Origin of the sequence: Vibrio sp. B172a, from assembly GCF_030248355.1 — a bacterium.
Taxonomy (GTDB): Bacteria; Pseudomonadota; Gammaproteobacteria; order Enterobacterales; family Vibrionaceae; genus Vibrio; species Vibrio owensii.
This window is the reverse complement of sequence record NZ_JAHGAC010000004.1, coordinates 57,672-101,253: the sequence shown is the minus strand read 5'-3', so window position 1 is coordinate 101,253 and position 43,582 is coordinate 57,672. Positions and strand designations below refer to the sequence as shown.

Sequence of the window (43,582 nt, the reverse complement as noted above, 5' to 3'; positions counted from 1 at the left end):
GTCCGCTCCGCCACTTATTCGAGAGTCGTCTCATTAAACACGAACAACAGGGGTGTAGCTCCAATTGGCAGAGCAGCGGATTCCAAATCCGCGTGTTGGGAGTTCGAATCTCTCCACCCCTGCCATATTCAAGGCTCTAGTCGAAAGACTAGAGCCTTTTTCGTATTTGTATCTCAAGACCAAAGCAACGGATCCCCTGATACTCAAAACAGCGCGTGTTGGGATCTTGGGTGCCAGCTCAGTCGAACCTCTGGATCGTCAGGTCCACCCCTGTCATATATTAAACTCAGACTACGCGTCCCGGCAGCAATGCTGGGGCTTTTTCGTTTCTGCGGCCTTTTCAAATTTCTCTCTGAGAGAAGGTATTTAAAGTATTTGAAGTGCAGGCTGCTCCGTAGGCCTATGAGTCATCTCTTCTCAAGTAACCTAGCAACAGTTGTGTGCCTTAAGGTATTTAGGCTTATGCATGCCTGCAAGCTCTCAGCGTGATAAGAGAGCGAGTTCCTGTTATTATCGGCGCTGAATTCTAATAATTAGGAAGCAAGTCTATGCCACATCTTCGATTTAGAGCTGTTGAACCTCAAACGGTTCAAGCGCTATCAAAACCTCTTACCGATGAACTGCAACCATTGATGGATTGCCCTCGTGAAGATTTCACTTTCGAATACATCTACAGTACATTTTTTAGCGAAGGTGAAGTAAGTGCTGCTTATCCTTTTGTTGAGGTGTTGTGGTTTGACCGTGGGCAAGAGACACAGAATAAAGTGGCTAAAGCGATTACTGAGCAAGTTCGTGGTATTGTCGGTGAAGATATCGATGTTGCGGTAATTTTCTCTGCACTCTCTCCTAAAGGCTACTATGATAATGGTGACCACTATTAAGGAATGAGCGTGATGAAGCTGAGTCTTTCTTTTTGTTTAAGTTTTCTATTCTCAGCTTCTCTTTATGCTACTCCGTGGGAGCAGGTCTCTGGTCCCACAAATAACACATCCTCTTCAATCGGCAGTTATGCGAATGGCTGTTTAGATGGAGCTTCTCCTCTCCCGCTTGATGGTATTGGTTATCAGGTTTTACGCAGTAAAACGAAGCGTTACTATGGGCACCCTCACACGATTAGCTTTGTTGAAGAGTTAGCGAAAAAAGCCAATCAAGATCTCAACACAACGTTACTTATTGGGGACTTATCCCTCGCTCGCGGTGGACGTTTTTCTACTGGCCACTCTAGTCATCAAACCGGCTTGGATATTGATATTTGGCTGCGCTTGGCTGATGAACCGCTTTCTTACAATGAGCTTCAACTTCCAAAACCCATGAGTGTCGTCGATCTTAAAAAATACAAGATTCTAGAACACCGTTGGGAAGATAGGCACTTTGAACTGATTCGGAGTGCAGCGAAGAGTCAGGATGTTGCTCGTATCTTTGTTCATCCAGTGATTAAAGAGCAATTATGTAAGCAAGAAGGTGAGAAAGACCGAAACTGGTTACGTAAGGTTCGCCCTTGGTGGGGGCATCATTACCACTTCCACGTAAGATTAACTTGCCCTGAGTCGAGCTCTAATTGTGTTAACCAAGCGCCGCCACCTGCAGGAGATGGCTGTGGAGCAGAGTTAGCAAGTTGGAAGCCGAAAGCAACGCCTCCTCCTGTGACAAAAAAAACGAAGGTGACGCCTAAACCTAAGAAGAAAAAGATACTGCCTGCACAATGTCAGCCGCTTATTACGCAGAAATAAGTGGCGAGTCCTACCAAGGAAATACCAAAGATGCTTTCTCTGGATCTCTATTATGAAACTGGAGAAAGATCATACTTTTGTCTACAGTGAATAATACCAGTACAAAAACTGACCTTTTGGGTTTTTGTGACATATTATAGAAATCTCATATAAACAAAGAGTTGCATGGTTTTTAAGTGTGGTAGCAATTCAATATTAAGAAAGATCTTTTCGTCGCGATTCTCTGATTTCTTAACAATATGTCTGTTGGTTGGTGAAGGACAAACGACAACGCAGACAAGTGTATTGAGATGGGTAAGGAGGCTTTTCCCCATCGAGAGTTAATCAAGGATAAAACCATGACTATGATTTGTGCAAAAGAGTTTGCAGAGTGGTTAAGACACAGATTTAGCAGTGATACTAAAGGAGTCTTTTTGACTCGAGAGGATGTTAATCACCTGACTGGGCGCCAACGCCTTGACCCAGGCTTTGTTAATGACGTGCATTACGAGCTGATGCAATATGGAATGGCTTTCGTTACTGATACAAGTAGGGAGAACTTTTATCTGATCCCTGTCTCGCAAGCTGAAAATTGGCGTGAGAGGCTAGAGTATCACTTCGAGAAAGAGCTGTTTTGTAATATCTATCCTATCGAAAAATCGGGTTAAAAAAAGGTTCAACTTTGTCGGCAAAGTTGAACCTCTTTCGATTACGCTAACCCTTGAATAATCACAAACTTCTCTAGCAATTGCTCTTCAGTCTCTACATGATTTGGGTCGGTAATAATGCACTTCGTAATTGGACACACTGACTGACATGTTGGTTTTTCGTAGTGACCTTTACACTCTGTACATAGAGCAGGGTCAATTTCGAAAATGCTGTCACCCATAGTAATTGCACCATTAGGGCACTCTGGGTCACACATATCACAGTTGATGCACTTATCGGTAATAAGTAGTGCCATGATTACTTACCAGTTGGGTTACGGGTATCCTGACCTGCATTTAAGTTACGCATTAACAGACCGTATTCTAGATCCATGTCTTCTGGAACTGGGATAAATACGAAGTGACCGTTACCTTTTGCGTCTTCAATTGATTCTGACTTACGGTTTTCCATCGCTTCTAGCGTGAAGATTACGTTGCCTTTTGGCGTCATTAGTTCAAGGCTGTCACCAACGATGAACTTGTTCTTCACTTCAACTTCAGCCATGTCACCACGACGTTTGCCAGTGAATTCACCAACGAACTGCTGAGCATCAGATACAGAGTAGCCGTAATCGTAGTTTTGGTAGCTGTCGTGAGTGTGACGACGTAGGAAGCCTTCTGTGTAACCACGGTGAGCTAGGCTTTCTAGCGTACCCATTAGGCTTTCATCAAATGGACGACCAGCAACTGCGTCATCAATCGCCTTACGGTAAACCTGAGCCGTACGTGCACAGTAGTAGAAAGACTTAGTACGGCCTTCAATTTTAAGAGAGTGAACACCCATCTTAGTTAGACGCTCTACGTGTTGGATTGCACGCAGGTCTTTCGAGTTCATGATGTAAGTGCCGTGCTCGTCTTCGAAAGCCGCCATTTTTTCTTCTGGACGGTGACTTTCAGAAAGCAATACCACTTCGTCAGTTGGTTTGCCGCGACCGATAGTCGTTTCAGGGCGTTCGTCAGCGACTTCGATTGCTTGAGCTTCGTTTGGATCGAATGCTTCAACAATTTGGCCAGCGTCGTTTTCTTTGCCTTCTTCTACTTTGTATTCCCAACGGCATGCGTTAGTGCAAGTGCCTTGGTTAGGGTCACGTTTGTTGATGTAACCAGACAGTAGGCAGCGACCAGAGTAAGCCATGCATAGAGCACCGTGAACGAAAACTTCTAGTTCAGTTTCAGGACAGTGCTCGCGAATTTCTTCGATTTCTTCTAGAGAAAGCTCACGAGAAACGATCACACGCTCAACACCGTTAGCAGCCCAGAACTTCACAGTTGCCCAGTTTACTGCGTTCGCCTGTACAGACAGGTGAATTGGCATTTCTGGGAACGCTTCGCGAACCATCATGATAAGACCTGGATCAGACATGATAAGTGCGTCTGGGCCCATTTCTACCACTGGCTTAAGGTCACGGATGAAAGTTTTAAGCTTAGAGTTGTGCGGTTGGATGTTACATACCACGTAAAGCTTTTTGCCTAGGGCATGCGCTTCGTTGATACCGATTTGTAGGTTTTCGTGGTTGAACTCGTTGTTACGTACGCGAAGGCTGTAGCGAGGTTGGCCAGCGTATACTGCATCTGCGCCGTAGGCGAATGCGTAACGCATGTTTTTAAGGCTACCTGCAGGAGACAGTAGCTCTGGTACGAATGCTTTCTCTGTTGTCATTGCTCAATTCTCTTAGTATCTGATCACAAGTCAGGCCAATTCCACCTCATGGAAATGGGGCGCAAATTTTACGTCAAAATGTGACCTGTGACTAGGAGAATTATGGTTTAGATAAACAAACACCCTCAAAAAAAGTGAGGGCATTATGATTAATCTTTGTACGAAATTAAGCGTTAGGGTTTGGCAGACCGCCCAATGCTTCGTATAGATTTGGTAGGAAAGCGCTGAATTCGCCACACATTAGAGAGAAGTCTGCGTCGAAGCGAGCAGCCTGATCTTCGCGTGGGATATCATCGTTTTGGTCTTTTAGTTCATCAGAGAACTTCAGACGTTTGATGCCAGAATCTTCTGCCATGATGAATTCGATACGATCTTGCCAGTTCAGTGCTAGCTTAGTCACCACTTTATCTGCTGCGATGTGGTTACGGATTTCATCAGTTGTAAGCTCTTGCTTCTTACAACGAATCACGCCGCCTTCTTCTAGCACAGACTTAAGCTCAGCTTCGTCCATCATTGTGATGCCTTGTGGCGTTTCACCGGTTTTCACCCATTCAGTCAGAGTCGTTTCGATCGCAACTTCAGGAATTGCTGGTACAACAGGTAGGCTACCCATTGTTTTACGCAATAGTGCTAACACGTCTTCTGCTTTTTTGTAGCTGCTTGCATCAACAAGGATGAAGCCTTCTTTTGGCATGATAAGTACGTAAGTGTGGCTGCTGCGGCTGAATGCACGTGGCAGTAGGTCCATTACGATGTCATCTTTCAGGTTGTCTTTCTCTTTCTTCTTAAGAGGACGACCTTCTTGTGCTTCCATTGCTTCTACTTTTGCGTTTAGTGAATCTTTGATCACTGAAGCAGGCAGCATCTTCTCTTCTTTCTTAGCGCAAATCAGAATGCGGTTTTCAGAAACGTGCGTCATCATGTCGCCATTTCTACCCATCGCGCTAACCCAGCCAAACTTTTGTTTATCTTGGCTGCCACAAGGGGTGAATCGGAACTCGGCTAGTTGAGTTTCCAGTTGATCGGCGTTGAAGTTAACCTCGCGGTTAACGCGGTATACCAGACAGTTTTTAAACCACATAAATCTTCTCTAGGCTTGATGACAAGGGACTAATCATAGGGAATTTTCCCGGCGTTGTCCTAATTGAATTGAAAAAGATCATGATGAATCTCAAAAGAAAGTTATATGAAAATTTGTTTTCAAAGGTCACAAAAGTGTCATAATTGGTAGTAATAATGCTTATGCATAGAGGGGCGCTTTGTCCTTTAAATTCATTAGCTCAACTAACATAAGGTTATTCAATTATGTCTAGAAGGATTCTGGTTGTTGAAGACGAAGCTCCGATTCGCGAAATGCTATGCTTCGTGCTTGAACAGAAAGGTTATCAAGCAGTAGAAGCAGAAGATTACGACTCTGCGGTAACCAAGCTGGCTGAACCCTTCCCGGATTTAGTGCTACTAGACTGGATGCTACCAGGTGGCAGTGGTATTAACTTCATCAAACACATGAAGCGCGAAGAGTTAACTCGCAACATTCCCGTTGTAATGCTGACAGCTCGTGGTGAAGAAGAAGACAAGGTTCGTGGCTTAGAGGTTGGCGCGGATGACTACATCACCAAACCTTTCTCACCAAAAGAGTTGGTTGCTCGCCTTAAAGCCGTTATTCGCCGCGTAACACCGACTGCGCTTGAAGATGTGATTGATGTACAAGGTCTGAAATTGGATCCTGTTTCTCACCGCGTGACTGCAAATGATGAAGCGGTTGATATGGGACCAACAGAGTTCAAAATGCTGCACTTCTTTATGACGCACCAAGAGCGCGTTTACAGTCGTGAACAACTGCTAAACAACGTTTGGGGTACTAACGTGTATGTAGAAGACCGCACCGTTGACGTACACATTCGTCGTCTGCGTAAAGCGCTTGAGGCGGCAGGTCACGACAAACTCATCCAAACTGTTCGTGGCGCAGGATACCGTTTCTCGACGAAGGCATAACATCGCTAGCAGCTTATCAATACCATTTCTGGAGTAATGAGTGGTTGAAAGATTAACTTGGAAAAAGCTGGCCTGGGAGCTGGCTTTTTTTTACACCCCTTGGGTGATAATAGGTTGGATATTCGGTTATATGCCGTGGTTGCTTTTGGCGGCTACGGCTTTGCAGCTTGTATGGCATTTGCATAACCAGGTGCGCTTGTCGGCTTGGTTGTGGGATGAAAAGCGTCTTACGCCACCGTCAGGTAGTGGCAACTGGGAATCGTTATTCAACGGTTTATACCGATTGCAACAACGTCAGCGTCGCAAGCGTAAAGAGCTTACCAATTTGATTCGCCGTTTCCGTAATGGTGCTGAGTCGCTGCCGGATGCGGTGGTGGTGTTTCGTGCTGAAGGTAACATCGTATGGTGTAACAAGCTCGCACAACACCTTTTGGGTTTCCACTGGCCGGAAGATTCTGGGCAGCCTATTTCTAACCTTATTCGTACTCCAGATTTTATTAAGTACATCAACAAGCAAGACTTCTCAGAGCCGTTAGAAATGCGCTCACCTTTGAATGTCGAGCGAATGTTGGAACTGCGTATCGTGCCTTACACCGAAGGGGAACACCTGATGGTGGTGCGTGATGTGAGCCAACTTAAACAGCTTGAAGGTATGCGTCGTAACTTCTTCGCTAACGTATCTCATGAACTTCGTACACCGATGACAGTACTGCAAGGCTACCTTGAGATGACGGAAGATCCAGACATGATTGTTGGCCCGATGTGGACTAAAGCGCATGGGGTGATGACAGAGCAGCTCAACCGCATGAACAGTTTGGTGAATCAGCTTCTGACGCTGTCTAAGATTGAAGCGGCACCAATGCATGAGTTGGAAGATGTGGTCAATGTCCCTAGCATGTTAGAAGTGCTAGAGAAGGAAGCGGTAAGCCTAAGTGGTGATGATCAGCATCAGTTGAAGTTCGACGTGGATTCTAGTCTGCGCGTGCTCGGCGATGATGACCAACTGCGTAGTGCGATCTCTAACTTGGTGTACAACGCGGTGAAATACACCCCACCCGGTGCACACATAAACGTACGTTGGTATCAAACCGCACAAGGTGCTTGCTTAGAGGTTGAAGACAGCGGTGATGGTATTGAGCCACAACACTTACACCGATTGACCGAGCGTTTCTATCGCGTCGATAAAGCTCGTTCACGCGATACCGGTGGCAGTGGTCTAGGCTTAGCCATTGTTAAGCACGCGTTGAGCCACCATGATTCTCATCTCGAAATTTACAGTGAAGTTGGTGTCGGCAGTAAGTTCTCCTTCATCCTACCAAGTCGTTTGGTGGTGAAGTAATGAGTGTTGTATCCAAAGCTATCAAGAAGATCACTCTAGCCACGTTGATGCTTTCCTGCGTGGCTGTTGCACAGGATAAACCGCTGCCGAATTATCAAAAGACGACTGGCATAGCCGGTAACTTATTGTCTGTCGGCTCAGATACGTTAGCAGGCATGACTACGCTTTGGGTGGAAGAGTTTAAATCTATCTACCCGAACATTAATGCTCAGGTACAAGCGTCTGGCTCATCGACTGCGCCACCGGCGTTAACAGAACAAACTGCGCAATTCGGTCCAATGAGTCGCTCAATGCGTATGCGTGAGATCGAAGCATTTGAGCGGGTGCATGGTTACAAGCCAACGGCGCTTCGTGTTGCGATTGATGCGATTGGTATTTTTGTACATCAAGATAACCCGATCAAAGGGCTTAATTTCCATCAGTTGGATGCGATGTTCTCCGCGACTTTACGCTGTGGCGAAAGTGAGTTCATCACCAACTGGCGTGAGTTAGGCATCAAAGCCGAGTGGGCAAAACGTAACTTGCAGCTGTTTGGGCGTAACTCGGTGTCGGGTACGTACGGTTATTTTAAAAGTAATGCCTTGTGTGGCGGCGATTTTAAAACTCGTGTGAACGAGCAACCGGGATCTGCCTCAGTGGTACAGTCTGTGGCCTCAACGATCAGTGGTGTAGGCTACTCAGGTGTGGGTTATCGCGTGGCGGGTGTTCGCTTAGTACCTATTGCGAAAACTGGCACAGATTACGTTAGCCCTGTGCGTGAAAATATCATTTCAGGTAAGTACCCACTATCGCGTTACCTCTATGTATACGTGAATAAACATCCGGATTATCCGTTAAGCCCAATTGAAGCTGAATTCATTCGCTTTATGTTCTCAGCCCAAGGGCAAGCACTGGTTGCGAAAGACGGTTATGTTCCTATTACTGCCGATTTCGCTGCAGAGGAATTAAAAAAGGTCGGTTTATAAGCCGACCTTTTTCTTTATCTCATTGAGTTCGTAGTTAGAAGTTCAATGTCCATCCTGCGCTTTCCCAGCGTTGCTGCTCTTCCTGCAAATCGGCATCGAGCAGTTTGTTATTCTCTAACCAATCTTCTTCTACGCAGGTAAGTACCCACTTATCTTCTTCTATCGATAATGTCAGCTCGGGCAGCGGATCATCATTGCGTTGACCGTTGACCACAATGGCTAGACGCAGAACCTTAATTAAGTTGATGATGTCACTCTCTTTGTAGAGATTGAACTCTGGGAACTCATTAAGCTTGAGGGATTTACGTTGGAAGCGAGCTAAAGTCGCCAATACCAATTGCTGTTCGCGGTTAAAGCCGGGTAAGTTGGAGTGCAGCAGAATGTAGAATGAGTGACGATGGAAACCGCGCAGACTGATGCTCAAGCCGACTTCATGTAGCAAAGCCGCCCATTCCAGTAAATCAAACAGCTCACTCTTCTTCTTGATACCAAGTTCAGAACGAACATTGCACAGCATCTCTCTTGCATGACCTTTTACGCGTGCTGCGTGTTCGATATCAACGCGATGCTGTTTTGCGAGGTTTTCTGTCGTGCGCATACGAATATCAGAACGAGCGAAGCGTTCTTCCATTTCGTAGAGCAGACCTTCACGCAATGCGCCATCCGAGAAGAACATCTGGTTGATTTTTAGTGATTGGAAAATGGCAGACAAAATGGCCACACCAGCGGCAAAGACTGGCTTGCGTTCATCGGTCAGACCAACAAGCTCGATATCATCAATGGACTCAAATTCGCACAATGTATCGATGAGCTTACCCAAACGCTTATTGGTGATCAGCCCGTCTTCATGACCTAAACCAATCAAGACTTCGCGAATCGCTTTAATCGTACCAGAAGAGCCGAGGGCAATATCCCAACCTTTCTTACGATATTTTGCAGCAATGGATTCCATGCGTTGCTCTGCGGCGAGAATCGCTTTGCTGAAGTTCTTGCGCGACAGTTTGCCGTTATTGAAGAACTGCTCTGTAAAACTCACACAGCCCATTTGCTTACTGTTGAGAAGCTCTGGCTCAAACTCTTGACCAATGATCATCTCAGTACTGCCGCCACCGATATCGACAACTAACTTGGAGTTAGACTCCGCTTGGGTATGCGCGACGCCGAGATAGATGAGGCGAGCTTCCTCTTCACCCGGGATTATTTCAATTGGGAAAGGCAGCACCTCTTTGGCTCGTTTGATAAAGAGGTGGGCGTTGTTGGCGCGCCTTAAAGTGTGGGTGGCTGCAATTCTTACGTTTGAAGCTTCAAAGCCTTGCAAGCGTTCTGCGAACATCGCGAGGCACTCAAGGCCTCGCTCCATTGCAGCATGGCTTAGGTTGAGCTCTGAATCGAGTCCGGCAGCTAAGCGCACTCGCTGTTTATGGCGGCTGACTAATTGCAGGTCACTTCCAACAACTTTCGCCACCACCATATGGAAGCTGTTCGACCCAAGGTCAATGGCTGCGATATGGCGTACATCTTGTTCAAGTATTTGAGGCATCTGCTTTTTGTTTTCTTGTTTGCTTCTCTATATTTTTAAGATAGTCGTAGATGGCAACTTGTGAGCGAACTTTTTTACGATTACCTCGCGGTACGTAGCTGTTGCTCATCTCTTTATCTATCAAACGAGCCTTTACTGTATCGGTAAAGTGAATGTTAGTTATATCAATAATTCGCTGTTTCAAACGTGGATCACGAACCGGAGCGGCAACTTCTATACGATGATCGATATTTCGCGTCATCCAGTCCGCTGATGAGATATAAACCTGAGGGTCGCCATCATTGTGGGTGATCACGACACGAGGGTGCTCTAGGAAGCGGTCAACAATACTGATGATGCGAATGTTCTCGCTCACGCCTTCAATACCCGGGACGAGTGAACACATACCGCGGATGATCATATTAATTTTCACCCCCGCATTGCTTGCCCCATAGAGTTTATTGACGATGCCTTTGTCGACTAAGTTATTCACTTTGATCGTCAGTGCTGCTTTCTTGCCGGCTTTTGCGTTGGCAATCTCCCCATCAATCAAACGGTAGAGTTGTTTACGCGAATTGCGTGGTGAAACGATGAGGTGATTAAACCTTACTGGACGGTATGGGTTCTCGATATAGCCAAAGACGTTACGAACCTCATTGGTAATTTCTTGATCTGCAGTTAGCAGCGCGAAGTCGGTGTAGATGCGTGCGGTTTTCTCATGGAAGTTACCTGTACCGATATGCGCGTAACGTACGATTTCACCTTCTTCGCGGCGGCTAATCAGGAGCAGTTTGGAGTGAATTTTTAGACCCGGCGCACCAAAGATAACGTGCACGCCTGCATCGGTGAGAACCTTTGACCACTCGATATTGGCTTCTTCATCGAATCTGGCTTGCAGTTCCACCACCACTGTTACGCTTTTGCCATTGTGCACCGCATCGATCAGTGAGTTCATCAAGCGCGAATCTTTAGCAACGCGGTAGATATTAATCTTGATCGCCAATACTTTAGGATCGAAGGAAGCTTGGCGAACCAGTTCAGAGATGTGATCAAAGGTGTGATAAGGGTAGTAAAGCAAAATGTCTTTGGCTTTGATCGCATCGAAACTGTTGGCATAGCCTTCGAAGTCCGCACACTTCATCGGTGGCATGGGTTTGTTTTCTAGGTACTCACGACCAACATTTGGAAAGCCAATGAAGTCTTTAAAGTTGTGGTAACGACCACCGGGAATCAAACTGTCGTAGTTGGAGATTTGCAGTTTGCTGCACAAGAAATCGAGCATCTCTTGCGGCATTTCACGCTCGTAAACAAAGCGCACTGGCATAGCGGTTAAGCGTTGGTTCACTCCTTCAGACATCTGTTCGAGCAAGCTGTATTCGATCTCTAGGCGCAAATCGTATTCGGCATCGCGGGTCATCTTCATCGCGTAGCCATTTAGCTCGTCATAATCGAAGAAGCCTTTAAACAGTTCATCCAGACAGTAACGGATAATGTTGTCGAGTAGGATGATGGTCTTGCGACGTTTGCCTTTTTGCTCCGGAACCATAACGAAGCGGGGGAGATGGTCAGTTGGGATTTCGAGTAAAGCGTATTGGGAATGATCGTCTTTGCGCAGATCGACGGTAATGTAGGCGTATTCGTCTTTAAGAAACTGCAACACATCGATGTCATCTTTAATCAATAGCGGAGTGATGTGTGGCATGACTTCTTTGCGAAAGTACTTGGTGATCCAGCGCTTTTGGGTGTCATCCAGTTGGTTTTCATTAACCAAGAAAATGCGGCGTCGCGCCATTTCTCGGATCAAATCACCGTACAGTTCATCAAATTGTTCGTTCAGCCTCAATGCTTTGGTTTGCATCTTAGTTAACAAGTGCTTAGAGTTATCGCTTCCACCTCGTTCTTGGCTGATCAAGATCCGACGTTTTACGTCTGCAAAGCGAACCTTGTAGAACTCATCTAAGTTATTGGAAAAGATCCCCAGAAAGCGAATACGTTCGATTAGGGGGACGGTTTTATCAGCGGCTTCTTGTAATACTCTCTCGTTAAAAGACAACCAACTAAGTTCTTTTTCTATATAGAGTTTTTCTGCGCTCATAACCTTACCTAGCCTAAAATGAAGTAAATCCGCACTCATCTGTGGGATAAAAAAGATGAGCCTGAACATTATGAGGTTTACGTTACAGATTTATTTCATAACACGGTCTGCATAAGAGTTGTATTCTTTTCAGTTGTTTAATGTGATCTGTAATATAATTGTCATCTTAACGACATATTCTAGTACTAAGTCAAAAAGGGTAGAGAGATCAATGGCACAAGCCGAGTTTTCATTGCAGGAAAAAGATAAAAAACGATTGATCAAAGATCGTTTGGTTCGATTTGCAGTGACATCCGGTGGTGTAGGCGTTCTTGCTGCTCTTGTGTTGATCTTTGTTTACCTTGCGATGGTGATCATTCCTCTGTTTTCTGATGCAGAGATTGAAACCAATTATGCTGCTCGTGCTACCCAAAGCGGGAAGCCACTCGCAATTTCCGTTGATGATTACTCTCAAATCGGTTTGGTGTTAACCCAATCCGGTGAAGTGCGTTTTCTTCCTCTCGATGATTCCAGTAAACCTGCGCTGTACACTCAGCAAATAGCTAACAACCCAGTGGCATTTTCTCAGTCTGCGCCGGGATTAGGTTGGTATGGTTTGGTTGATGACCAAGGCAAAGCGCACATCTTCAAACCGGAATTTAACGCGACGCTGCGAGAAAATACTCGCCCACCAGAAGTAGTGCCGTTTCGAACTTCAATGGACATGCAACTGACAGATGCATCCGATCCAGTTAAGAAGTTTGTTTTTAGTACTTCCACGCAAGCTCCAACCCTTGTTTGGCAAACACAAAGCGGCGTAATAAAAGCGCGTTGGCAGGTTCCTCAACTATTAGATGCATCACCTGTTACCCATGATTACACCTTCTCTTCAGGTTTTGATGCGCCAGACCAAATGTTGCTGACGCCAGATGGCAATAACCTTTACTTGCGCAATGGATCAGAGCTGATTGTCTTGGTGAAAGGCGACAACAAGTTCTCAGTGCGTGAAGTGATCGATCTGACTCAGGGTGATAAAAAGCACTCAGTGAGAACGATGGATTTGTTGGCTGGGGCGTATTCCCTGCTCGTTACACATAACGATGGTCGTGTATCGCAGTGGTTTGATACCTTGCAGGGCGACCAGCGAACTTTGACTCACATTCGTGACTTTAAGTTGGCGTCTGAGCTGAAGTATTTACTTCCCGATTCACACCGCAAAGGTTTCTACAGCTTTTACACCAACGGTACGTTGCAAAGCCACTACACCACCAGTGAGAAGTTGGTGTTGTTTAAGCGTGCTTACAAACAAGCGCCAGTGATGGCGGGGATGTCGAATAACGAGCGCTATCTGATTACATGGCAAAATGACGAATTGAATGTCGCGTTTGTTGATAACCCGTACCCAGAAGTCTCTCTGTCTTCCTTATGGCAAAAGGTTTGGTATGAAGGTTACCCAGAGCCCGAATTTGTGTGGCAATCTACCTCAGCCAGTGATGACTTCGAGGCGAAATTCAGCTTAGTGCCAATTGCGTTTGGTACCATCAAGGCGGCGATGTTCGCAATGTTGTTCTCGGTACCACTGGCTGTACTGGGCGCAATTTATACCGCTTACTTTATGTCGCCACGTATGCGTCGCGTGGTGAAGCCATCAATCGAGTTAATGGAAGCTTTGCCTACGGTTATCATTGGTTTCCTTGCCGGACTTTGGTTCGCCCCGATTGTGGAAGACCATTTGATTACCGTTGTGGTGATGTTGTTTGTTTTGCCTCTGAGCACCATGGTGATGGGCGGTCTATGGGCGCTGATCCCACAACCGATACGTAACCGCCTTCCTAACGGGTGGCATGCTTTGGTATTGATGCCTTTGCTTCTGCTGTTGATCGGTTTGGGTGTGTGGATATCACCAATGCTTGAACAAGCCTTCTTTGGTGGGGACATGCGTTTGTTCCTGACTGACCATGGTATTGGTTTTGACCAACGTAACGCGCTGGTGGTTGGTTTGGCTATGGGCTTTGCGGTTATTCCAACGATTTTCACCATTGCCGAAGATGCGATTTTCTCTGTGCCGAAACACTTATCGGATGGTTCATTAGCACTTGGCGCGACGCCATGGCAAACGCTGATTTATGTGGTCCTGCTGACAGCCAGTCCGGGGATTTTCTCGGCAATCATGATGGGACTTGGGCGCGCTGTGGGCGAAACAATGATTGTATTAATGGCGACGGGTAATACGCCATTAATGGATTGGAACGTACTAGAGGGCTTGCGTAGCTTGTCGGCGACCATTGCGGTTGAATTGCCAGAGTCGGAAGTAGGCAGTTCGCACTACCGATTGTTGTTCCTATCGGCATTAATTTTGTTTGTCTTCACCTTTGCGGTGAACGCCTTGGCGGAATGGGTTCGTCAAAGACTAAGAGATAAATATCGTGCGTTGTAATCAGTTAACGAAAGAGCGAGTAATAGCGTGTTAAATTGGATTCGTTCTGGCGCACCTTGGATTTGGTTAACTGGGGGAGCGGTAAGCATCAGTCTGCTTTCTGTCCTCGGGTTATTGCTATTGATTGGCTGGAAGGGGCTTACTTACTTCTGGCCTGCGCCACTTTATCAATGGAATGTTGCTGCGCTGACTCCGGTGCAGGGCGAAGTGCTGCATGAAAACTCGATTCTGGTTGGTCAGGTATACGAGCGCAGCTTTGTGCCAAGAAGTTACCTGCCAAAAGAAGCAGCAGATAAACTCGCAGAAGACGAAGAGTTTGCGACGCGCCTAAATATCAAAATTGCCAACCGTGAATTGTATCCAGCGGACTTTATCTCTGTGTTGAGAATGCAGTTGGATGACCCAACGACGCCGGGCGAATGGGCAGTGATTGAACGCAGTAGCGGTGGCTACTTCTTCGGTAAGTTTGTTGCCTTCCAAGATGGTAAAACGCGTTACGAAAACAACATTCAAAAGCTTTTGGATCAAAAACTCGAAGATGCCGAAACCTTGCATCATGAAATCGACATGCTGGTGGATGACCAAGTAAAAGACTTGGGATGGCAATTGGAGCAGCTTCGTTTAGACAAACGTAAGCATGAGCTTAACGACACCATCACTGAAGACTTTTTAGCAAACAACAGCAAGCGTAAGGCAGAAATTGAAGCTGAGTTAGCCAAGCTAGACATGCAGCTTGATGGACTGCGTCTGGGCTTCTCTGATTATGCGCTGATTGTCGAAGACATGACTGGGACTCAAGTTTCGATTCCATTAGAAGACATTTTGGACTACTGGTATCCAAACCAAATGTCACTGCCTGAAAAGGTTGCCCATTGGGGGAAACAGGTTTGGAAGTTCTTATCCGAAGACCCTCGTGAATCGAACTCTGAAGGTGGTGTTTTCCCAGCGATTTTCGGTACGGTTTTCTTAGTTATCATCATGTCGATCATCGTGATGCCATTGGGTGTGGTTGCGGCGATTTATTTGCATGAATATGCTAAAAACAATGCCCTAACTCGAGTGATCCGTATTGCGGTGATTAACCTTGCCGGTGTTCCTTCTATTGTTTACGGCGTATTTGGTTTGGGCTTTTTTGTTTACACCATTGGTGCCTCTATCGATAACCTGTTTTACGCTGAGAGATTACCCGCTCCAACCTTTGGTACGCCGGGTCTGTTGTGGTCGGCATTGACGCTAGCGGTCTTGACTCTACCAGTAGTAATTGTCACCACAGAAGAAGGTTTAACCCGTATTCCGAGTTCAGTTCGTCATGGCTCGTTAGCCTTGGGTGCAACACAGTTTGAGACCTTGTGGCGTGTGGTTTTGCCTATGGCAACCCCTGCGATAATCACTGGTTTGATTCTCGCAATTGCTCGCGCTGCGGGTGAGGTAGCACCATTGATGCTGGTGGGGGTCGTGAAGTTAGCTTCTAGCTTACCGGTGGATGGGCAATTCCCTTATGTGCATTTGGACAGAAAGTTTATGCACCTAGGCTTCCACATTTACGATGTTGGATTCCAGACCTCTAATATCGAAGCTGCGCGTCCGTTGGTTTACGCCACTTCCTTCTTACTCGTAACGGTTATTGTCGGACTAAACTTAACAGCAATCAGTATTCGTAATAATCTGCGAGAGAAATACCGAACTTTAGGACAAGATTAAGCATGTTTAACTTTGATAATACATTAGGTTATGAGCCGCCATTGGATGTGCACAACCTGACGGATGAACAAACGGCTATCTCGATCGAGAACCTTAATCTTTTCTATGGTCAGGCTCAGGCGCTGCATGATATCTCCATGCGTATCCCTAAAGGACGCGTAACCGCATTCATCGGACCGTCCGGCTGTGGTAAATCCACATTGCTGCGTTGTATCAACCGAATGAACGATTTAGTCGAAGGTTGTAAGGTGACAGGAAAAGTACGTTTGCACGGTAAGAATGTGTATAACCCAAGTGTGGATGTTGCCACGCTGCGCCGCCGAGTAGGCATGGTATTCCAGCGTCCAAACCCATTCCCTAAGTCGATTTACGAGAACGTGGTTTACGGTCTTCGTCTACAAGGTGTGAAGAACAGTCGCATGTTGGACGATGCGGTCGAGCGTTCACTGCGTTCTGCGGCATTATGGGACGAAGTAAAAGACCGTCTACATGAAAACGCATTTGGACTTTCTGGTGGTCAGCAACAACGTTTGGTGATTGCGCGCGCCGTTGCGATTGAGCCAGAAGTACTATTATTGGATGAACCGACATCAGCGTTGGATCCAATCTCAACTTTAACTATTGAAGAGCTTATCAACGAGCTCAAGACTCAATATACTGTGGTTATCGTTACCCACAACATGCAGCAAGCGGCGCGCGTCAGTGACCACACTGCGTTCATTCATATGGGTAAGTTGATTGAATACTCGGATGCGGATTCGATCTTCACTTCTCCAATGAAGAAACAAACCGAAGATTACATTACCGGTCGTTACGGTTAAGCCGCGACCTTTCAAGGATTAAAAGGAAAGCCATGCACTTTGGACGTCACATCTCAGGACAATTTAACGTAGAGCTAGAATCGATTCGTACCCATGTACTTACCATGGGAGGCTTGGTAGAACAGCAGTTGTCGTATGCTATTCAGGCCTTGCACAAGGAAGACATCGAACTGGCGCGTAAAGTTGTGCGTGATGATCACAAAGTTAATGCGATGGAAGTGTCGATTGATGACGCTTGTACTCGCATCATCGCTAAGCGTCAGCCTACGGCAAAAGATTTACGCTTAATCATGGCTATCATTAAGACCATCACAGATCTTGAGCGTATTGGTGATGTTGCAACGCGTATTGCCTACGTGGCGATTGAAAGCCCATCATCGAAAGAGCGCCAATTCCAAGTCTCGTTAGAGCCTTTATGTCGGCAAGCAATCCAAATGCTTCACCAAGTGCTCGATGCCTTTGCGCGCATGGATGTCGAAGCAGCAGCAGAAGTGCACAAGCTTGATGATAAGTTGGATGCGGAATACGAAGCGGTGATTCGTCAGCTGATGACTTACATGATGGAAGATCCGAAAAACATTCCACACATTCTGCAAGTGATGTGGTCTGCACGTGCTATTGAACGTGTAGGTGACCGTTGCCAGAACATCTGTGAATACATTATCTACTTCGTGAAAGGGAAAGACGTACGCCATCTAGGTGATCAAAGCATCGATGACGTACTGAAATAACCTTATAACCGCAGACCAAAACCCACAGAGAAATTAATTGCCGTATCGGTAAACGTGTGGGTTTTGTCGTCTTTAAAGATATCCAAATCCGCTCCTGCCCTGACTGAGAGAATCGGATTCACCTGATACACATAAGCACCACCGATGCTCAGTCCAGTGGTATCTCTTTTCTCTTCTTTGTAAGTCCCATCATAACTGGCTATACCAAGACTGGCTTGAAAGCCCATTTGTGGCTGGTGGTCAAACATGTGTTGAAAACCAACGCGATAGGCATCGATGGTTTCATCAAAGTTCCCACTAGTGTAGGTCACTCGAGAGTAATCAAAATAGAGCGCATCAAAGCCAGCGACATCATTGGTGCCAAATTGAATACCAGCGCCACGAAACGAGCCAACTTTCACTTCTGGAGAAATAAATACACCAGAAGCTTGGGCTGAAAGCGGTGTGATAATCAGGGCAATAAGAGAAAGGGTGCGTTTCATAGTTCTACCTAAAAAGATGCCTTCCTTGGCAAATGGACTTACTGAATGAACTTGTGCTTACTTAAAGCTGATTTGGACACCAACGCCGCCAGCAACGTCAGAGGAAGAGTACTTACCCGATGATTCGTAGTGGAAGGTGCCTGATAAACTAACTTGGTCTGTTAGGCCGTAAGCACCGCCAACCGCGACCGCTTCTTTGCTACCTGAGAAGCCAACACCTGCACCGATTGCCAGTTCGCCATGAGTCGCATAAGGACGAGCGTTGGTGACAGCATGTAGACTTGCGCGAATACCATCCATTTGTTCTGCTTGTTGGTTTAGGCGGTAATCGTATTCTGCTGCCAAGCCTTCTAAGTGGTTGAGACGATCATCCGTCGGATTATTTTCGATAGGGTTTGATGGCAGTTGTGGCGTTGGGCGGTCTGGAACATGAGGAACGCCATTATCGACTTCTGGAAGCGTTGGATGTTCCGGGGCTGCTTCAATTGGTGGTGTTGGCGATAAATCTGGGCGTGGACGATCTGGCACACCAGGAACACCGTTATCAACTTCAGGCAGAACCGGTTGCTCTGGTACACCTTGAATTGGGTTAGTTGGAGTACCTGGGTTTGGGCGATCTGGAATGTGGCCTGCGAATGAGCTGAAAGAAGCAAGAAGGGCACTAGCAGCAGTAAGCTTTACAAGTTTATGTGTCATGTCTGAACTCTCAATAAGTAAACGAGGAACAGCATCCTTACTGTAAGCAATCGCTCTTTCTAAATTCCCTTTGAAGCAGGGCTATCTTATTGAGAAGTATTTTTTATGACTAAGTAGGTCTAATTATTTTGGTGATAATAATTTCTTATCAGGTTAAGGCTTGTTAGCTTGTATTGTTAAACCTTGTTGGATAAGGCCAACGAGCCAACTGACGAGTGGATTATTGCGGTTTCTCACATGCATATGAGCGTGAATAGACTTCATTTGTGGTTGACCATCAATCGTGACGTCAACGGCTCTTAATCCCGGAAATTGCTCAACCGGAAGTAAATTGGAGTGAGGCAAATACATGTCAGTGTGTTTGACGACATCAAGTATTGCAGAGATCATTTCTGAGCGAAAGCCAATGCTGTGTTCAACGCCCATTTCGGTAAGAAGCTCAGACGCGTAACTGAACTTGTCGTTCCACCCAGGGGAAATCAAAGAAGCAATTGGGTATCCGCCAAGATCATGTGGTTCAACATGAGGTTTGGTGATTGGGTGATCTTCTCGGACAAAAATACGCCCTTTCAAATCCAGTAGCTTCGGCGTGTAGATCTCTTTGTTGGTTAGAAGTAACTCGTAATTTACTCCCATCAGTGTTTCACCTTTCAAGATCTCATCAACCGTACTGTTCGACCAACCAACTAATTCAAGTTGAGCGTTAGGGGCTAACGCTCTCATTTGTTCGAAGAGGAAACCGGGCAAGCAAGTCATCGTAATTGGTGCTAATGCAATTCGAATTTTGTTGTCCACTTCAGCAGGATCAAATTGATGAGAGCGATTAACTGCGGCAGCTAAACCATCGAGGTGCGGCGTAATATCGTTGGCGAGAGATTCGGCGAAAGGTGTCGGTTCAAGACCTGTTTTTACTTTCACAAACAGCTCGTCATCGAAGTGATTACGTAGCTTTTGTAGCGCTTGACTGATGGCGGGCTGTGAGACGAACAAGCGCTGAGAGGCTTTACGCATGTTCTTCTCTTGCATCAAAATCATAAAGGTCTTGAGCAGATTCAGGTCAAGGGTGTGAAACAGGTCTTTCGCCATGGTACATCTCTAATATTTATCGGGTACGAAGGTTTGATCGTCGATAGGTGCACGAACATACCCTTCTTTGTTCAGTTCTGGCAGTTCAATCACCGGATGTTCGAGCTCTTCGTATTCTACTTGGCTGAGCAAGTGGCTGATACAATTCAAACGTGCTTTCTTTTTATCATCAGAAGGCACTACCCACCAAGGACAGTGTTTGGTGTCTGTATAAGCAAACATTTTGTCTTTTGCCTCTGAATATTCTGCCCAGCGATTACGCGATTCTAAATCCATCGGGCTGAACTTCCAGCGTTTGATAGGAGTATTGATACGTTCTAGAAAACGCTTTTCTTGCTCTTCATATTGATCTGGGGTACAAAAGCCCATGACTTTCTCTACGCCAGCACGGTTGTACCAACTGCGGTCAAACAGCACGATTTCCCCAGCAGCAGGTAGGTGTGCCACATAGCGCTGGAAGTACCATTGTGTTTTTTCTTTCTCTGTTGGGGCGGGAAGGGCTGCGATACGGCAGACACGAGGGTTGAGTTTTTCAGTGATGCGTTTGATGGTGCCACCTTTGCCAGCGGCGTCACGTCCTTCAAAAAGTACCACGACTTTAAGCCCTTTGTGTTTGACCCACTCTTGGAGCTTAACCAACTCAATTTGCAGCTGTTCTAGTGCTTCTTCGTATTCCTTTTTCTTTAGTTTCGCCATGTTTCCTCCCGTCCTTAGTTATCAATATGTTAGCACTCAATAACTAAAGACGGGATTTGAAAGCGCTTAATTGAGAGCTGTTACCATGTTCGCGATAGCGTCGGTGTTGGTGACAGGAATCGAAAAATCATCCACATCGGCAGCGCCCATTTTACTTTGCTCGGCAATAAAGATCATGTGACTAGGGCGAGTTGTCTTGCCCGATAAATGCACTTCGGTGACTTTGGCTTGTTCAACGATCTGACTAACATTGTCCGCATTCACTCCGGCGCCCGCCATGATCGCAATGCGTCCTTGCGCTTGCTCAACTAAGGCTTTAAGCACATCGATACCTTGCGGTGCAGAAGGCGCAAGGCCGGAAGTCAAAATACGTTCACAGCCTAAGCTGATCACTTCTTCCAAAGCTTTTTCAGCGTCACGACACTGGTCAAAGGCACGATGGAAAGTCACGCCTAAGCCAAGCGCTTGAGCAAATTCACACAGTGCCGTTGCGTACGGCATATGAATGTCGCCGTCTTGAGTGAGCACGCCGAGCACGACACCATTCAAGCCAGCTTGTTTAGCGGCTTCAATATCCCAACGCATCATTTCGATTTCTTCCTCACTGTAGAAGAAGTCACCTTGGCGAGGGCGAATCATCGCGTAAACCGGAATAGTAGAGCGTTTAGCGGCTTGCTGCATAAAGCCATAGCTTGGGGTTAAGCCACCCAAAGCAAGTGAAGAGCAGAGTTCGATGCGGGTTGCACCACCGGCAATCGCGTTGTGGAGAGATTCAATGTTATCAATACAGACTTCAAGTTGAGTGTTCACGAGGTTGTCCTGAATTATTGTAATTACAGCAAATACTAGCAGGACGAAAGGGGAGAATCTGTACTAAGACCGAGGGAAATAGAGGTAAACTTTTTACGTGATGCTTGCCTCTTTTACTTTTCAAAAGTGCAGATAAAAAGAAAGCCCAGAGCGAACTCTGGGCTTTTTTATGACTTTACTTAGACTGATTGGCGTTTGCGGTTTTTCCGCTATAGCTTTTTGCTTTATATATACATCCAACCAACACACCCATTGAGCTTGGGTGGCAGTGTCTATTACTTGCTTAGGTCGTCTGCGTGCTCAGATAGGAACGCTGCAACACCTTTTGGAGATGCGTCCATACCTGCTTTACCTTCTTCCCATTGTGCAGGACATACTTCGCCGTGCTTCTGGTGGAAGTTTAGTGCATCAACCATGCGTAGCATTTCGTCGATGTTACGACCTAGAGGTAGATCGTTAACTACTTGGTGACGTACAAGACCGTCTTCGTCGATTAGGAAAGAACCACGGAAAGCAACGCCTGCTTCTGGGTGCTCTACATCGTACGCTTTACAGATTTCGTGCTTAACGTCAGCAACTAGAGGGTATTTAACTTGACCGATACCGCCATCTTCGATAGCAGTGTTACGCCATGCGTTGTGAGAGAACTGAGAATCGATAGAAACACCGATTACTTCAACACCTTTAGCTTGGAAATCAGCTAGACGGTTGTCGAATGCGATTAGCTCAGATGGGCAAACGAAAGTGAAATCTAGTGGGTAGAAGAATACTACTGCTTTCTTACCTTTAGTGAATTCTGCAAAGTTGAAGTTTTCAACGATTTCGCCGTTACCTAGAACAGCTGCTGCAGTAAAGTCAGGGGCTTGACGACCTACTAGTACCATTTTTTTGCTCCTAAAAATTTTGGTTTGCTCCAAACCTACATTCAGTTATTTAGGTTTGGTCCGTGTTTGTGCGAGACAAACTATAGTACAGATTGTAGTATTGAAAAAAGCGAAATAAATAGATTGAGTTCATCGAAAAAAGCGATAACACCGAAACTATTATCTCGATCACTGGAACAGCAATAGATACAAATAGAATTATGAATAAATGGCCTAGCTTGAAGCAGTTACACTATTTGGTCACTCTGCACGAAACTCGACATTTTAGTGATGCTGCTGAGCGTTGTTTTGTCAGTCAATCTACCTTAAGTAAAGGCATCCAAAACCTTGAAGAGTTGATTGGTTGCCCGCTTTACGAAAAGAAAGATAAAAAAAGCCCATTGGTTTTCACCCAAGCTGGTGAGATGGTGGTGCAGCATGGTCGAGAACTTCTCGCCAAAGGGCAAGATCTTGTTGAGCTGGGGCGTTTATGCCAAGGCGATGATATGGAAGGGCAGCTTAAAGTAGGCTGTATTCCGACCATTGCTCCTTTCTTATTGTGCGACCTTGTTCAAGAGGTGAACTACCGCTTCCCTCAATTAAACCTTCTATTAAGAGAAGATACGACGACCAACTTGCTGCAAGCACTTCGCCACGGTGAGTTGGACGTGTTGATTCTGGCTCTGCCAGTAGAAATAGAAGGAATGGAAAGCCGAGTGGTGGGGCAAGACCCGTTCCGCATGGTTATCAGCGCCAATCAAGCGGATTCCGTACCTGTGCCGATCCGTTATGCAGACTTGCCAGATGAATCCGTCTTCTTATTAGAGAAAGAGCACTGTCTTACAGAGCACGCGGTTTCAGCATGTAAGCTAACGGACAAAGAGAAGATCAACCCATTCACCGCAACCAGTCTTCATACATTGGTGCAAATGGTGGCGAATGGTCTGGGCACCACGTTTATTCCGCAAATGGCGATTGATCATGGTTTGCTACACAACCAGAACTTGGTGGTGATCGACCCTCCTGGTCAGCAAGCATATCGCGATATTGGTTTGGTTTGGCGTCCGAGCTCGTCACGATCAAACACTTTCAATCAATTGGCAGAAGTCGTCTCTGAACTGCTTTAGCTATTAGTATTAGCCTGCTACTCCCGATCTAATATCAAAAAGCGCACTAGAAATAGTGCGCTTTTTAGCATTTTATTCTGCGCGTGAACTTTGACTTGTAAAATTTTACAGATGAACTTTCATGAAGCTTTCATAAAATAGTGAAATTTCACAATGTTAATTTTACACAACTGCCTGTGTAACGCGTTTAAGTCGCGTTTAATTTCCTCTTCCTAGCCCTTGTGAATACAAGGATTTTTCTCCTGCCTCACTATTCATACGCTTGTTTGAATTTAAAAATAACCTGTAAATTTAATGTAATTTAATTACGTAATAACTTACAAATTGAACTCAAAAATCAAACACTTGTTTGATACCGAATAAAACTTTGAATTTAACGTTTTGTTTACTTGAGGGGTTTCGCTTAAACCTTTGTTGAGTTAGCTTAATTAAAGGCTTGTAAGACTTATGTCTAGATTGAAAAAGCAATTCAGGTTGCGCAAGGTATAGACACAACGAAGCGAAGTGAACACCAAATCGAAGGATGTAATTTGTTGTTCATAACTTACAAATGTAGCTTTAGGCTGACTGCCCAAGATGGATAAAGCACGTTAAGGATGAATGATTATGCTTGCTCAGACAGAACAAAAAACACAACAACTAAAGCAAACCCAAGGCATGCTTGAGGTGAATGGAGTCGTTGCTCCTGAACATCAAGCAATTTTCCCTGTTGAAGCCCAAACCTTTTTATCTCTACTGTGTGAAAAATTTGCCGGACGTGTTGAACAGTTGCTGGAAGCACGAGAAGAGAAGCAAGCACGCATCGACGCTGGTGAATTGCCAGACTTTCTACCAGAGACACAAGACATTCGTGAAGGAAGCTGGAAGATCCTTGGAATCCCGCAAGATCTGCAAGATCGCCGAGTGGAGATTACAGGACCGACTGATCGCAAGATGGTGATTAACGCACTGAATGCGAATGTAAAAGTGTTCATGGCAGACTTCGAAGATTCGATGTCCCCTGCGTGGAGTAAAGTGCTGGATGGTCAAATCAACCTGCGCGACGCTGTTAATGGCACCATCAGTTACACCAACCCTGGCAATGGCAAACACTATCAGCTGGCAGAAGACCCAGCGGTGTTGATCTGCCGTGTTCGCGGACTGCATCTAAAAGAAAAACACGTAACGTGGCACGGTCAGATCATTCCAGGTGCGCTATTCGATTTCGCTCTGTACTTCTACAACAACTACAAAGCGCTACTGAAAAAGGGAAGCGGTCCTTACTTCTACATTCCAAAACTGCAATCGCATCATGAAGCGAAGTGGTGGAGCGAAGTATTCCATTTCACCGAAGAATATTTCGGTTTGGATACAGGCACCATCAAAGCGACTGTGCTGATTGAAACCTTACCAGCCGTATTCGAAATGGATGAGATTCTGTTCTCTCTGAAAGAGCACATCGTTGGTTTGAACTGTGGTCGTTGGGATTACATTTTTAGCTACATCAAAACACTGAAAAACCACCCAGATCGCGTACTTCCGGATCGCCAAGTGGTGACCATGGAAAAGCCATTCCTCAACGCTTACTCAAGATTATTGGTGCGCACTTGTCATAAGCGTGGCGCATTTGCGATGGGCGGCATGGCAGCCTTTATTCCGGCTAAAGACCCACAAGAAAACCAAAAAGTACTGGATAAGATCCACAACGATAAATCGCTAGAAGCCAACAACGGTCATGACGGCACTTGGGTTGCACATCCAGGTTTGGCAGACACCGCAATGGAAGTGTTCAGTGCCACACTGGGGCAGCGCACCAACCAATTGGACGTGAGCCGCTCAGAAGACGCACCAATCACCGCCGCAGAGCTGCTTGAACCGTGCGAAGGTGAACGCTCAGAAGAGGGCATGCGCCATAACATCCGCGTTGCGTTGCAATACATCGAAGCTTGGATCTCTGGCAACGGTTGTGTGCCGATTTACGGACTGATGGAAGACGCAGCAACGGCAGAAATCTCACGTGCTTCTATCTGGCAATGGATTCAACACGGCAAGTCGCTCGACAACGGATTGAAGGTCACTAAAGAGCTGTTCGAACTGTATCTGAAAGAAGAGATTGAAGTCGTGAAGCAAGAAATTGGTGAACAGCGCTACCAAACTGGTCGATTTGAAGAAGCGGCAGACTTGATGGCAAGGCTCACCACCAGTGATGAACTGACCAACTTTTTAACCATTCCAGGTTATGACTACTTGGATTAAACCAAAGATTTAGAACACTCAATTTATTTAACTAATACATGTTTATTTAACCAATACGTGAAGGATTCGAGGCAGATAAGGATGTACTGCCTGAGAACGGAAAACTCAACGCACATGCACAAGTGCACATTATAAGAGGGATAGACCAATGACTAACTTAACTCGCCGCCAACAAATTGAAGCTCTGGAAAAAGATTGGGCAACCAACCCACGCTGGAAAAATGTAAAGCGTACATACACAGCAGAAGAAGTGGTAGAACTGCGTGGCTCTATGGTGCCAGCGAACACAATCGCACAACGTGGTGCTGACAAACTTTGGTCATTGGTCAACGGTAGTTCCAAGAAAGGCTACGTAAACTGTCTTGGTGCACTAACGGGTGGTCAAGCAGTACAGCAAGCAAAAGCAGGTATTGAAGCGATTTACCTATCTGGTTGGCAGGTAGCGGCGGACAACAACACCGCTTCGACGATGTACCCAGACCAATCTCTGTACCCAGTAGATTCTGTGCCGTCGGTAGTAAAACGCATCAATAACTCATTCCGTCGTGCAGACCAAATTCAGTGGTCAGCAGGCAAGTCACCAGAAGACGAAGGCGGTATTGATTACTTCCTACCAATCGTAGCGGATGCGGAAGCAGGCTTTGGTGGCGTACTGAACGCCTACGAGCTAATGAAATCGATGATCGACGCAGGTGCGGCAGGTGTTCACTTTGAAGACCAACTGGCATCCGTGAAGAAGTGTGGTCACATGGGCGGTAAAGTACTGGTTCCAACTCAAGAAGCAGTGCAAAAACTGGTGGCAGCTCGCCTAGCAGCGGACGTTGCTGGCACGACAACACTAGTAATCGCACGTACCGATGCAAACGCAGCAGACCTACTAACATCTGACTGTGACCCATACGATAAAGATTTCATCGAAGGTGAGCGTACTCAAGAAGGTTTCTACCGTGTACGTGCAGGTATCGACCAAGCTATCTCTCGTGGTCTAGCTTACGCGCCATATGCGGATCTAATCTGGTGTGAGACAGCAACGCCTTGTCTAGAAGAAGCACGTAAGTTTGCAGAAGCGATTCATGCAGAGTACCCAGACCAATTGTTGGCATACAACTGTTCGCCTTCATTCAACTGGGAGAAGAACCTAGACGCAGAAACCATTGCTAAGTTCCAACAAGAGCTGGCTAACATGGGCTACAAGTACCAGTTCATCACGCTAGCGGGTATTCACAACATGTGGTTCAACATGTTCGAACTGGCACACGCTTACGCACAAGGCGAAGGCATGCGTCATTACGTTGAGAAAGTTCAGCGTCCTGAGTTTGAAGCGGCAGAAAAAGGCTACACGTTTGTAGCGCACCAACAAGAGGTTGGTACGGGTTACTTCGATAGAATGACCAACACAATCCAAGGTGGTAACTCATCAGTGACAGCACTGACAGGTTCTACTGAAGAAGACCAATTCTAATCAACATAGAGTCCACAATTACTACGTTAGTAATGACATCTTTGAGCGGCGATTGAGCCGCTCTTTTTTTTGCCTGTAATCTGGGCAACTAACGTTTCGTTGCTTATTACTCTGCTTCGATTTCTTCTGGTTCTGTTTCTTCTTGCAGCTCTAACAAGTTAATCGCAATGGTTACAAAGTCTGTATCGGTGATGATGCCCACCAAGTGACCTTTATTGACCACTGGCAAACAGCCGACCTTGTGCTTTTGCATATAGATTGCGCTTTCCTTTAAACCTGCTCTTGGTTCAGCGGTCATGATGTTGGTGTGCATCATTTGGTAAAGCGGCGTGTCGAGGGTAAAAGATTGTTCAGCCTCATCTGGGTGCAAGCAGGATTCTTGTGCGGCAAGAATATCGCGTTGAGTCACCAAGCCTTTTAGGTGTTTATTGGCATCAACAACCGGAATATGTCGAATATCAAGCGCTTCCATCATGCTTTTTGCGTCACGTAATGTGTGTTCACGCAGCAAGGTATGAGGGTTGCGAGTCATCATGTCTTCAACCTTGATCATAGAGACCTCCAGCGGCATTGTCCTTCTCTTAAATATAGAGAATATTTTGCTGTATATCTGGGAGCTAACTCGTTTTTCACTAATAAAATAAAACGATTAGATGGAGATCAATCAGAGGTGAAAATGAACTGGTGTTTTCCATAAATCCAGCTACTAATTTAGGACGAATCTAGGATGTAAGCGCTATCATAAATAACCAAAGCTAAGGCGTTAAAACCTTAGCTTTGGTTACTCTTAACGTTGCTTGAAATGCACACAGATAAGACCATAAGCTTTCGCGTCTACACAGCGACCGATGTAGCTTTTATCTGGCAGGTTGACGGCACATAAACGAGGGACCTGCTTTAAGTCACACGCTTGTTGCATCGCAGTGATTTTCTGGTGGTTAGAGTTTGCGAGTGTACCGGAAGAAAACACGAGTACGGCAGCACTTAACGCCATAGTTAACATCTTCATACTTACCTCAATAAATGTTCAAAGAGCAAATGCTCACCTTCACTATAGTTCAAAGAAATTATTACTGATTAGTTTGTTAATTATTGCTATTTGCTGTTGAAAAACTCAATGCGAGTCAGTTTGCATTTTTCACTGATAAGGGATGTGGTCAGAATGTAATCTAATGAGTTGAATCGCACATTTTTACTTGCTTGATTTTCCAAGATAAGCCTCTGGAAGAAGATACGCTCAGGCTTACCAGATTGAAGATTACAACCTAAATGGAACGAACGACGTGTAACAAGCTCATTGCTTTGGCAGTGGCGGCATTCAGTGTGCAATCCGCTCAAGCGATTGTGTTAGGAGATGAGCAAACCGACCCGGTTGATCGTGTGACTTTACGCGCAAGTAACATGGCAGAGTTTCCGCTTTGTGGCGGCACCATGCTGACAGAACAGTGGGTATTAACTGCGGCACACTGTGTGGTGATGGGGCAGGGAACCAACGAAGCGAGCTACTATGTTACCCCGCCGGGAGAACTGTCGGTGAATGCCAATGTGTATGAACTTAACTCTGCAGGGTTGGATAACTTTTATCCTGTGTCTCATGTGGTGGTTCACCCTAACTACACCCGAATTTCAAAAGCTGAGATGGATAGCAACGGCAACGTGAAGCCTATCCAAACTGGTTTAGATTCAGACATCGCGTTGTTGTACCTCACTCGCCCAGTGGCGAACGCGCGCTTTGCTGATTTAGCAAATAAAGCCGATATGGAAAATATCGAAGCGCGTTTGGCAGCGGATTGGAACGATAATTATCTGACTAATCAACGTGTCGAAAACGTACAAGTTTTTGGCTGGGGAACCACTCAGCCCGATGCTTCTGAATCTTCCAATACGCTCAAAACCACCATCAGCACATTTTTGCCTATCGACAAATGTTATGAGCGTCTAGAAATTGGCAGCAGTTTTCCGGGAATCATTGATTCAAGAGAAAACCAAACCAAAATTTGCACGCTACCAACGGAGAACCGCGTGTTGGAGCCGGATAGTAATACTCAATATGGTAACTCCGCGTGTAAAGGTGACAGTGGTGGCCCCCTCATTGATGTCGCAACGGGGAAGCAGATTGGTATCGTAAGTGGTGCGCCTCTTATTCTGCCAACGTGCGGCTCTTTAACGATCCCAAGCTTCTACACTAAAGTGGGCCAATATTACGATTGGGTGCAGTCCTATATCACCGCCGATGGTCCACCGGGCAGTTACATTATTGAGCCGAACTTCATCAAAGAAGCGAGTAGTGGAAATGGTGGTGGGGAAGAAGAGTGCCATGATGGCATTGCGACCAACAATTGTGATTTCAGAGGTTCTGAAGACGACGGCGGTAGCTTAGGCGCTTGGTTGTTTGGCTTGTTGGTTCCAGTGGCTTGGATGCGCCGACGCAAAAGTTAAACTTTCAGTATCTGTTAAACGCATTTAGACATTTTAAAAAGCAGCGCACTTCGCTGCTTTTTTTATGTGTGCTTATCCTGCACCTTTCACGTTTTATTACACTCTTAGTGAAAGCTTTTACAGTCAATCTAAGGGGATTTGCTTGCTATTGCAGCATGTAAACATATACTAGTCTGCTGCGAAAAACTCGTCGCAATTTTATCGTCGTCTTTGACGTGATTTGACCAATAGATAAGACAAGTAACATGCAAGTATCAGATTTCCATTTCGACCTTCCAGATGAACTCATCGCTCGCTACCCTCAACCAGAGCGTACCGCTAGCCGACTGCTGCAAATGGACGGCAATACTGGTGAACTTATTGATGGCACGTTTACCGATGTGCTGGAGCAAGTTCAAGCCGGTGACCTAGTGGTTTTCAACAATACTCGCGTTATTCCTGCGCGTTTGTTTGGTCGTAAAGAATCAGGCGGTAAGCTAGAAGTGTTAGTGGAGCGCATGCTCGACGAGAAAAGCATTCTGGCACACGTTCGTTGTTCTAAATCGCCAAAACCAGGTACAACGATCTTGGTTGGTGAAAACGATGAATACTCAGCGCAAATGGTCGCTCGTCACGACGCACTGTTTGAGCTGAAATTTAACTCTGATAAGACGGTACTCGAGATTCTGGAAGAAATAGGTCACATGCCACTTCCACCATACATCGACCGCCCAGATGAAGACGCGGATAAAGAGCGTTACCAAACGGTTTATAACCAAAAGCCAGGTGCGGTTGCAGCACCCACGGCGGGTCTTCACTTTGATGATGTTCTACTTGATAAAATCAAAGCGAAAGGTGCTGAGTTTGCATACGTTACTCTGCATGTAGGTGCGGGTACGTTCCAACCAGTTAAAGTGGATGATATCAACGATCACCACATGCACGCAGAATACGTTGAAGTACCACAAGACGTAGTGGATGCGATTAACGCAACTAAGGCGCGCGGCGGTCGTATCGTCGCAGTGGGTACTACGTCAGTGCGTTCACTAGAAAGTGCAGCGCAAGACGCGCTCAAGAAAGGCACAGAACTGGTTCCATTCTTTGGCGATACTGAAATCTTTATCTACCCTGGTTACGAGTACCAGCTGGTGGATTGCTTGATCACCAACTTCCACTTACCTGAATCAACCCTGATCATGTTGGTAAGTGCGTTTGCAGGTTATGAGAACACCATGAATGCTTACAAGCACGCGGTGGAAAACAAATACCGCTTCTTCTCGTACGGTGATTCAATGTTTATTAAAAAGAAGACCGCATAATGTTTTAACCCCTCTCTCTAGCCCTCCCCTCAAAAAAGGGGGAGGCTAGGAGGGGGAGAAAGTTAACGATTTACGAGTGCTAGCAGTAAGCTAGGAAATAAAGCGGAATCTCTGCTTTGTCTCTCGCACGGAAAAGCGACCGCTCCTTAAAATAGGGTTTATCACCCTGGATACATAGTCAGACTGTTTCTCTGACACCCGGAGGCATCGTGAAATTAAAATTCGATCTTAAGAAGAAAAACGGCAATGCGCGTCGTGGTCAACTGACCTTCGAACGTGGCACTGTTCAAACTCCTGCGTTCATGCCAGTAGGTACTTACGGTACCGTTAAAGGCATGACACCAGAAGAAGTGAAAGGTACTGGTGCAGAAATCTTGCTAGGTAACACTTTCCACCTATGGCTACGTCCTGGTCAAGAAGTGATGAAAATGCACGGTGACCTGCACGATTTCATGAACTGGCACGGTCCTATTCTTACCGATTCAGGCGGTTTCCAAGTATTCAGCCTAGGCAAAATGCGTAAGATCACTGAGAAAGGTGTTCACTTCCGTAGCCCTGTAAACGGTGACAAGATTTTCATGGACGCTGAAAAGTCGATGGAAATCCAAAAAGACCTAGGTTCTGACATCGTAATGATCTTCGACGAGTGTACGCCATACCCAGCGACACACAACGAAGCGAAAAAATCGATGGAAATGTCACTACGTTGGGCACAACGCTCACGTGATCACTTCGATAAGCTAGAAAACCCGAACAACCTATTTGGTATCGTTCAAGGTGGTGTTTACGAAGATCTACGTGATGTGTCTATCAAAGGTCTGACAGAAATCGGCTTTGATGGTTACGCAGTTGGTGGCCTTGCAGTAGGCGAACCGAAAGAAGACATGCACCGTATTCTTGAGCACACATGTCCACAACTTCCAGAAGACAAGCCTCGTTACCTAATGGGCGTAGGCAAACCGGAAGATTTGGTTGAAGGTGTTCGTCGTGGTATCGACATGTTTGACTGTGTAATGCCAACGCGTAACGCGCGTAATGGTCACCTGTTTGTGACTGGTGGTGTGATCAAGATCCGTAATGCGAAACATAAAACGGATACAACTCCGCTAGATCCGCATTGTGACTGTTACACTTGTCAGCACTACAGCAAATCGTACCTTCACCACCTAGAGCGTTGTAACGAAATCCTAGGTGCTCGTCTGAACACTATCCACAACCTGCGCTACTACCAGCGTCTGATGGAAAGCATTCGTAAGGCGATTGATGAAGATCGTTTCGATGAGTTCGTTACTGAGTTCTATGAGCGTCGTGGTCGTGAAGTGCCACCGCTAGCAAAAGAGCAGTAATTGACAGATTAAAAGAATTAAAGCCTTTGGCATGTTGCCAGAGGCTTTTGCTAATAAAGTAGGCTAACGTACGTTATTTTTGAGAAGGTGATCTCTATTACTCACTCTCAAACTTGAATCTAAATTACGAAAGCCCAACTTGTTGGATTATCAATAAAATATAATGAGGATGTTTTAATGTTTATTTCTCAAGCTCACGCAGCAGCAGAAGGCGCACCAGCAGGCGGCGGTTTTGAAATGCTAATCATGCTAGGCATGTTCGCGGTGATCTTCTACTTCATGATCTACCGCCCACAATCTAAGCGTGTTAAAGAACACAAGAACCTAATGTCTTCTATGGGCAAAGGTGATGAAGTTCTAACAAGCGGTGGCCTAGTGGGTAAAATCACTAAGATCGCTGAAGACAACGATTTCATTTCAATTGAGCTAAACGCAAACAATGAAGTTGTAATCAAGAAAGACTTCGTAACTGCAGTGCTACCAAAAGGTACGCTGAAGTCTCTATAAAACAGCTAAAGGATCCTCGCTGTGCTAAACCGTTATCCATTATGGAAGTACTTGATGGTATTTTTTGCCATCATCACCGCTGCGTTGTACGCACTTCCAAATATCTACGGTGAAGATCCGGCTATTCAAGTTACAGGGGCGCGTGGCGCCTCTGTAGATATGTCAACGCTGGATGCTGTCACCAAAGCTCTTGATAAAGAGCAACTCTCTCATAAATCCATTGCTCTCGAGAATGGATCAATCCTTGTTCGTTTCAATGACACTGACACTCAAATCAGTGCCCGCGATATCATCAGCGAAGCGCTTGGCCAAGATAAAATTGTTGCACTAAACCTTGCTCCTGCTACGCCAGATTGGCTAGAAGCAATCGGTGCGTCGCCACTTAAACTAGGTCTTGACCTACGTGGTGGTGTTCACTTCCTAATGGAAGTCGACATGGACGCGGCGATGGAGAAGTTGGTTGGTCAACAAGAAGAAGCTTTCCGTAGCGAACTTCGTGAAGCTAAGATCCGTTACCGTGCAATCCGTCCTTCTGGTACAGAAGGTGTGGAAGTATTGCTACGTAACGAGGAGCAACTAGCGGAAGCGAAAGCAACGCTAGAAAAGAATCACCCAGACATGAACTTTGTCGACTCTGATTCTAATGGTCGTTACGCGTTGATTGCCACCTTTACCGAGCAACGTTTACAAGAGATACGTAACTACGCAGTTGAACAAAACATCACGATTCTTCGTAACCGTGTTAACGAACTGGGTGTTGCTGAACCATTGGTTCAACGTCAAGGTGCTAGCCGCATCGTAGTTGAGCTACCTGGTGTTCAAGACACAGCTCGTGCGAAGGAAATTCTAGGTGCTACGGCAACACTAGAGTTCCGCGAAGTTGACGATAAAGCTGACCTATCAGCGGCGGCAAATGGTCGCGCGCCAGCAGGTAGCGAAATCAAGATGGACCGTGATGGTCGCCCAGTTGTGCTTAAGAAGCGCGTTATTCTTGGTGGTCAAAGCATCACGGATGCAAGCTCAAGTGTTGATGAATATGGTCGTCCACAAGTTAACATCTCGCTAGACAGCGAAGGTGGTAACAAAATGTCTGCGTTCTCTAAGAAGAACATCGGTAAGCTAATGGCTACCGTATTTGCAGAATACAAAGACAGTGGTCGTCGTACGCCTGAAGGCAAAGTTATCCTTGATAAGCATGAAGAAGTCATCAACCAAGCAACGATTCAATCGGCTCTTGGTCGTAACTTCCGTATCACAGGTATCGACTCTGCTGCAGAAGCGCACAATCTAGCACTTCTACTACGTGCTGGTGCACTGATCGCACCTATCTCTATCGTTGAAGAACGTACCATTGGTCCATCAATGGGTCAGCAAAACATCGATATGGGTATCCAAGCATGTATCTGGGGTATGGTTGCCGTAATGCTGTTTACGCTGCTTTACTACCGTGGTTTCGGTCTGATTGCTAACATCGCGTTGATGGCCAACTTGGTTCTTATCATTGGTGTTATGTCGATGATTCCAGGTGCAACCATGACGCTGCCAGGTATTGCCGGTATTGTATTAACCGTCGGTATGGCGGTCGATGCAAACGTGCTGATATTTGAGCGTATCCGTGAAGAACTTCGAGATGGACGCAGTCCACAACAAGCGATTCACCAAGGTTACGCTAACGCATTCAGTACCATTGCCGATGCGAACATCACAACACTTATCACTGCAATCATTCTATTTGCAGTGGGTACAGGTGCGGTGAAAGGTTTCGCGGTAACACTATCTATCGGTATCTTAACTTCAATGTTCACCGCTATTGTAGGTACACGTTGTATCGTGAACCTGATTTACGGTGGCAAACGCGTTGATAAATTGTCGATCTAAGGCTGGGAATTAATATGTTTCAAATTCTAAAAGCAGAAAACACGATCGGCTTTATGCGTTGGTCGAAAGTCGCGTTCGTATTCTCTATTGTTATGATCGCTGCTTCTATCTTCACGCTATCAACCAAATGGTTGAACTGGGGCTTAGACTTTACTGGCGGTACGCTTATCGAGGTGGGTTTTGAACAACCAGCAAACCTTGAAGAGATTCGTGCTGCACTAGATTCAAAAGGCTTCGGCGATGCGACAGTACAAAACTTTGGTAGTGCTCGCGATGTAATGGTTCGTCTTCGTCCTCGTGATGATATGTCTGGTGAAACACTAGGTAACCAAATCATTGGTGCAATCAAAGAAGGTACGGGCGAAAGCGTAGAAATGCGTCGTATTGAATTCGTAGGTCCAAACGTTGGTGATGAGCTGACAGAAGCGGGTGGTCTAGCGATTCTTGTATCGCTGATCTGTATCCTGATCTACGTATCGATGCGATTTGAATGGCGTCTAGCGGCTGGTGCGGTAATGGCACTAGCACACGATATCATCATCACGCTGGGTGTGTTCTCGTTCCTACAAATCGAAGTTGACCTTACCATCGTAGCGGCGCTACTAACGGTAGTAGGTTACTCGCTCAACGATACCATCGTTGTATTCGACCGGATTCGTGAAAACTTCCGTAAGATGCGTAAGGGTGAACCTTCGGACATCATGGACGCTTCAATCACTCAAACATTGAGCCGTACATTGATTACGTCGGGTACAACCTTGTTCGTAGTTATTGCACTGTTTATGCAGGGTGGTGCGATGATTCACGGCTTCGCAACCGCACTTCTACTTGGTATCACGGTAGGTACTTACTCTTCTATCTACGTAGCATCAGCACTAGCGCTGAAACTGGGTATCCAGAAAGAGCACTTGATGCCACCTCAAGTAGAAAAAGAAGGTGCAGAGTTCGACGAGATGCCATAAGGCAGATTGAGAACCGAAAACAAAAACCGCTGAGCAGTCAGCGGTTTTTTTATGTCTGAAGAAACTTGTATAAGTGCCGTTTGAATCGGTTAATGAATTTCAGATATAAAAAAGCCCCGCTCAATGAGCGGGGCTATTCAAAAGTCATCAGCGTGACGGGCTTAGTATGACTTTAGAATCTTACTTAAGGATCGCGCTGTTGCCGTTTTCGCGAACGTGCTTAAGAAGAGATTTCACGCCACGAGCGCTAGAAGCAACAATGTTACCAGACTTCATGTAGTCAGTACCGCCAGCGAAGTCAGTTAGGATTGCGCCAGCTTCACGAGCGATAAGCTCGCCTGCAGCCATTTGCCAAGGTTTTAGACCTAGCTCGAAGTAACCATCTACACGACCAGCAGCCACGTAACATAGGTCAAGAGCAGAACAACCGCTACGACGGAAATCGGCACACTCAGTGAATAGAGAACCTACGATCTTGATGTAAGACTCAGAGTGTTGCTTCTGTTTGAATGGGAAACCAGTCGCTAGAACAGTACCGTGTAGGTCTTTAAGTTGAGTAACACGGATACGAGCGTTGTTTAGTTGAGCGCCAGCACCACGTTGTGCAGTGAATAGCTCGTTTTGCATTGGATCGTATACACAAGCTACTTCAGTTTTACCTTTGAAGCGAACCGCGATAGACACTGCGAAAGTTGGGTAACCTTTTACAAAGTTATTAGTGCCATCCATTGGGTCGATGATCCATTGTACGTCTTTATCTTTACCTTCGATAAGACCAGCTTCTTCAGAAACGATACAGTGCTCTGGGTAAGAGTGCTTGATAGTATCGATGATGATAGCTTCTGCTTCTTTGTCTACGTTAGTAACAAAGTCATTAGTGCCTTTTAGCGTAGATTCAATTTTATCTGTGTTTTCTAATGATTTAGCAATATGATTGCCTGCTTTTCGCGCAGCGCGAATAGCAATGTTTAGCATTGGATGCATACGAATTTCCCAACGGATGTTAAAGAACAATTTAAAGCGGCGGCGAGTATACCAGAGTCAAGGGAAAAGGGAAGTGGTTATTTTTTGTTCGCAAGAAGAGTTCGCCGTGATATCTCTCTCGCTAGAGAAGAAAACAATTGATGAGAATGCGAATAGAAACCTGCTTCACCCTAGGGTGTGTAAAAAAATTATGGTAACATCCTCCGGTTTTAATTTAGGTAGCAAATACAGATGTTGGATCAAGTAAAAATCGTACTCGTCGGAACTTCTCATTCAGGCAACATTGGCTCCGCTGCACGAGCAATGAAAGTTATGGGTTTAAGCCAGCTTGTATTAGTTGATCCGCAATGCGAAGTGGATGAGCAAACACTTGCTCTTGCCGCTGGTGCTGGTGACATTGCACAAAATGCAGCCGTAGTAAGTACGCTTGAAGAAGCCATTGAAGATTGCGGTCTTGTGGTCGGTTCAAGTGCTCGCTCACGCACACTTGAGTGGCCGATGCTTGAGCCTCGTGAATGTGGTGAGAAGTTCGCTGTTGAAGGTCAAAAGCACCCTGTAGCGCTGGTATTTGGCCGTGAAAGAACTGGTCTAACTAACGATGAATTGCAGAAGTGCCACTACCATGTTTGTATCCCTGCTAACCCTGAATACAGCTCGCTAAACTTGGCGATGGCGGTTCAAACCTTGAGTTATGAAGTGCGCGTTGCACATCTCAACTTGGAGCAAAGCCAATACACACCAAGTGAGCCTGAAGAATATCCACGTCATAAAGAGCTAGAAATGTTCTTTGAACACCTTGAAAAGGTGATGGTGGAGACCCAATTTATTAACAAAGAACAGCCAGGTCAGGTGATGAATAAGCTACGCCGCTTGTACTCACGAGCAAGACCAGAGGCTCAAGAGTTGAACATTTTACGCGGTGTTTTGACTGCGATTGAAAAGAAACTCTGAACAAATAATAACCACTTTAGGTGTAAGGATGAATACCCGACTAAATTAGTCAAATAAATACTTGACCAAAATAGTCAGGTATGGGAATATCCTTGTCATTACAAACCATGTGGATACGGTGTGGAATGAAACTTACATCTAAAGGAAGATATGCGGTGACAGCCATGCTGGACGTGGCACTGCACTCGCAACAAAACCCAGTCCCTCTAGCTGATATTTCAGAGCGTCAGGGTATCTCGCTCTCTTACTTAGAGCAGCTCTTTTCAAAACTGCGTAAAGCAGGTCTTGTAGCCAGCGTTCGTGGCCCAGGTGGTGGTTACCGTCTAGGAGCAGAAGCGCATAGCATCGCGATTGGTACAGTAATCGCAGCGGTTGATGAGTCAGTTGATGCAACGAAATGCCAAGGTAAAGGAGATTGCCAAGGCGGTACACGTTGCCTTACTCACACCTTATGGCGTGACCTAAGCTCTCGCATTAGTGACTTCTTGAATAACATTACGCTCGGTGAGTTAATGACAGACAACGAAGTCTTACAAATTTCTGATCGTCAGGACATTGATCTGGCGGTAACTCATGGGTTATCAAACAAAAATACAACCGCCGCGCCCATCGGTGTAAACGTCCGCTCTTAGCGGTCTGCATTTTACATTGGAGTAGAGAATGAAACTGCCGATTTATCTTGATTATTCCGCTACATGTCCAGTAGATCCACGTGTTGCTGAAAAAATGGTTCAGTACATGACAATGGATGGCACATTTGGCAACCCAGCTTCGCGTTCGCACCGTTACGGCTGGCAGGCAGAAGAAGCTGTAGATACTGCTCGTGAGCAAATTGCTGACCTTCTAAATGCAGATCCACGCGAAATCGTATTTACATCAGGTGCGACTGAGTCTGACAACCTTGCAATTAAAGGTGCTGCTCATTTTTACTCTAAGAAGGGTAAACACGTAATCACTTGTAAAACAGAGCACAAAGCCGTTCTTGACCCATGCCGTCAACTAGAGCGCGAAGGCTTTGAAGTGACTTACCTAGAGCCAGAATCAAACGGTCTGATTGACCTAAACAAACTTCAAGCAGCAATGCGTGAAGACACTGTTTTGGTTTCAATCATGCACGTTAACAACGAGATTGGTGTGATCCAAGACATCACCGCAATCGGCGAACTATGTCGCGAACGTAAGATTGTATTCCATGTGGATGCTGCACAGTCTGCAGGCAAACTGCCAATCGACGTTCAAGAAATGAAAGTTGACCTTATTTCACTGTCTGCGCACAAAGCTTACGGCCCTAAAGGTATCGGTGCACTTTACGTTCGTCGTAAACCTCGTATCCGTCTTGAAGCTCAAATGCACGGTGGCGGTCATGAGCGTGGCTTCCGCTCTGGTACACTTCCAACTCACCAAATCGTGGGTATGGGTGAAGCGTTCCGTGTGGCAAAAGAAGACATGCAAAAAGATTACGATCACGCGCTAGCACTTCGTAACCGTCTTTTAGATGGCGTTAAAGATCTAGAAGCAGTAACGGTAAACGGTGACCTAGAACAGCGTGTTCCACACAACCTAAATGTGAGCTTTGCATTCGTAGAAGGCGAATCACTACTGATGTCACTGAAAGACCTAGCAGTATCTTCTGGTAGTGCTTGTACATCAGCGAGCCTAGAGCCATCTTACGTTCTTCGTGCACTTGGTCTAGACGACGAATTAGCACACAGCTCAGTACGTTTCTCATTTGGTCGTTTCACGACTGAAGCAGAAATTGATTACGCAATTGAACAAATCCGCGTTGCAGTGACTAAGCTACGCGACATGTCTCCTCTATGGGATATGTACAAGGAAGGGGTTGATCTGAGCACTGTTGAATGGGCTCACCATTAATCTCACGGACTGAATAGAGGATTCGAGGTAATTTATCATGGCATACAGCGAAAAAGTAATTGATCACTACGAGAACCCACGTAACGTTGGTTCGTTCGATAAAGAAGATCCATCAGTAGGCAGCGGCATGGTTGGCGCGCCAGCTTGTGGTGACGTAATGAAGCTTCAAATCAAAGTGACACCAGAAGGCATCATTGAAGACGCGAAATTCAAAACATACGGTTGTGGTAGTGCAATCGCTTCAAGCTCACTAGTAACTGAGTGGGTAAAAGGCAAGTCTATTGACGAAGCGGCATCTATCAAAAACTCTGAGATTGCAGAAGAGCTAGAGCTTCCACCAGTGAAAGTACACTGCTCAATCCTAGCGGAAGACGCAATCAAAGCAGCGGTTGCTGACTACAAGAAAAAACACCAGGAATAATTATTCCGTATATAATGGGAGCCCTTAAACGCTCCCATTCCAAAACGTAATTTAGACAGACTAAGGTGCAGTATGGCCATCACAATGACAGAATCAGCGGCGAGTCGCGTAAAAGCATTCCTAGATAACCGAGGCAAAGGTATCGGTTTGCGTCTTGGAGTGAAGACGACAGGCTGTTCCGGCATGGCTTACGTTCTTGAGTTTGTGGATGATCTAAACGAAGAAGACGAAGTCTTTGAACTGTCTGAAGTGAAAATCATCATCGATAAGAAAAGCTTGGTATACCTAGACGGTACTGAGTTGGATTACGTTAAGGAAGGGTTGAATGAAGGTTTTGAATTCAACAACCCTAACGCAAAAAGTGAATGTGGTTGTGGTGAAAGCTTCAACGTCTAATTGACTGTCCTTCTGGGCAAACGAGTCCAGAAGGCTTTACTAGGACCCGATCTTAATGAATCACTTTGAATTATTTGGGCTACCAAGTCAGTTTCAGCTGGATGGTAGCCTTCTTTCTTCTCAGTTCCGAGAACTACAAAAACGCTTCCACCCAGATAACTTTGCTACTGCCTCAGAGCGCGACCGTTTGATGGCTGTTCAAAAAGCAGCACAAATCAACGATGCATATCAAGTGCTTAAGCATCCTATCTCTCGCGCTGAATACATTCTGGCAGAAAACGGCACAGAAATTCGTGGTGAGCAACAAACCATGCAAGACCCAATGTTCCTAATGGAGCAAATGGAACTGCGTGAAGAATTGGAAGACATTGCTGGCAGCTCTGATCCGGAATCAGCGCTTTTTGACTTCGACTCTAAGGTCAGCAAAATGTACAAACAGCATTTGGCGAGTGTAGAGCAAGAACTTGACCAAGGTCTTTGGGCTGAAGCCGCTGACCGAGTTCGTAAACTCAAATTCATTGCCAAGCTAAAAAATGAAATTGAACTGGTTGAAGACAAGCTCCTCGGCTAGTTAGCGCGACAAGGACCCATCATGGCACTACTTCAAATCGCAGAACCGGGCCAAAGCTCGGCACCTCATGAGCACAAGTTAGCAGCGGGTATCGACTTAGGTACCACCAACTCTTTGGTTGCTTCTGTACGCAGTGGCGACGCGACCACGCTGAAAGACGAGCAAGGCCGTAGCATTTTGCCGTCAGTAGTGAACTACACGCAAGATTCAGCGTCAGTCGGTTACGATGCCAAAGCAAAAGCAGAGCTAGAACCAGCAAACACCATCATCTCGGTAAAACGTCTGATCGGCCGTTCATTGAAAGACATTCAAGCTCGCTACCCATCTTTGCCTTACCAATTTAAAGAAAGCGACAACGGTCTGCCAATTCTGCAAACCGCTCAAGGTGACAAAAACCCGATTGAAGTGTCTGCCGACATTCTTAAAGCGTTAGGTAAACGTGCTGAAGATACGCTAGGTGGTGAGTTAGCTGGCGTGGTTATTACTGTTCCTGCTTACTTTGATGACGCTCAACGTGCTGGAACAAAAGATGCAGCGAAATTGGCAGGTCTTCATGTGCTGCGTCTGCTTAACGAGCCGACAGCTGCAGCGATCGCCTACGGGCTAGACTCTGGTCAAGAGGGCGTAATTGCGGTTTACGATCTAGGTGGTGGTACATTCGATATCTCTATCCTACGTTTATCAAAAGGCGTATTTGAAGTATTAGCAACCGGTGGCGACTCTGCACTAGGCGGTGATGATTTTGACCACCTACTAGCAGATTACCTAATGGAGCAAGCGGGACTAGAAGCGCCGCTTTCTGCTGAGAAAAACCGCGCATTATTGAACATTGCAACGGCGACGAAGATTGCTTTCTCTGAGCAAGACAGTGTTGATGTGGATGTATTTGGCTGGAAAGGTTCAGTGACTCGCGAGCAGTTCGAAGATCTGATTCGTCCGCTAGTTAAGAAAACCCTGATGTCTTGCCGCCGTGCGCTGAAAGATGCGGATGTAGATGCGGAAGACGTACTTGAAGCGGTCATGGTTGGCGGTTCAACACGCACATTGCTTGTACGTGAAATGGTAGGCGAATTCTTCGGCCGTACACCACTGACAAGCATTAACCCAGATGAAGTTGTTGCAATCGGTGCCGGTATTCAAGCAGATATCCTAGCGGGTAACAAACCCGACTCGGAAATGCTGCTCCTTGACGTCATTCCACTGTCTCTTGGTATCGAAACTATGGGCGGCTTGGTTGAGAAGATTATTCCTCGCAACACCACGATCCCAGTGGCTCGCGCACAAGAATTTACGACGTTCAAAGATGGTCAAACAGCCATGAGTGTGCACACTGTACAAGGTGAGCGTGAGATGGTTGAAGACTGTCGTTCACTGGCTCGCTTCTCATTAAAAGGCATTCCACCTATGGCTGCGGGTGCTGCACACATTCGTGTGACGTACCAAGTGGATGCCGACGGTCTATTGTCTGTTACGGCAATGGAAAAAAGCACTGGTGTTCAATCTGAGATTCAAGTGAAGCCATCTTACGGCCTAAGTGATGATGAAGTAGCAAATATGCTGCGTGATTCGATGACTTACGCGAAAGAAGACATGCAAGCTCGCGCTTTAGCTGAGCAGCGTGTAGAAGCGGATCGTGTAATTGAAGGTTTGATCGCAGCAATGCAAGCGGATGGCGATGAACTGCTGTCTGAGCAAGAAAAGCAAGATTTAATCAAAGTAATTGAAGCGCTGATTGAACTGCGTAATGGCGAAGATGCCGATGCCATCGAGCAAGGCATTAAAGATACCGACAAAGCAAGCCAAGATTTTGCGTCGCGCCGTATGGATAAATCAATTCGAGCTGCACTGTCAGGTCAGTCAGTTAATGATATATAAGAGATAAGTAGTTATGCCTAAGATTATTGTATTACCGCACGAAGATTTGTGCCCAGAAGGTGCAGTGTTGGAAGCAAACACTGGTGACACTGTTCTAGATGTTGCACTAAAAAACGGTATCGGTATTGAACACGCATGTGAAAAATCATGTGCATGTACAACTTGCCACGTGATCATTCGTGAAGGTTTTGACTCGTTAGAAGAGAGTGAAGAGCTAGAAGATGACATGCTTGATAAAGCATGGGGTCTAGAGCCTGAGTCTCGTCTTGGTTGTCAGGCTAAAGTTGCAGACGAAGATTTGGTTGTAGAGATTCCAAAATACACACTAAACCACGCGTCAGAAGATCATTAATACTATCTCCCCAATATAGGGGCGAAGCATAAGGAAGATGAGCAATGAAATGGACAGATTCTCGCGACATCGCGATTGAGCTTTGTGACAAGTTTCCAGATGTCGATCCTAAAACCGTGCGTTTTACCGATCTTCACCAATGGATCATGGAGTTAGATGAGTTTGACGATGAGCCAAACCGTTCTAATGAAAAGATTCTTGAGGCGGTTATCCTATGCTGGATGGACGAAGCGGATTAATGCTCGATTCGGCGGTAAAACGCAGCAGAGTTAACAATTCTCACTAAAAAAAGCGGACCTTTAGGTCCGTTTTTTTATCAAGTTGACATTTTTACCCTACATAATGCTAACATCCGTTAGTTATCAAAAAAGAAGAGGCGTAGGCAACGCCGTTATAAGACAAGGAGAAACCATGTCTACACAGATGTCTGTATTTCTAAGCCAAGAACCAGCGGCACCACATTGGGGCGACAAAGCACTGCTTTCTTTCGCTGAGAATGGCACAACCATTCACCTAGGTGAAGGTCACGATCTTGGTGCGATTCAACGTGCAGCGCGTCAACTCGATGGCCAAGGAATTCGTTCAATTTTACTTGCTGGTGATAACTGGGAT

At 45.9% G+C, this 43,582-nt stretch carries 42 protein-coding genes, 1 tRNA gene and 2 pseudogenes (1 of these 45 running past the window's edge); 31 read left to right on the top strand and 14 right to left on the bottom strand.

Annotated features, from left to right (window positions below; all coding sequences use genetic code 11):
* Positions 1-48 precede the first annotated feature (48 nt).
* The 4 genes from KIT90_RS06345 to KIT90_RS06330 all read left to right on the top strand — a co-directional run bounded on the left by KIT90_RS06345 (position 49) and on the right by KIT90_RS06330 (position 2,377).
* Positions 49-125: transfer RNA gene (locus KIT90_RS06345), tRNA-Trp, on the top strand.
* A 423-nt stretch (positions 126-548) separates the two neighbouring features.
* A complete protein-coding gene (locus KIT90_RS06340; RefSeq protein WP_009705549.1) occupies positions 549-881 on the top strand; it encodes a DUF1904 domain-containing protein in 333 nt (110 codons plus the stop codon).
* Between the two features lie 12 nt (positions 882-893).
* Positions 894-1,730: a penicillin-insensitive murein endopeptidase gene (gene mepA / locus KIT90_RS06335; protein WP_009705550.1), complete on the top strand. Its 837-nt coding sequence runs from the start codon at positions 894-896 to the stop codon at positions 1,728-1,730.
* Between the two features lie 338 nt (positions 1,731-2,068).
* Positions 2,069-2,377 (top strand): hypothetical protein, encoded by a 309-nt coding sequence (locus KIT90_RS06330; protein ID WP_009705551.1) that lies wholly within the window; start codon positions 2,069-2,071, stop codon positions 2,375-2,377.
* A 41-nt stretch (positions 2,378-2,418) separates the two neighbouring features.
* Here the strand turns inward: KIT90_RS06330 and KIT90_RS06325 are convergent, their stop codons facing one another.
* The 3 genes from KIT90_RS06325 to rdgC all read right to left on the bottom strand — a co-directional run bounded on the left by KIT90_RS06325 (position 2,419) and on the right by rdgC (position 5,157).
* Positions 2,419-2,673 (bottom strand): YfhL family 4Fe-4S dicluster ferredoxin, encoded by a 255-nt coding sequence (locus KIT90_RS06325; RefSeq protein ID WP_005445273.1) that lies wholly within the window; start codon positions 2,671-2,673, stop codon positions 2,419-2,421.
* A 2-nt stretch (positions 2,674-2,675) separates the two neighbouring features.
* On the bottom strand, positions 2,676-4,076 hold the full coding sequence (gene yegQ / locus KIT90_RS06320) for a tRNA 5-hydroxyuridine modification protein YegQ (protein WP_005440369.1): 1,401 nt from the start codon (positions 4,074-4,076) through the stop codon (positions 2,676-2,678).
* Between the two features lie 166 nt (positions 4,077-4,242).
* A complete protein-coding gene (rdgC, locus tag KIT90_RS06315) occupies positions 4,243-5,157 on the bottom strand; it encodes a recombination-associated protein RdgC (protein WP_038896022.1) in 915 nt (304 codons plus the stop codon).
* Positions 5,158-5,381: 224 nt separating this feature from the next.
* On the opposite strand from rdgC, the gene phoB reads away from it, so the two are divergent.
* From phoB to KIT90_RS06300, 3 genes are read left to right on the top strand one after another with little or no spacing between them, the layout of a single operon-like run.
* A complete protein-coding gene (gene phoB / locus KIT90_RS06310) occupies positions 5,382-6,071 on the top strand; it encodes a phosphate regulon transcriptional regulator PhoB (RefSeq protein WP_005424836.1) in 690 nt (229 codons plus the stop codon).
* A 40-nt stretch (positions 6,072-6,111) separates the two neighbouring features.
* Positions 6,112-7,410 carry a phosphate regulon sensor histidine kinase PhoR gene (gene phoR, locus KIT90_RS06305; protein ID WP_005445279.1) on the top strand — a complete coding sequence of 433 codons (1,299 nt, stop codon included), beginning with the start codon at positions 6,112-6,114 and terminating at the stop codon, positions 7,408-7,410.
* On the top strand, positions 7,410-8,375 hold the full coding sequence (locus tag KIT90_RS06300; protein WP_029789222.1) for a PstS family phosphate ABC transporter substrate-binding protein: 966 nt from the start codon (positions 7,410-7,412) through the stop codon (positions 8,373-8,375). The genes phoR and KIT90_RS06300 overlap by 1 nt, the downstream gene beginning before the upstream one ends.
* A 34-nt stretch (positions 8,376-8,409) precedes the next feature.
* On the opposite strand, the gene ppx is transcribed toward KIT90_RS06300, so the two are convergent.
* Both ppx and ppk1 read right to left on the bottom strand, forming a co-directional pair.
* The gene (gene ppx, locus KIT90_RS06295; protein WP_285375892.1) at positions 8,410-9,915 is read right to left on the bottom strand and encodes an exopolyphosphatase; all 1,506 of its coding nucleotides are present in this window, start codon (positions 9,913-9,915) and stop codon (positions 8,410-8,412) included.
* Positions 9,899-11,989 (bottom strand): polyphosphate kinase 1, encoded by a 2,091-nt coding sequence (ppk1, locus tag KIT90_RS06290; protein WP_005445285.1) that lies wholly within the window; start codon positions 11,987-11,989, stop codon positions 9,899-9,901. Before ppk1 ends, ppx begins: the two co-directional genes overlap by 17 nt.
* 211 nt (positions 11,990-12,200) lie before the next feature.
* On the opposite strand from ppk1, the gene KIT90_RS06285 reads away from it, so the two are divergent.
* The 5 genes and pseudogenes from KIT90_RS06285 (at position 12,201) to phoU (ending at position 17,658) form a co-directional block, all read left to right on the top strand.
* On the top strand, positions 12,201-14,405 hold the full coding sequence (locus KIT90_RS06285) for an ABC transporter permease subunit (protein ID WP_285375891.1): 2,205 nt from the start codon (positions 12,201-12,203) through the stop codon (positions 14,403-14,405).
* 27 nt (positions 14,406-14,432) lie between these two features.
* Positions 14,433-14,664, top strand: a pseudogene (locus tag KIT90_RS27905) (phosphate ABC transporter, permease protein PstA); the annotation flags it as partial.
* A gap of 509 nt (positions 14,665-15,173) precedes the next feature.
* Positions 15,174-16,106 (top strand): annotated as a pseudogene (gene pstA / locus KIT90_RS27900) (phosphate ABC transporter permease PstA); the annotation flags it as partial.
* A gap of 2 nt (positions 16,107-16,108) precedes the next feature.
* Complete coding sequence (gene pstB, locus KIT90_RS06275; RefSeq protein WP_005424834.1) at positions 16,109-16,927, top strand: phosphate ABC transporter ATP-binding protein PstB; 819 nt, start codon at positions 16,109-16,111, stop codon at positions 16,925-16,927.
* A gap of 32 nt (positions 16,928-16,959) precedes the next feature.
* On the top strand, positions 16,960-17,658 hold the full coding sequence (phoU, locus tag KIT90_RS06270) for a phosphate signaling complex protein PhoU (RefSeq protein ID WP_005440349.1): 699 nt from the start codon (positions 16,960-16,962) through the stop codon (positions 17,656-17,658).
* A gap of 2 nt (positions 17,659-17,660) precedes the next feature.
* On the opposite strand, the gene KIT90_RS06265 is transcribed toward phoU, so the two are convergent.
* The 6 genes from KIT90_RS06265 to KIT90_RS06240 form a co-directional block, all read right to left on the bottom strand.
* Positions 17,661-18,140, bottom strand: a complete 480-nt coding sequence (locus KIT90_RS06265; protein ID WP_285375890.1) for a hypothetical protein — start codon at positions 18,138-18,140, stop codon at positions 17,661-17,663.
* A 57-nt stretch (positions 18,141-18,197) separates the two neighbouring features.
* Positions 18,198-18,836, bottom strand: coding sequence for a YadA C-terminal domain-containing protein (locus KIT90_RS06260; RefSeq protein WP_199483075.1), 639 nt, complete (start codon positions 18,834-18,836; stop codon positions 18,198-18,200).
* A 153-nt stretch (positions 18,837-18,989) separates the two neighbouring features.
* Positions 18,990-19,922 carry a LysR family transcriptional regulator gene (locus KIT90_RS06255; protein ID WP_285375889.1) on the bottom strand — a complete coding sequence of 311 codons (933 nt, stop codon included), beginning with the start codon at positions 19,920-19,922 and terminating at the stop codon, positions 18,990-18,992.
* 9 nt (positions 19,923-19,931) lie between these two features.
* The gene (locus tag KIT90_RS06250; RefSeq protein WP_285375888.1) at positions 19,932-20,618 is read right to left on the bottom strand and encodes a polyphosphate kinase 2; all 687 of its coding nucleotides are present in this window, start codon (positions 20,616-20,618) and stop codon (positions 19,932-19,934) included.
* A gap of 66 nt (positions 20,619-20,684) precedes the next feature.
* Positions 20,685-21,428, bottom strand: a complete 744-nt coding sequence (locus KIT90_RS06245) for a copper homeostasis protein CutC (protein ID WP_285375887.1) — start codon at positions 21,426-21,428, stop codon at positions 20,685-20,687.
* 275 nt (positions 21,429-21,703) lie between these two features.
* Positions 21,704-22,312 carry a peroxiredoxin C gene (locus KIT90_RS06240; RefSeq protein ID WP_005424820.1) on the bottom strand — a complete coding sequence of 203 codons (609 nt, stop codon included), beginning with the start codon at positions 22,310-22,312 and terminating at the stop codon, positions 21,704-21,706.
* Between the two features lie 200 nt (positions 22,313-22,512).
* Here KIT90_RS06240 and KIT90_RS06235 point away from each other — a divergent pair, with 200 nt between their 5' ends.
* The 3 genes from KIT90_RS06235 to aceA all read left to right on the top strand — a co-directional run bounded on the left by KIT90_RS06235 (position 22,513) and on the right by aceA (position 27,115).
* Positions 22,513-23,418 (top strand): hydrogen peroxide-inducible genes activator, encoded by a 906-nt coding sequence (locus KIT90_RS06235; protein ID WP_005440336.1) that lies wholly within the window; start codon positions 22,513-22,515, stop codon positions 23,416-23,418.
* A 606-nt stretch (positions 23,419-24,024) separates the two neighbouring features.
* Positions 24,025-25,653, top strand: a complete 1,629-nt coding sequence (gene aceB / locus KIT90_RS06230; protein WP_285375886.1) for a malate synthase A — start codon at positions 24,025-24,027, stop codon at positions 25,651-25,653.
* A 148-nt stretch (positions 25,654-25,801) separates the two neighbouring features.
* Complete coding sequence (gene aceA, locus KIT90_RS06225) at positions 25,802-27,115, top strand: isocitrate lyase (protein ID WP_005440333.1); 1,314 nt, start codon at positions 25,802-25,804, stop codon at positions 27,113-27,115.
* A 106-nt stretch (positions 27,116-27,221) separates the two neighbouring features.
* Here the strand turns inward: aceA and KIT90_RS06220 are convergent, their stop codons facing one another.
* Positions 27,222-27,668: a CBS domain-containing protein gene (locus KIT90_RS06220; RefSeq protein ID WP_009705566.1), complete on the bottom strand. Its 447-nt coding sequence runs from the start codon at positions 27,666-27,668 to the stop codon at positions 27,222-27,224.
* A 234-nt stretch (positions 27,669-27,902) separates the two neighbouring features.
* Positions 27,903-28,124, bottom strand: a complete 222-nt coding sequence (locus KIT90_RS06215) for a hypothetical protein (RefSeq protein ID WP_032802582.1) — start codon at positions 28,122-28,124, stop codon at positions 27,903-27,905.
* Between the two features lie 260 nt (positions 28,125-28,384).
* Between KIT90_RS06215 and KIT90_RS06210 the strand changes: the two genes are divergently transcribed.
* The 6 genes from KIT90_RS06210 to secF all read left to right on the top strand — a co-directional run bounded on the left by KIT90_RS06210 (position 28,385) and on the right by secF (position 35,545).
* Complete coding sequence (locus tag KIT90_RS06210; RefSeq protein ID WP_285375884.1) at positions 28,385-29,554, top strand: trypsin-like serine protease; 1,170 nt, start codon at positions 28,385-28,387, stop codon at positions 29,552-29,554.
* Positions 29,555-29,799: 245 nt separating this feature from the next.
* Positions 29,800-30,852: a tRNA preQ1(34) S-adenosylmethionine ribosyltransferase-isomerase QueA gene (gene queA, locus KIT90_RS06205; protein WP_171371403.1), complete on the top strand. Its 1,053-nt coding sequence runs from the start codon at positions 29,800-29,802 to the stop codon at positions 30,850-30,852.
* Positions 30,853-31,061: 209 nt separating this feature from the next.
* Positions 31,062-32,198 (top strand): tRNA guanosine(34) transglycosylase Tgt, encoded by a 1,137-nt coding sequence (tgt, locus tag KIT90_RS06200; protein WP_009705571.1) that lies wholly within the window; start codon positions 31,062-31,064, stop codon positions 32,196-32,198.
* Between the two features lie 177 nt (positions 32,199-32,375).
* Entirely contained in the window at positions 32,376-32,705 is a 330-nt protein-coding gene (gene yajC / locus KIT90_RS06195) for a preprotein translocase subunit YajC (RefSeq protein ID WP_005424903.1), read from the top strand.
* 21 nt (positions 32,706-32,726) lie between these two features.
* On the top strand, positions 32,727-34,583 hold the full coding sequence (gene secD, locus KIT90_RS06190; RefSeq protein WP_080637354.1) for a protein translocase subunit SecD: 1,857 nt from the start codon (positions 32,727-32,729) through the stop codon (positions 34,581-34,583).
* A gap of 14 nt (positions 34,584-34,597) precedes the next feature.
* The gene (gene secF / locus KIT90_RS06185) at positions 34,598-35,545 is read left to right on the top strand and encodes a protein translocase subunit SecF (protein WP_009705572.1); all 948 of its coding nucleotides are present in this window, start codon (positions 34,598-34,600) and stop codon (positions 35,543-35,545) included.
* A 180-nt stretch (positions 35,546-35,725) separates the two neighbouring features.
* Here secF and suhB read toward each other — a convergent pair whose 3' ends face one another.
* Positions 35,726-36,529, bottom strand: coding sequence for an inositol-1-monophosphatase (gene suhB / locus KIT90_RS06180; RefSeq protein WP_005440321.1), 804 nt, complete (start codon positions 36,527-36,529; stop codon positions 35,726-35,728).
* Between the two features lie 231 nt (positions 36,530-36,760).
* Between suhB and trmJ the strand changes: the two genes are divergently transcribed.
* The 10 genes from trmJ to pepB all read left to right on the top strand — a co-directional run.
* A complete protein-coding gene (gene trmJ / locus KIT90_RS06175; RefSeq protein WP_038896010.1) occupies positions 36,761-37,480 on the top strand; it encodes a tRNA (cytosine(32)/uridine(32)-2'-O)-methyltransferase TrmJ in 720 nt (239 codons plus the stop codon).
* A gap of 125 nt (positions 37,481-37,605) precedes the next feature.
* A complete protein-coding gene (gene iscR, locus KIT90_RS06170) occupies positions 37,606-38,112 on the top strand; it encodes a Fe-S cluster assembly transcriptional regulator IscR (RefSeq protein WP_027726597.1) in 507 nt (168 codons plus the stop codon).
* Positions 38,113-38,140: 28 nt separating this feature from the next.
* Positions 38,141-39,355, top strand: a complete 1,215-nt coding sequence (locus tag KIT90_RS06165) for an IscS subfamily cysteine desulfurase (RefSeq protein ID WP_009705575.1) — start codon at positions 38,141-38,143, stop codon at positions 39,353-39,355.
* Positions 39,356-39,392: 37 nt separating this feature from the next.
* The gene (gene iscU / locus KIT90_RS06160) at positions 39,393-39,776 is read left to right on the top strand and encodes a Fe-S cluster assembly scaffold IscU (protein WP_005424883.1); all 384 of its coding nucleotides are present in this window, start codon (positions 39,393-39,395) and stop codon (positions 39,774-39,776) included.
* Between the two features lie 72 nt (positions 39,777-39,848).
* Positions 39,849-40,172 (top strand): iron-sulfur cluster assembly protein IscA, encoded by a 324-nt coding sequence (gene iscA, locus KIT90_RS06155; protein ID WP_005440317.1) that lies wholly within the window; start codon positions 39,849-39,851, stop codon positions 40,170-40,172.
* Between the two features lie 55 nt (positions 40,173-40,227).
* On the top strand, positions 40,228-40,743 hold the full coding sequence (hscB, locus tag KIT90_RS06150) for a co-chaperone HscB (RefSeq protein WP_009705577.1): 516 nt from the start codon (positions 40,228-40,230) through the stop codon (positions 40,741-40,743).
* A 21-nt stretch (positions 40,744-40,764) separates the two neighbouring features.
* Positions 40,765-42,618 (top strand): Fe-S protein assembly chaperone HscA, encoded by a 1,854-nt coding sequence (gene hscA / locus KIT90_RS06145; RefSeq protein ID WP_005440313.1) that lies wholly within the window; start codon positions 40,765-40,767, stop codon positions 42,616-42,618.
* Positions 42,619-42,631: 13 nt separating this feature from the next.
* The gene (fdx, locus tag KIT90_RS06140; RefSeq protein ID WP_005424889.1) at positions 42,632-42,970 is read left to right on the top strand and encodes an ISC system 2Fe-2S type ferredoxin; all 339 of its coding nucleotides are present in this window, start codon (positions 42,632-42,634) and stop codon (positions 42,968-42,970) included.
* 44 nt (positions 42,971-43,014) lie between these two features.
* Positions 43,015-43,209 carry a Fe-S cluster assembly protein IscX gene (gene iscX, locus KIT90_RS06135; RefSeq protein WP_009705578.1) on the top strand — a complete coding sequence of 65 codons (195 nt, stop codon included), beginning with the start codon at positions 43,015-43,017 and terminating at the stop codon, positions 43,207-43,209.
* 172 nt (positions 43,210-43,381) lie between these two features.
* Positions 43,382-43,582: the start of an aminopeptidase PepB gene (gene pepB / locus KIT90_RS06130; RefSeq protein ID WP_009705579.1), read on the top strand. The gene runs 1,098 nt beyond the window's last position; the window shows 201 of its 1,299 coding nt (coding positions 1-201); it begins with the start codon at positions 43,382-43,384; the stop codon falls past the right edge of the window.

Bases quoted from the DNA above. Each gene is read 5' to 3' on its own strand.
- iscR (WP_027726597.1), top strand. From the start codon at position 37,606: ATGAAACTTACATCTAAAGGAAGATATGCGGTGACAGCCATGCTGGAC.
- pstB (WP_005424834.1), top strand. From the start codon at position 16,109: ATGTTTAACTTTGATAATACATTAGGTTATGAGCCGCCATTGGATGTG.
- KIT90_RS06265 (WP_285375890.1), bottom strand. From the start codon at position 18,140: ATGAAACGCACCCTTTCTCTTATTGCCCTGATTATCACACCGCTTTCA.
- suhB (WP_005440321.1), bottom strand. From the start codon at position 36,529: ATGCATCCAATGCTAAACATTGCTATTCGCGCTGCGCGAAAAGCAGGC.
- KIT90_RS06255 (WP_285375889.1), bottom strand. From the start codon at position 19,922: ATGGCGAAAGACCTGTTTCACACCCTTGACCTGAATCTGCTCAAGACC.
- yegQ (WP_005440369.1), bottom strand. From the start codon at position 4,076: ATGACAACAGAGAAAGCATTCGTACCAGAGCTACTGTCTCCTGCAGGT.
- KIT90_RS06260 (WP_199483075.1), bottom strand. From the start codon at position 18,836: ATGACACATAAACTTGTAAAGCTTACTGCTGCTAGTGCCCTTCTTGCT.
- KIT90_RS06235 (WP_005440336.1), top strand. From the start codon at position 22,513: ATGAATAAATGGCCTAGCTTGAAGCAGTTACACTATTTGGTCACTCTG.
- aceA (WP_005440333.1), top strand. From the start codon at position 25,802: ATGACTAACTTAACTCGCCGCCAACAAATTGAAGCTCTGGAAAAAGAT.
- trmJ (WP_038896010.1), top strand. From the start codon at position 36,761: ATGTTGGATCAAGTAAAAATCGTACTCGTCGGAACTTCTCATTCAGGC.
- fdx (WP_005424889.1), top strand. From the start codon at position 42,632: ATGCCTAAGATTATTGTATTACCGCACGAAGATTTGTGCCCAGAAGGT.
- ppk1 (WP_005445285.1), bottom strand. From the start codon at position 11,989: ATGAGCGCAGAAAAACTCTATATAGAAAAAGAACTTAGTTGGTTGTCT.
- KIT90_RS06210 (WP_285375884.1), top strand. From the start codon at position 28,385: ATGGAACGAACGACGTGTAACAAGCTCATTGCTTTGGCAGTGGCGGCA.
- hscA (WP_005440313.1), top strand. From the start codon at position 40,765: ATGGCACTACTTCAAATCGCAGAACCGGGCCAAAGCTCGGCACCTCAT.
- phoB (WP_005424836.1), top strand. From the start codon at position 5,382: ATGTCTAGAAGGATTCTGGTTGTTGAAGACGAAGCTCCGATTCGCGAA.
- phoU (WP_005440349.1), top strand. From the start codon at position 16,960: ATGCACTTTGGACGTCACATCTCAGGACAATTTAACGTAGAGCTAGAA.
- KIT90_RS06330 (WP_009705551.1), top strand. From the start codon at position 2,069: ATGACTATGATTTGTGCAAAAGAGTTTGCAGAGTGGTTAAGACACAGA.
- ppx (WP_285375892.1), bottom strand. From the start codon at position 9,915: ATGCCTCAAATACTTGAACAAGATGTACGCCATATCGCAGCCATTGAC.
- KIT90_RS06220 (WP_009705566.1), bottom strand. From the start codon at position 27,668: ATGATCAAGGTTGAAGACATGATGACTCGCAACCCTCATACCTTGCTG.
- mepA (WP_009705550.1), top strand. From the start codon at position 894: ATGAAGCTGAGTCTTTCTTTTTGTTTAAGTTTTCTATTCTCAGCTTCT.
- secF (WP_009705572.1), top strand. From the start codon at position 34,598: ATGTTTCAAATTCTAAAAGCAGAAAACACGATCGGCTTTATGCGTTGG.
- hscB (WP_009705577.1), top strand. From the start codon at position 40,228: ATGAATCACTTTGAATTATTTGGGCTACCAAGTCAGTTTCAGCTGGAT.
- KIT90_RS06250 (WP_285375888.1), bottom strand. From the start codon at position 20,618: ATGGCGAAACTAAAGAAAAAGGAATACGAAGAAGCACTAGAACAGCTG.
- KIT90_RS06340 (WP_009705549.1), top strand. From the start codon at position 549: ATGCCACATCTTCGATTTAGAGCTGTTGAACCTCAAACGGTTCAAGCG.
- aceB (WP_285375886.1), top strand. From the start codon at position 24,025: ATGCTTGCTCAGACAGAACAAAAAACACAACAACTAAAGCAAACCCAA.
- rdgC (WP_038896022.1), bottom strand. From the start codon at position 5,157: ATGTGGTTTAAAAACTGTCTGGTATACCGCGTTAACCGCGAGGTTAAC.
- KIT90_RS06240 (WP_005424820.1), bottom strand. From the start codon at position 22,312: ATGGTACTAGTAGGTCGTCAAGCCCCTGACTTTACTGCAGCAGCTGTT.
- queA (WP_171371403.1), top strand. From the start codon at position 29,800: ATGCAAGTATCAGATTTCCATTTCGACCTTCCAGATGAACTCATCGCT.
- KIT90_RS06215 (WP_032802582.1), bottom strand. From the start codon at position 28,124: ATGAAGATGTTAACTATGGCGTTAAGTGCTGCCGTACTCGTGTTTTCT.
- iscX (WP_009705578.1), top strand. From the start codon at position 43,015: ATGAAATGGACAGATTCTCGCGACATCGCGATTGAGCTTTGTGACAAG.
- KIT90_RS06325 (WP_005445273.1), bottom strand. From the start codon at position 2,673: ATGGCACTACTTATTACCGATAAGTGCATCAACTGTGATATGTGTGAC.
- iscU (WP_005424883.1), top strand. From the start codon at position 39,393: ATGGCATACAGCGAAAAAGTAATTGATCACTACGAGAACCCACGTAAC.
- yajC (WP_005424903.1), top strand. From the start codon at position 32,376: ATGTTTATTTCTCAAGCTCACGCAGCAGCAGAAGGCGCACCAGCAGGC.
- KIT90_RS06285 (WP_285375891.1), top strand. From the start codon at position 12,201: ATGGCACAAGCCGAGTTTTCATTGCAGGAAAAAGATAAAAAACGATTG.
- KIT90_RS06300 (WP_029789222.1), top strand. From the start codon at position 7,410: ATGAGTGTTGTATCCAAAGCTATCAAGAAGATCACTCTAGCCACGTTG.
- KIT90_RS06165 (WP_009705575.1), top strand. From the start codon at position 38,141: ATGAAACTGCCGATTTATCTTGATTATTCCGCTACATGTCCAGTAGAT.
- iscA (WP_005440317.1), top strand. From the start codon at position 39,849: ATGGCCATCACAATGACAGAATCAGCGGCGAGTCGCGTAAAAGCATTC.